Origin of the sequence: Chryseobacterium sp. CBTAP 102 (genome assembly GCF_003201365.1) — a bacterium.
Classification (GTDB): Bacteria; Bacteroidota; Bacteroidia; order Flavobacteriales; family Weeksellaceae; genus Chryseobacterium; species Chryseobacterium candidae.
The window spans coordinates 1-57,671 of the sequence record NZ_QICX01000013.1 but is presented as its reverse complement, the minus strand read 5'-3'; the positions used below and the strand labels follow the sequence as shown (position 1 = coordinate 57,671).

Annotated in this window: 52 protein-coding genes (1 of these 52 running past the window's edge); 28 read left to right on the top strand and 24 right to left on the bottom strand. The window is 35.9% G+C overall.

From position 1 onward, the window contains the following. The 8 genes from clpB to C8D70_RS16590 all read left to right on the top strand — a co-directional run. Positions 1 to 3 carry the 3' end of an ATP-dependent chaperone ClpB gene (gene clpB, locus C8D70_RS16625; protein ID WP_076596882.1) on the top strand. It extends 2,592 nt beyond the left edge of the window, so 3 of the gene's 2,595 nt are visible here — the last part of the coding sequence; its start codon lies beyond the left edge, outside the window; the stop codon is at positions 1 to 3. 138 nt (positions 4 to 141) lie between these two features. After that, positions 142 to 294 (top strand): hypothetical protein, encoded by a 153-nt coding sequence (locus tag C8D70_RS20895; protein ID WP_168802051.1) that lies wholly within the window; start codon positions 142 to 144, stop codon positions 292 to 294. A 200-nt stretch (positions 295 to 494) separates the two neighbouring features. Beyond that, positions 495 to 1,025, top strand: a complete 531-nt coding sequence (locus C8D70_RS16620) for a hypothetical protein (RefSeq protein WP_110368058.1) — start codon at positions 495 to 497, stop codon at positions 1,023 to 1,025. Between the two features lie 706 nt (positions 1,026 to 1,731). Then, positions 1,732 to 2,463 carry a sensor histidine kinase gene (locus C8D70_RS16610; RefSeq protein ID WP_228408054.1) on the top strand — a complete coding sequence of 244 codons (732 nt, stop codon included), beginning with the start codon at positions 1,732 to 1,734 and terminating at the stop codon, positions 2,461 to 2,463. Further along, positions 2,460 to 3,101 carry a response regulator transcription factor gene (locus C8D70_RS16605; protein WP_110368055.1) on the top strand — a complete coding sequence of 214 codons (642 nt, stop codon included), beginning with the start codon at positions 2,460 to 2,462 and terminating at the stop codon, positions 3,099 to 3,101. The genes C8D70_RS16610 and C8D70_RS16605 overlap by 4 nt, the downstream gene beginning before the upstream one ends. Positions 3,102 to 3,349: 248 nt before the next feature. After that, on the top strand, positions 3,350 to 4,354 hold the full coding sequence (locus C8D70_RS16600) for a zinc metalloprotease (protein ID WP_110368054.1): 1,005 nt from the start codon (positions 3,350 to 3,352) through the stop codon (positions 4,352 to 4,354). Between the two features lie 444 nt (positions 4,355 to 4,798). After that, entirely contained in the window at positions 4,799 to 5,812 is a 1,014-nt protein-coding gene (locus C8D70_RS16595) for a zinc metalloprotease (RefSeq protein WP_110368053.1), read from the top strand. Between the two features lie 108 nt (positions 5,813 to 5,920). After that, positions 5,921 to 7,306, top strand: a complete 1,386-nt coding sequence (locus C8D70_RS16590) for a phosphatase PAP2 family protein (RefSeq protein WP_076596888.1) — start codon at positions 5,921 to 5,923, stop codon at positions 7,304 to 7,306. 147 nt (positions 7,307 to 7,453) lie between these two features. On the opposite strand, the gene C8D70_RS16585 is transcribed toward C8D70_RS16590, so the two are convergent. The 3 genes from C8D70_RS16585 to C8D70_RS16575 form a co-directional block, all read right to left on the bottom strand. Further along, positions 7,454 to 9,319, bottom strand: a complete 1,866-nt coding sequence (locus C8D70_RS16585; protein WP_110368052.1) for a M1 family metallopeptidase — start codon at positions 9,317 to 9,319, stop codon at positions 7,454 to 7,456. Positions 9,320 to 9,425: 106 nt separating this feature from the next. Continuing rightward, the gene (locus C8D70_RS16580) at positions 9,426 to 11,795 is read right to left on the bottom strand and encodes an outer membrane beta-barrel family protein (RefSeq protein WP_110368051.1); all 2,370 of its coding nucleotides are present in this window, start codon (positions 11,793 to 11,795) and stop codon (positions 9,426 to 9,428) included. Between the two features lie 170 nt (positions 11,796 to 11,965). Continuing rightward, the gene (locus C8D70_RS16575; protein WP_181416149.1) at positions 11,966 to 12,796 is read right to left on the bottom strand and encodes a GLPGLI family protein; all 831 of its coding nucleotides are present in this window, start codon (positions 12,794 to 12,796) and stop codon (positions 11,966 to 11,968) included. 117 nt (positions 12,797 to 12,913) lie between these two features. Between C8D70_RS16575 and C8D70_RS16570 the strand changes: the two genes are divergently transcribed. Continuing rightward, positions 12,914 to 14,236 (top strand): sensor histidine kinase, encoded by a 1,323-nt coding sequence (locus C8D70_RS16570; RefSeq protein ID WP_110368049.1) that lies wholly within the window; start codon positions 12,914 to 12,916, stop codon positions 14,234 to 14,236. Next, a complete protein-coding gene (locus tag C8D70_RS16565) occupies positions 14,226 to 14,912 on the top strand; it encodes a response regulator transcription factor (RefSeq protein WP_110368048.1) in 687 nt (228 codons plus the stop codon). The genes C8D70_RS16570 and C8D70_RS16565 overlap by 11 nt, the downstream gene beginning before the upstream one ends. Positions 14,913 to 14,917: 5 nt before the next feature. On the opposite strand, the gene C8D70_RS16560 is transcribed toward C8D70_RS16565, so the two are convergent. The 9 genes from C8D70_RS16560 to C8D70_RS16520 form a co-directional block, all read right to left on the bottom strand. Beyond that, a complete protein-coding gene (locus tag C8D70_RS16560) occupies positions 14,918 to 15,745 on the bottom strand; it encodes an endonuclease/exonuclease/phosphatase family protein (RefSeq protein WP_110368047.1) in 828 nt (275 codons plus the stop codon). Positions 15,746 to 15,811: 66 nt separating this feature from the next. Further along, positions 15,812 to 16,015: a hypothetical protein gene (locus C8D70_RS16555; protein ID WP_076596894.1), complete on the bottom strand. Its 204-nt coding sequence runs from the start codon at positions 16,013 to 16,015 to the stop codon at positions 15,812 to 15,814. Continuing rightward, a complete protein-coding gene (locus tag C8D70_RS16550) occupies positions 16,012 to 17,274 on the bottom strand; it encodes a S8 family peptidase (RefSeq protein ID WP_110368046.1) in 1,263 nt (420 codons plus the stop codon). Before C8D70_RS16550 ends, C8D70_RS16555 begins: the two co-directional genes overlap by 4 nt. Before the next feature lie 13 nt (positions 17,275 to 17,287). Beyond that, positions 17,288 to 17,866 carry a hypothetical protein gene (locus tag C8D70_RS16545; RefSeq protein WP_110368045.1) on the bottom strand — a complete coding sequence of 193 codons (579 nt, stop codon included), beginning with the start codon at positions 17,864 to 17,866 and terminating at the stop codon, positions 17,288 to 17,290. Further along, positions 17,866 to 18,561, bottom strand: coding sequence for a hypothetical protein (locus tag C8D70_RS16540; protein WP_076596897.1), 696 nt, complete (start codon positions 18,559 to 18,561; stop codon positions 17,866 to 17,868). The genes C8D70_RS16545 and C8D70_RS16540 overlap by 1 nt, the downstream gene beginning before the upstream one ends. A 16-nt stretch (positions 18,562 to 18,577) precedes the next feature. Beyond that, positions 18,578 to 19,465, bottom strand: a complete 888-nt coding sequence (locus C8D70_RS16535) for a DUF2589 domain-containing protein (protein WP_228408052.1) — start codon at positions 19,463 to 19,465, stop codon at positions 18,578 to 18,580. A gap of 362 nt (positions 19,466 to 19,827) precedes the next feature. Next, on the bottom strand, positions 19,828 to 21,768 hold the full coding sequence (locus C8D70_RS16530; protein ID WP_110368044.1) for a M1 family metallopeptidase: 1,941 nt from the start codon (positions 21,766 to 21,768) through the stop codon (positions 19,828 to 19,830). A gap of 83 nt (positions 21,769 to 21,851) precedes the next feature. Then, a complete protein-coding gene (locus C8D70_RS16525) occupies positions 21,852 to 22,733 on the bottom strand; it encodes an SDR family oxidoreductase (protein WP_076596899.1) in 882 nt (293 codons plus the stop codon). A gap of 175 nt (positions 22,734 to 22,908) precedes the next feature. Continuing rightward, the gene (locus tag C8D70_RS16520; RefSeq protein WP_076596900.1) at positions 22,909 to 23,319 is read right to left on the bottom strand and encodes a DUF1573 domain-containing protein; all 411 of its coding nucleotides are present in this window, start codon (positions 23,317 to 23,319) and stop codon (positions 22,909 to 22,911) included. Between the two features lie 159 nt (positions 23,320 to 23,478). On the opposite strand from C8D70_RS16520, the gene C8D70_RS16515 reads away from it, so the two are divergent. From C8D70_RS16515 to C8D70_RS16505, 3 genes are all read left to right on the top strand, one after another. Continuing rightward, positions 23,479 to 24,732, top strand: coding sequence for a sensor histidine kinase (locus tag C8D70_RS16515; RefSeq protein WP_110368043.1), 1,254 nt, complete (start codon positions 23,479 to 23,481; stop codon positions 24,730 to 24,732). 15 nt (positions 24,733 to 24,747) lie between these two features. After that, positions 24,748 to 25,431: a response regulator transcription factor gene (locus tag C8D70_RS16510; RefSeq protein ID WP_076596902.1), complete on the top strand. Its 684-nt coding sequence runs from the start codon at positions 24,748 to 24,750 to the stop codon at positions 25,429 to 25,431. Positions 25,432 to 25,508: 77 nt separating this feature from the next. Continuing rightward, on the top strand, positions 25,509 to 27,806 hold the full coding sequence (locus C8D70_RS16505) for a GH92 family glycosyl hydrolase (protein WP_110368042.1): 2,298 nt from the start codon (positions 25,509 to 25,511) through the stop codon (positions 27,804 to 27,806). Between the two features lie 88 nt (positions 27,807 to 27,894). Here the strand turns inward: C8D70_RS16505 and C8D70_RS16500 are convergent, their stop codons facing one another. After that, complete coding sequence (locus C8D70_RS16500) at positions 27,895 to 28,728, bottom strand: tetratricopeptide repeat protein (RefSeq protein ID WP_146212897.1); 834 nt, start codon at positions 28,726 to 28,728, stop codon at positions 27,895 to 27,897. A 459-nt stretch (positions 28,729 to 29,187) separates the two neighbouring features. Continuing rightward, positions 29,188 to 30,525: a dihydroorotase gene (locus C8D70_RS16495; protein WP_110368040.1), complete on the bottom strand. Its 1,338-nt coding sequence runs from the start codon at positions 30,523 to 30,525 to the stop codon at positions 29,188 to 29,190. 102 nt (positions 30,526 to 30,627) lie between these two features. On the opposite strand from C8D70_RS16495, the gene C8D70_RS16490 reads away from it, so the two are divergent. From C8D70_RS16490 to ribA, 8 genes are all read left to right on the top strand, one after another. Beyond that, complete coding sequence (locus C8D70_RS16490) at positions 30,628 to 32,082, top strand: lipopolysaccharide biosynthesis protein (RefSeq protein WP_076596907.1); 1,455 nt, start codon at positions 30,628 to 30,630, stop codon at positions 32,080 to 32,082. A gap of 153 nt (positions 32,083 to 32,235) precedes the next feature. Further along, a complete protein-coding gene (locus C8D70_RS16485; RefSeq protein WP_076596908.1) occupies positions 32,236 to 33,252 on the top strand; it encodes a sugar phosphate nucleotidyltransferase in 1,017 nt (338 codons plus the stop codon). A gap of 105 nt (positions 33,253 to 33,357) precedes the next feature. Continuing rightward, entirely contained in the window at positions 33,358 to 34,203 is an 846-nt protein-coding gene (locus C8D70_RS16480; RefSeq protein WP_110368039.1) for a DUF4292 domain-containing protein, read from the top strand. Then, positions 34,200 to 35,762, top strand: a complete 1,563-nt coding sequence (locus tag C8D70_RS16475; protein ID WP_076596909.1) for a murein hydrolase activator EnvC family protein — start codon at positions 34,200 to 34,202, stop codon at positions 35,760 to 35,762. Before C8D70_RS16480 ends, C8D70_RS16475 begins: the two co-directional genes overlap by 4 nt. A 31-nt stretch (positions 35,763 to 35,793) precedes the next feature. Beyond that, complete coding sequence (locus C8D70_RS16470) at positions 35,794 to 36,006, top strand: twin-arginine translocase TatA/TatE family subunit (protein WP_076596910.1); 213 nt, start codon at positions 35,794 to 35,796, stop codon at positions 36,004 to 36,006. A 15-nt stretch (positions 36,007 to 36,021) separates the two neighbouring features. Next, positions 36,022 to 36,636: a DUF4254 domain-containing protein gene (locus C8D70_RS16465; protein WP_076596911.1), complete on the top strand. Its 615-nt coding sequence runs from the start codon at positions 36,022 to 36,024 to the stop codon at positions 36,634 to 36,636. Then, on the top strand, positions 36,633 to 37,091 hold the full coding sequence (locus tag C8D70_RS16460) for a hypothetical protein (RefSeq protein WP_079240316.1): 459 nt from the start codon (positions 36,633 to 36,635) through the stop codon (positions 37,089 to 37,091). Before C8D70_RS16465 ends, C8D70_RS16460 begins: the two co-directional genes overlap by 4 nt. A gap of 17 nt (positions 37,092 to 37,108) precedes the next feature. Beyond that, positions 37,109 to 37,705: a GTP cyclohydrolase II gene (gene ribA, locus C8D70_RS16455; RefSeq protein WP_110368038.1), complete on the top strand. Its 597-nt coding sequence runs from the start codon at positions 37,109 to 37,111 to the stop codon at positions 37,703 to 37,705. Positions 37,706 to 37,942: 237 nt separating this feature from the next. Here the strand turns inward: ribA and C8D70_RS16450 are convergent, their stop codons facing one another. Then, positions 37,943 to 38,491, bottom strand: coding sequence for a hypothetical protein (locus C8D70_RS16450; RefSeq protein ID WP_110368037.1), 549 nt, complete (start codon positions 38,489 to 38,491; stop codon positions 37,943 to 37,945). Positions 38,492 to 38,607: 116 nt separating this feature from the next. On the opposite strand from C8D70_RS16450, the gene C8D70_RS16445 reads away from it, so the two are divergent. From C8D70_RS16445 to C8D70_RS16425, 5 genes are all read left to right on the top strand, one after another. Beyond that, on the top strand, positions 38,608 to 40,311 hold the full coding sequence (locus C8D70_RS16445) for a glycoside hydrolase family 3 protein (protein ID WP_110368036.1): 1,704 nt from the start codon (positions 38,608 to 38,610) through the stop codon (positions 40,309 to 40,311). 26 nt (positions 40,312 to 40,337) lie between these two features. Further along, on the top strand, positions 40,338 to 41,486 hold the full coding sequence (gene bshA / locus C8D70_RS16440) for an N-acetyl-alpha-D-glucosaminyl L-malate synthase BshA (protein ID WP_076596916.1): 1,149 nt from the start codon (positions 40,338 to 40,340) through the stop codon (positions 41,484 to 41,486). A gap of 27 nt (positions 41,487 to 41,513) precedes the next feature. Next, positions 41,514 to 42,770, top strand: coding sequence for a DUF2851 family protein (locus C8D70_RS16435; RefSeq protein ID WP_110368035.1), 1,257 nt, complete (start codon positions 41,514 to 41,516; stop codon positions 42,768 to 42,770). 94 nt (positions 42,771 to 42,864) lie between these two features. Then, positions 42,865 to 43,086 (top strand): PspC family transcriptional regulator, encoded by a 222-nt coding sequence (locus tag C8D70_RS16430; RefSeq protein WP_027373948.1) that lies wholly within the window; start codon positions 42,865 to 42,867, stop codon positions 43,084 to 43,086. A gap of 4 nt (positions 43,087 to 43,090) precedes the next feature. Continuing rightward, positions 43,091 to 43,603: a GNAT family N-acetyltransferase gene (locus C8D70_RS16425; RefSeq protein WP_110368090.1), complete on the top strand. Its 513-nt coding sequence runs from the start codon at positions 43,091 to 43,093 to the stop codon at positions 43,601 to 43,603. Between the two features lie 53 nt (positions 43,604 to 43,656). On the opposite strand, the gene C8D70_RS16420 is transcribed toward C8D70_RS16425, so the two are convergent. The 4 genes from C8D70_RS16420 to C8D70_RS16405 all read right to left on the bottom strand — a co-directional run bounded on the left by C8D70_RS16420 (position 43,657) and on the right by C8D70_RS16405 (position 46,854). Beyond that, on the bottom strand, positions 43,657 to 44,391 hold the full coding sequence (locus C8D70_RS16420) for an SIMPL domain-containing protein (protein ID WP_076596918.1): 735 nt from the start codon (positions 44,389 to 44,391) through the stop codon (positions 43,657 to 43,659). Positions 44,392 to 44,471: 80 nt separating this feature from the next. Beyond that, positions 44,472 to 45,200: a carboxypeptidase-like regulatory domain-containing protein gene (locus C8D70_RS16415; RefSeq protein ID WP_228408051.1), complete on the bottom strand. Its 729-nt coding sequence runs from the start codon at positions 45,198 to 45,200 to the stop codon at positions 44,472 to 44,474. Between the two features lie 99 nt (positions 45,201 to 45,299). Continuing rightward, complete coding sequence (locus C8D70_RS16410; protein ID WP_110368034.1) at positions 45,300 to 46,106, bottom strand: hypothetical protein; 807 nt, start codon at positions 46,104 to 46,106, stop codon at positions 45,300 to 45,302. 1 nt (position 46,107) lies between these two features. Continuing rightward, positions 46,108 to 46,854 carry a hypothetical protein gene (locus C8D70_RS16405; RefSeq protein WP_110368033.1) on the bottom strand — a complete coding sequence of 249 codons (747 nt, stop codon included), beginning with the start codon at positions 46,852 to 46,854 and terminating at the stop codon, positions 46,108 to 46,110. Positions 46,855 to 47,036: 182 nt separating this feature from the next. Here C8D70_RS16405 and C8D70_RS16400 point away from each other — a divergent pair, with 182 nt between their 5' ends. Continuing rightward, positions 47,037 to 50,177 (top strand): UvrD-helicase domain-containing protein, encoded by a 3,141-nt coding sequence (locus C8D70_RS16400; RefSeq protein ID WP_110368032.1) that lies wholly within the window; start codon positions 47,037 to 47,039, stop codon positions 50,175 to 50,177. Between the two features lie 133 nt (positions 50,178 to 50,310). Next, positions 50,311 to 50,535: a hypothetical protein gene (locus tag C8D70_RS16395; protein WP_146212896.1), complete on the top strand. Its 225-nt coding sequence runs from the start codon at positions 50,311 to 50,313 to the stop codon at positions 50,533 to 50,535. A gap of 71 nt (positions 50,536 to 50,606) precedes the next feature. Here C8D70_RS16395 and C8D70_RS16390 read toward each other — a convergent pair whose 3' ends face one another. The 5 genes from C8D70_RS16390 to C8D70_RS16370 all read right to left on the bottom strand — a co-directional run bounded on the left by C8D70_RS16390 (position 50,607) and on the right by C8D70_RS16370 (position 56,907). Further along, positions 50,607 to 51,116, bottom strand: a complete 510-nt coding sequence (locus C8D70_RS16390) for a ferritin (protein WP_110368030.1) — start codon at positions 51,114 to 51,116, stop codon at positions 50,607 to 50,609. A 127-nt stretch (positions 51,117 to 51,243) separates the two neighbouring features. After that, positions 51,244 to 51,693, bottom strand: coding sequence for a hypothetical protein (locus C8D70_RS16385; RefSeq protein ID WP_076596924.1), 450 nt, complete (start codon positions 51,691 to 51,693; stop codon positions 51,244 to 51,246). A 186-nt stretch (positions 51,694 to 51,879) separates the two neighbouring features. Further along, on the bottom strand, positions 51,880 to 52,824 hold the full coding sequence (locus C8D70_RS16380; RefSeq protein WP_110368029.1) for a hypothetical protein: 945 nt from the start codon (positions 52,822 to 52,824) through the stop codon (positions 51,880 to 51,882). Between the two features lie 139 nt (positions 52,825 to 52,963). Beyond that, positions 52,964 to 55,615, bottom strand: coding sequence for a 4-alpha-glucanotransferase (locus C8D70_RS16375; RefSeq protein WP_110368028.1), 2,652 nt, complete (start codon positions 55,613 to 55,615; stop codon positions 52,964 to 52,966). Positions 55,616 to 55,740: 125 nt separating this feature from the next. Then, complete coding sequence (locus C8D70_RS16370) at positions 55,741 to 56,907, bottom strand: T9SS type A sorting domain-containing protein (protein WP_110368027.1); 1,167 nt, start codon at positions 56,905 to 56,907, stop codon at positions 55,741 to 55,743. Between the last annotated feature and the right edge of the window lie 764 nt (positions 56,908 to 57,671).

Here is a 57,671-nt window from a genome sequence, read left to right as displayed (position 1 = left end):
TAAAATAGTTTTTTTCATATACATTATTTTTGTGAATAAGTGCTGCAGATTAAATCTGCAGCACTTATTTTTTTTACTTTTTATCCTAATCATGTGAAATAAACTTATCTTTACAATACTAATAACTAAAACAGAATCAGTATGAAAAAACTTAAAAGAAACGATTTAAGGAAAATTGATGGCGGCCTTATCGCTCCTGTCATTATGTGTGACGAAAATATGAACTGCCCTGCCAATCTGTGCTGTACTTCAGGATACATTTGCAGGGACTGGAGAAAATATCCATGTATTTAAAGAAAAACGGGGAAATATACTTTCTCCGTTTTTTTATAGAATGAATTGAATTTTCTTTATCAGAAATTGTTATCCTTCACATACAATCCGTAAAATCACGGTAAAAATAACAGTGTAATTCCCAATTCGTGAATACATTTTCTCGAATATTTTTTACGAAATTTGCATATTAATTGAGTTTTACCGTAAACCACTAAGCTATGAATACAGAATCAAACAATCCATTACAACCTGGAACCATGTCAAACGGTCTTATCCAGGCTCTGATCGACAATTACCGTCAAAATCACCTTAATGCTATCAATACCAATTTAGGAATAGATGATGCTCATTCCATCTGGTTTGACCTTCCGAAATTAAAAAGCTTTATTGCAAAGATCGAAGAAGAAGCTGCAAAAGTAGATCCTTCTGCTTCTGAGGAAGATCTTGGAATCAGATTTTATTATGCCACTTATCCGAAACAGGAAAACTGGTCTATCATGGACTCTCACCCTGTTCCTGCAGAATATGCCGGAAAACACACCCTGGTACTGATTCCAACATTGAAAAAAGCCGATGAAACAGGGGAACTTATTGATTATGACTTCAATCCTTTCCAAAATACAGACAGCAAACCTTTAGCATTAAACACGCCTTCTGCCAAAGGTATTGAACAAGATGATGACACGGGGCTTGGAGAAAATAGTGGAACACTTATTCCGCCATCACCGCCGATGGGTACATCTTATTAATTACTATTCATTGTTTTAAACACAATATGACTGAGATTCAAAAGATTTTTTCGTCGTTTATGTATTGGGGAGAAGCCGTCGCTGCTATAATCTCCCTAATTTATTATAATCGTGTAAGAAAACAACATTGGAAATACCTGGCAATTTATTTAATTCTTATTTTTCTGTGTGAATCGGCTGTAAAATGGGGAGAAAAACCGCTTAAAATAGACAGGATAAATTTTCACAATTACTTTGTGATTCCATTACAATTTATTTTTTTTTATTGGCTTTACGCAAAAGAATCTCTTAAGAAAACAAAACTATTCTATATCTTAACAGGAATATATCTATTAACATATATTCTCAGAGCAATGTTCTTTCCAGAAAAGAAAGTTATCTTTTCATTCAATTATAATATAGGGTGTTTGCTTTTAATGGCTCTGGTTATTATGGAATATTATAAACAGGTTAATTCATCTGAGATTCTTAATTTCAGTAAAAACAAAATGTTTTATATTAATTTGGGAGTAACGCTCTTTTACATCGCCAACTTACCATTTATGACATTTAACTCCCTTCTTTGGAAATATATAGATATCTGGGATATTTATTTTATATATTTTCAGGTTTCAGGAGCTGTTATGTATATTTTATTTGCAAGTTCATTTATATGGGGAAAACAGAACTCTTAATAACTCTTATTTCATTCAACATCTTTTTTTTGATGTTTGTAATAGCCGTATTTATCTATATCCGGAATTACAGACAACGAAAAAAAGAGTACTTAAACGAAATAGAAAGAAAAAATGAACTTCATCAGAGAGAGCTCCTTTCTACCCAATTGGAAATTCAGCAGGCCACGATGCAGCAGATCGGAAGAGAACTGCACGACAACATTGGGCAGAAACTCACCCTCGTAAGCCTTTATGTACAGCAGATGCTTTATGAAAATAAGGTATCCGAGGCAAGTGAAAGAATTGATCAGGTTTCGCAGATTATCAATCAATCTCTGCAGGATCTCAGAAGCTTGTCAAAAACGTTAACGGATGACAACATCAACCAGAAGGAAATTGTAACTTTGATACAGGAAGAAGTAGATAATACCAATTCCTTTAAAAAATGTCATGTAAGTTTTGAACACAATTTTAAACAACTGGATTTAGGTTTTGTTCATAAGAATGTTCTTCTCAGAATTACTCAGGAATTTATTCAGAACAGTATAAAACATTCCCGTTGTAAAAATATTTTTATCAGCCTTAATACTTCAGAAGATATCCTTTGGGAACTTGATATTCGTGATGATGGAATCGGTTTTGATACTTCACAGATCAAATCCAATGGAATAGGCCTTACCAATATGAAAAACAGAGCAGAAATCATAGGCGCAGGTTTTCGTATGGAAAGCCAGGAAAATAGGGGAACTCAAATCAATATTATCTTAAAAAAACAGTCATGAAAAAATCTATTGTCATTGTTGACGACCATATACTTATTGCTAAAGCTCTGGAAGGAATTATTGGTAATTTCAGTGAATTTGAAGTGATCTATGTAAGTGAAAACGGGAAAGATCTTATCCAGAAATTTGAAGAGGGCAACCCGATTCCTGATATTATTCTTTTAGATATCAGCATGCCTATCATGGACGGTTTTGAAACGGCAGTATGGCTTACAAAAAACCACCCTGATATTAAAATTATGGCACTCAGCATGCAGGGAGATGATAACAGTGTAATTAAGATGATCAGGAGCGGAGCAAAAGGCTATCTGCTGAAAAACACCCATCCAAGAGATCTGGAAACCGCACTTACCAGACTTAATAGCGATGGTTTCTTTTACCCGGATTGGGCTTCCAAAATCATATTTTCCAATTTGAACAAAGAGACAGAAACTGAGATTGCAGTAAGAATTTCCGACAGAGAAAAAGAATTTCTAAAATACACAGTAACCGAACTCAGCTATAAGGAAATTGCAGACAGAATGTGCTGCAGCCCAAGAACAGTGGAAAGCTATCGTGACCAGCTTTGTGAAAAGCTGGATCTCAAAACCCGTGTAGGACTAGCCGTCTTTGCCATTAAAAATGGTTTCGCTAATTAAGTTTTACCGTGAAAAAATTCTTTTAAATATGATTTTAAAAGAAAATAATTTACACAAAAAAATTAAAAACCAAAAATGAATCAGCGAATTAATTTAAATTAAGCAAATATCAATAAATAAGCAAAAACACTAAATAAAACACAAGCAAAACAAGCAAAAATTAACCATAAATCAATAAAACAAAGAAAATTCTTGTATTTTAATTTTAAATAATATAATTTCATATTCTCAACCTAAATGATTTTGATATGAAAAAACTATTATTTGGAGCTTTTATGCTCAGTGTAATGGCTGCATGTAACAATGACAGCATCACCAATCAAAACGAAAACACAACTGACGAAGCAGTAACTACCGCAAGTCTGGTTCAAAGAGGCTGTGCTTCTGAGGAAATCAGACAAGAAGCATTAAAAAAAAGCCCTGAACTCCAACAAAGATTTGCAGCATTAGAAACCAACACAGAAAAATTCGCCAATGACGTGAAGTTTGGAAAAGTTCTTGCCGATGGTACTGTAGAAATCCCGGTTATCGTAAATGTCATCTACAAAACAACAGCTGAAAACGTTTCTAATGCAAGAATTGCAGAACAAATTGCGGTACTGAATGCTGATTATTCCGGCACCAACACTGATGCCAGCAAAATCCCGACTGAATTCCAGACGGTAAGCTCAGGAAATACAAAAGTAAAATTCAGACTGGTAAACACCGTTAGGAAATCCACTTCAAAAACAAGCTGGGCAACTAATGATGATATGAAAAAAGCATCTAAAGGAGGAATTGATGCTACTAATCCTACCAATTACTTAAACTTATGGGTGGTGGGTAAAATGACCAGCCAGGGACGTACCATTCTTGGGTATGCCACTTTCCCTGAATCTGCAGGTTTATGGAATGACGGTGTTGTAATTGCCGCTCCATATTTTGGAAAAACCGGAGCTTCTTCACCTTTCAACCTGGGAAGAACCGCTACACATGAGGTAGGTCACTACCTAAACCTAAGACATATCTGGGGAGATGCCAATTGTGGAAACGACCAGGTAAGTGACACGCCTACACAAACTACAGCAAATTATGGAAAACCTTCTTACCCGCTATACAATACCTGCAGCGGCGTACAAAGATCCGTCATGTTTATGAATTATATGGATTATGTAGATGATGCTGCCATGTTTATGTTCTCTGCAGGACAAAAAACAAGAATGCAGTCTGTAGTAGCTTCTTCTGGTGCAAGATCCGGATTAAGAGTATATTAAAATTATAATCCTTTTACATATTTGAAATCTGTCTCAAGTCTGAGACAGATTTTTTTGTCTCCTACTTTGTTTTCATTTCAGAAATACAAATAATAATGAAAAATATTGAAATCAGATCTGCCATTGGACCTACTGGAATAATCTGCCAAGAAAATAAGTGTCTTCTGACTCTTTAAAAAAAACATTTCAGCCCGATTTATTATAAAAAACATTCTAAAAAACAGCAAAATACTAAAATTATTTACACCCAAAACATACTTAAATGTGAAATATAAAACAAGTAATTGATTTTAACTAAATTCAATACATTCATCATTTACATGATTTAAATTCAATAAAACAGCCTATAAATTAAACATTCGTTAAGTATTTTTAAAAAATAGCTTGCATATTAATTTCAAATACTATAATTTCACATCCTCAACCAAATTATATTATAACGATATGAAAAAATTCTTATTTGGAGCCCTGGTTCTGGGCTTTATGTCGGCGTGCAACAACGACAACTTAACTCATCAAAACGAGACTTCTCCGGATCAGGAAAATACTGTTCCAAGTGCACTTAGAAGAAGCTGTCCGTCAGAAGAAATCAGACAAGCAATGCTTCTGAAAAACCCTTCACTCAAGCAAAAAATAGCTGATATTGAATTCAGTACTGAAAAATTTGCAGAAAATCTTAAAATAGGAAAAGTGTTGGCAGATGGAACTGTTGAAATCCCAGTAGTTTTTAACGTAATTTACAACACTTCTGCTCAGAATGTTTCTGATGCAAGAATTGCAGAACAAATTGCAGTCCTAAATGCCGATTATGGAGCAACCAATTCCGATATCACGAAAATTCCTTCTGCATTTAAACCAGCCGCAGCAGGTGATGTAAAAATCCGTTTCAAATTAGTAGCAACCAACCGCAAACAGAGTACAAAGACAGGATGGAGATCTGATCTGGAACAAATGAAAAAAGCCAGCACAGGAGGAATTGATGCCACTGATGTAACAAAAAACATGAATATCTGGGTTGTCAATTCAATCCTTGATGAAAACAACCAACCCGGAACCTTAGGCTATGCCTATTACCCTGAACATGCAGGGCAATGGTATGACGGTCTTGTCATAGGATATCAGTATATAGGTAAAACTGGTGCTTCTGCTCCGTTCAATTTAGGAAGAACAGTAACACATGAAGTAGGACACTACTTAAACCTTCCGCACCTTTGGGGATCATCTGATGCAGGATGCCAGACGGATTACTCTAATGATACCCCCACATCTCCCGGCCCTAACTATGGAAATCCTACTTATCCTCTGAACAGAGTGTGCGGAGGGGTAAGCCGTTCTCAGATGTTCATGAACTACATGGATTATGTGGATGACAAATCTATGGTTATGTTCTCTGCCAACCAAAAAACAAGAATGCAGGCTGTAGTAGCAGCATCTGGACCAAGAGCAGGGTTAAGGTAATCAAAAAGCTCAGCTAGAATATTATAATAATATTAAAATAGTCTATCTCAATTTTTGGGATAGATTTTTTTAATATTTTTACGCGATTTAAATTTCACTACTACCAAGATGAAAAAAATAGCATTAGCATCCGGAATATTATTGCAATTATGCTTTATTAAAGCACAGGATACTATTCAATCCCGAAATCTCAAGGAAGATCTGGCAGTCATCAATTCAGGGTATACTATTCAGGAGAAAACTCCTTTTTTCCAAAAAGAATGGGTAAAAAAATCAGTAGCTCCTGCCCTTCTTTTTACTGCAGCCGCAGCAACTTGGGGAGAAAAAGAAAATATTCGAGAGGTAAGAAACCGCTATCTTCCCAACTTCAAAGTCAAATATGATGATTATCTGCAATACGCTCCTGCTGTAGCTGTTTACGGATTAAAGCTGGCAGGTGTAAAAGGCCGTAACAATATTGGACGAGCTACTTTATCTTATGGTACAAGTTTAGCCATCATGGCAATTTTAGTTAATTCTATTAAGTATACAGCAAAAGTGGAACGTCCGGATGGATCCAAAAACAATTCTTTTCCATCGGGACATGCTGCTATGGCGTTTACCAATGCAAGCTTTCTCCACAAAGAATATGGTTTGGTAAATCCGGCCTACAGTATTGCCGGATATGGTTCTGCTACTCTTACAGGGCTTGGAAGAAATTTAAATAACAGACACTGGGTTCCGGATATTCTTGCCGGTGCCGGTATCGGGATTATATCAACAGAACTGGGGTATTTTTTTATTGACAAAATTTATAAAAACAAGGGGGATAATTTAAGTATGTTATCCAGAATACAGGGTAACGATTACCCATCTTTTCTTGCGCTGAAAATGGGGACTGCTTTAGGGACAACCAACTTCCTGAAAGAATCTGAACTGGATGATAAAAAACAAATAGGTTTTGAGGGCGGACTGGAGGGCGCTTATTTCTTTTCAAAAAAATGGGGCGTGGGGGCCGATATATCCTTCAGCAGCTTCCCTATTAAATCTCAAAGAATAACATTAGATGACGGGCAGGACTTTGGTGATCATGAAATCAAAACACAATCCATGGGATTTCTTTCTGCCGGCATAGGACCTTATTTTTCTCATGAAATATCAGATAAATGGCAGCTTACGGTAAAGATTACCGGAGGATACGCTGCTACTGCCAACGGAAAAGTATTTGTAAGAGGAGAGGGTATTGATGCTCCCAACCACGAGCTTCAGATAGCCAGCTACAAACCAAAACCAGCTTTCCGATGGAATACTGGTGCTTCTATGACCTACAAGTTCAACCCTGGATTAGGTCTTACTTTCTATACGGATTACAATCAGATCAATTCTACTATCCGCTATTACTTCAGTGATGATATTAAGGAAAGTGCTGAACTGGATCAGGAACTGAACAACCTGATTGCTAAAGAAAAAATCAATTATATTACACTAGGTTTACGATTGACTGCCTATTTTTAAAACAAGAAAGAGGCTGTCTCAAAAGTCAAACAATCTGGCTTTTGTCATTCTGACGAAGGAAGAATATCACTGATAACCAAACACATGAGATTCTTCACTACATTTCATTTCGTTCAGAATGACACTTTTGAGACAGCCTCTTTACTTTTATAAGCTTTTACGGTTGTCATCCGGAGTATAATCCATAAAGATATCTCCGTCCAGCTGTACCGATTTTATTTTCTTCTTAATGGGAATTACAAGGTCAGTCAGTTTTTGATCTTTTTCCCACACAGAAGGTGAAAAATGGAGTTTTTCTGTTGTTCCGTCATCATACGATAATAGAGCATCAAACGGAATTGCAAAGCCCCCTACATTCGCAACATTAATGGTAAGCATGTCATTCATCTGGGATGCACCTGTTACTTTTAAGTCAATATAATTATTGGTATAAAACCAATTCTGGAAAAACCAGTTCAGGTTTTTTCCAGAGCCTGTATTCATAGAATTGAAATAATCCCAGGGCACAGGATGTTTCCCGTTCCAGTTATCCATGTAGTGATGTAATGCTTTTTTGAAGAGTTCATCTCCTAAATAATCTTTCAGCGCCAGATAAGACAATGAAGATTTTACATAAGAGTTGTTTCCATATCCGGCACCGCTTACCTGTGTACTCATCGTAATCACTGGTTGATCCTGTTCTGCAGAAGGATCATTGATCCATCTTTTAACACGGAAGTTTTTGTAAAATTCCTTGGCAGCCGCTTCTCCGTTTTCATCAATACCTATAAGATATTCAAACGTAGTTGCCCAGCCTTCATCCATAAATGCATATCTTGTTTCATTGATTCCCATATAGAAAGGGAAATACGTATGGGCAATTTCATGATCTGCCGTAAGCCTTGCATCATTAAGATCATCAGGAATGCTGGTATCATTAATCATCATAGGATATTCCATATCTGCGTATCCCTGGATAGCCGCCATGACGTTGTAAGGGTATTCCACACCCGGCCAGTTTTTTGAGAACCAATCCAGATTGTAGCGCATCCAGTCTACATAATGTTCAAAATCTTTAGCTCCGTTTTTATATCCGGCCTGAACACTGGCTCTTTTTGTTCTTAACTGAACACTGGCTGCATCCCACACATAATGGTTACTCATCGCAAAACAAAAATCTGTAATATGGCTGGCTTTAAATTTCCAGACGTTCCACTTATTCTGCCTGGTTACTTTTCCGGACTTCATTTCCTGTTCTGTGGCAATATGCATCAGCTTATCACTTTTCAGAGAAGTTTTATATCTTTTTAAATATTCGGGCTGAAGGACAGCTTCCGGATTCAGAAAATCTCCGGTTGCCCAGACTACATAATTTTTCGGTGCGGTGATGGCAAAACTGTAATCATTGAAATCATTATAAAACTCCTGTCTGTCTGAGTGCTGCAGCATATCCCATCCGTTGTAATCATCGTACACGGAAATTCTCGGAAAAGAGTATGCCACATAAAATGTTTCAGGATCAATCTGCCCTTCTCTTCCACTCTGAACTGATAATGGATATTCCCACTCTATTTTAACCTCAGCTTTTGATTTAGCTTTCAGAGCTGATTTTAATTTTACTTTTTCAACCGTACTCCAATCATCACTGTTGATCTCATATTTTACATTGTTTACCGTAAAAGATTTAATTTTCAGTCCAGACGAAAGGAAATCCTTAGACACAAAACCAGATCTTGGCGACTGCGGCTTGTGAAGGTTATTCACAAATCGAATAGCCAGTTCATTCAGATGATCCGGGCTGTTGTTGGTATAAACAATGGTTTCTTTTCCGGAAACTACTTTTGTAGCAGCATCTACTCTCACCTCTACATTATAGACTCCTTTATTCTGCCAGTAGTTTTTTCCTGGCGCTCCGGAGATATCACGCGTTCCTCTTTCATACGCTTTTTTGATATTCCTCGGCATATACAATTCCTGAGCTGACAATTGCAGTAAAGAAACTGCGATCAGCATCCCGGAAAAAATTTTCTTCATAGCAATCTTTTTAAAGATAAGTATCAAAAATAACGAAAATACACCATCATAAGACCATTATTTTACGATAATATTTCACAACAATTGACTTTTTAATTAAAATATTCTACAATCTATCCTGCTCAGCTGTCTTCTTAATTGTTTTTGCATTTTTAACCGATTGATTTCCAAAGTTGAATTTCAATGAAAATGTCACTCCCTGAGTATCGGTATAATCAAGAAAATAATTATCCTGATTCGCATATTTTGTGCTGACCTTCTGCCCCGTGGATCTGAAGATATCACTAAAAACAAGACTGGCTTCCAGTTTTTTACTAAAGAATTTTCTGTTCATTACAAAATAGGCTGACCACAGAGAAGATATCCTGAAAGTTCCCTGTATGCCGGGAGAATAGTAGCGGTGTCCCATTTCCATTTTCCAGTCGCTGCTTTTATCCAGCGTCAAGCTTGTGGAAATATTGGAAACCCAATTCCATACTTTATTTTTATACAATATTCCATCAATTCCTTTGAAATAATTTTCGTTATGTTCCAGATTTTCAGAAAGGATAATATTCCACCAGGATTTCACCTGGAAATTTTTATACAAACTTACTCCGAAAGCTTCTCCTTTCTCAATATTGGTAAAATAATAGATCAGACTATTGGTACTTGGCTCCTGATAGGAAATTTCCATGGAAGGATATATTTCTTTTCTGTAGTACAAATCCATATTCCAGTCTTTCCAGGAATAAGTAAGATTAAGATTGTGGGTAATGGTTGCTTTTAATTTGGGATCTCCCTGATAATAGGAAAACAGATTGTAGTAAGATTTTGCAGGATTCAGCCATGAATAGGAAGGTCTGCTGATTCTTTTTCCATAGGAGAAACCTAATTCCTGTTTGTTTGCTGTGGTATATTGTGCATAAAAAGTGGGAAAAAATTTCCAGTAATTGGTCTTATTCAGTTCATAAGGTTCGGAAACTACGCCTTCAAGATCTGTCATTTCTGCACGAAGCCCTCCTTTGAAACTCCACTTCCCGATATCGTAGGCTAAGGAAGAATACAGGGCAAAATTGTGTTCTTTATAATCAAAAATACTGCTTTTTTCCGGTCTGTATTGTAATGCTCCGTTCTCGTTATCGGAGAAATCAAGTGTACTGCCGGTCTTTACAAAACTATACTTCGTTCCCGATTCAAGTTCCAGTTTTTCCCCTTTCCATTGATAATCGAATTGGGTGGAATACAGCTGAACATCTGCTTTATTCCGGGTAAAGAAGTTATCTTCTTTCGGTGGCTGTCCGGCAAAATTCAGGTAGGTGATTACATTCTGATATTTATCGGCATTATTTCCGGTAAAATAGTTAATCCATGAAAGACTGCTTTTTTTATTCAGTTTTCTGTCTATCTGAAAGCTCACAGAGTTATTGATGGAACGGGAACGGTGATCATTTATAGTGGTATAATCAGATTCTACTCTATCCTGCTGGTTATAGATCAGCGTAGGAACATTGTAGGTTCCGATGGACTTTGGAGAAAAATACCCTGAGTAGTTGAGGCTTAGATTAGTCAGACTGTCCAATTCATATTCCGCATTAAAATTCAGGGTATTCTGGTTATTGTTTTTATCCTTCCTGTTCATCGTACTCACCCATCTGGTTTGGCTTTCCGGATAGTTTACATAATCTGTTCCTTCCCGGTAGTACGTTCCCAGCCCTTTATAATAGCTTCCCATTAAGGAAAGTTTATCTTTTTTAAAATATTGTGAAACACCAAAAACGCCTTTCGCATATTGGGTCTGCACATATTTGGATGAAAGAATACCACGATAGCCTTCGATTTTATTCTTTTTCAGAACGATATTCAGTACGGCACTTCCTGAGGCTTCATATTTTGCAGGCGGGTTGGTAATCACTTCTACTGATTTTACGTCATCTCCCTGTGTATTTTCAAGAAGATTTTTAAGCTCATCCCCTGTCAGCATTACTTTTTTATCATTAATAGTCACCAGAATTCCGGTACTTCCCTTTACACTCAATACACTATTGTTGATGGTGACACTGGGTGTATTTTTTAGGATTTCCCAGGCATTGAGGGAAGAAATATTACTGTTTTCCACATTAAATTCCAGACGATCTACCTTTCTTTTCACCAAAGGCTTGTGTTTTGTCATCACCACTTCTTCTATTTCCTGAGAGTCTTTTTTAAGAATGATATTCAGCATTTCAGGCTCTTTTAAATCTATTTTTTTCTCAAATAAGGAATATCCCTGATTTTTAATAACCAACTTCATCTCCTGTTCTGCGATATCCTCCATCACAAACTTCCCGTTCTCATCTGTTTTCAATTCTTTGATTAATTTATTTTGAGCATTATAAATTTCCACCTTTACTGATGAAAGCTTTTCGTTTTCAGTGTTCACTACTGTTCCTCCCAATTTTTGTTTCTGGGCAAGAATCAAAGCTGGAAAACACAGAAGAAAAAGAATTTTATACATATTTATTTTTTTATCCTAACAAAACCCCTGTTCTGTTCTATGGGTACAAAGTTCTATATTGATTATAAGAAACACGGTTAATAGAAGGTTAATGATGGGTTAATACTTTCTTCTTAAAATAAGAAAACCTGAATTCGGAAATTCAGGTTTTCAAAATCAATACAATATTTTTATGGATAAGGAATTATTTTATCCAGTTCTATTGGATTATAATATTTTTTTATGTTGATCTGTGTTTGCTTGGTCAATCCTGCAAACTCTTCTTTACTTTTGATTTGCTGCCCATTAATGCGTACATTCCAGTCCGGCTGAAATTCGGTTCTCATTCTGGCATAGGGATCATTATAAAACTCCAGATTCAGTTTCACCCATTTCTTAAAGTCAATGACAATAGGAGCCAATGAATAATGCTTTTCGAGAAAGCCTGTTGTATCATATGTTTTGGAAAGATTACTATTTCGCAAAAAAGAATATATAAAATCTTTCTTATCATCTTCCACATACAAAACCAATCCCGGAAGTCCTCTAAATTTATACGGTCCTTCAGGAATATTGATATCCGGAGTAAACCAGGCAGTCCAGTTTCTACCTCCAAACATGGCAGTTGCTTTTTGCAAATTATAACTGTTGATCTTTTTAGTATCAGCCTCTATTTTCCACTGAACATTATCCTCCGTTTCAAAAACATAATAATATGGCATCATTATAATCTGAACAAAGTTTTTGTTTTTATTGGAATTTCTTTTTCGTACAATGGTCTGTCCGGACTGGCTGGTATGCTGATAAGTCATTCCTCCATGAAGGATATTCAAAGAATCGTTTGCTAAAAATTCAAATTCATAAAATTTCACTTCTTCAGGATTGATATCCAGTACCATTTCTTCTTTATCATAACTTGCATCTTTAGGATCAGGCCTGTATTGAAGCTCATATATAAAGCGATGGGTTTGTGCGTTGATGATCATCCCAATCAACAGAATAAAAAAAAACATCTTTTTCATTAAATAGGCTTTTAATTGTCTAAAATTACCAAAAATCATATTAATCATCAGGTTAATAAAAGGTTAATGATAAAAGAATAATTTCTGTAAAATGACTAAAGTTTTATCTTTGTTTTAATGATAGCCAAGAGTAAAATTCTGATTTCGGTTTTTGCCGCATTGTTCCTGCTTTTATTGGGAATCCAGGTTTACTTTATGTATAAAACCTATCAGGTAAAAGAAAGGGACATTTACAGATCCGTGAATGACGGACTTACCAATTACACAGACAGCCTTGAGGATATTCAGGAGGTGAAAGAAAAAAATGATGATTCTCTTCAGGAAATCATTATCAGGTACCATAACAAGGAGATCAACAGAAAAGACTTTCTGAATCATTTCATAGAAAACAGAAAATCTGCCAGAGAAAGACTGATTCATTACATCAACAGCCGCTACCAGAAAGACGGTTACGAAATCTCTGCAAGAATACGGTATCTTTCTATTGTACATCTGCCGGACAGCTCAAAAGTAATTACCGAACCTATTGTTATTTTTGAAACGCAGGATAAGCTTAAAAATCCGCGTATTGCCAGTAACGGAAGCTGGGAAACCTCAACAACCAAAAGAGATGACACGGAAAAAGGCCACGTTGAAAAAAAGAATACTTTCCTTGTTAAAACCCAGACAGATTTTGAGATCAGAAATATAAAAGGTATCGTTTTCAAAGAACTTACCTTATTGATTATTTGCTGTATAATACTTCTTTCGGGAGTTCTTCTGCTTTATATTTTCACGATCAGAAATCTGATCCAGCAGCAGAAGCAGGTGGAAGTTCTCCACAACATTGTGGATAATATTTCACATGAGTTTAAAACGCCTATTGCTACTTTAAAAATAGCTTCCAAAGCATTAAAAAAAGAATGGAATCCTGAAACACTTCCTCTTATTGACAGACAGATTTCCCGGCTTGAAAGCCTGATGCTTCAGCTTCATAAAGATGAAATCCCTGATAAAATGACCGCTGTACAACCTGAGGACTGGAACTTTTTCATTCAGGATCTTTCTGTTACTTATCCAGATACTGATTATAACCTTGAAAATACAGTTTCACAAGAGCTTCCTTTTGATAAAAACCTGATGGAAACAGTCATTAAAAATCTTTGTGAAAACAGTGTAAAATACGGATCATCGGCTATTCAAATACACATCCGCAATAATTCTCAACAATTGGAGGTCGAAGTTTCTGACAACGGCCAAGGTATGGAAACGAAAGAACTCAATACTATTTTTGAAAAATTCTACAGAATACAGAATAACAATATTCACAACAGCAAAGGTCTTGGGCTGGGACTTTATTTCGTGAAAAAGATCATTGCGAATTATGGCGGAAAAATAGAAGTTTCCAGTCAAATCTATAGAGGCAGTACTTTTAAAATATCAATTCCTTATGAAAACTAAAATTCTTCTGGCAGAAGATGATCCGGATTTCGGAATGATTCTTAAACAATATCTTGAATTGGAAGATTTTGAAGTCAGCTGGTTTCAGAATCCGGAAGATATCGTACCATTGGTTCATGCTGATTTTCCTTTTCAGATCGGAATTCTGGATGTGATGATGCCCAATATCGATGGCTTTTCTCTGGCTAAAATGATCATTAAGGAAAAAAGTTATTTCCCATTGTTATTTTTAACAGCTAAAAATCAAAAAATAGACCGATTGACCGGATTGAAAATAGGTGCTGACGATTATATTGCCAAACCATGCGATCCTGAAGAGCTTGTTTTACGGATTAAAAACATTCTGAAAAGGACACTTCCCGCCGTTACAGAAAGTCAGCTAAAAATAGGAGAATTTGTACTGGATACCACTAAGCTTCTATTGTCACATGCTAACGGAAACAATCGATTAACCATACGGGAACAGGAGCTGCTTCTGTATCTTCTGAAGCACAACCGATCCATCATTACAAGGGATAACATTCTGGATAATCTCTGGGAAACGAATGATTATTTTACCGGAAGAAGTCTTGATGTATTTATCAGCAGACTTCGTAAGTATTTCAACAGTGATCCTAAAATAAAAATCCAATCCCTAAGAGGAATTGGATTTGAAGTCGATTTTCCAACCAACTGATTTTTTTATAGAGAAAGATTCACAATCACCGGAAAATGGTCTGACGGATACAACAGATTTTCTCTTCTGTCATTAATATGTCTGTGAGATCTGATCTTAAAACCTTGTGTAAAAATATAATCGATTCTGTCTTTCGGAACTTCATTCACATTGAAGCCTGTGAATGTTCCTACCGGGCCATAATGTTTCGTTTCTGAATGATAAAAAGTATCTTTCATATTCCGGGAAAGAATTTTAATCGGTTCGGAATCATCTGTCAGGTTAAAATCTCCGCTCAGCGTTACCGGAAGATTTTTTGGGTTCAGCTCTTTGATTTTTTTAAGGATCAGTTCGGAAGATTTTACTCTTGCCACATTTCCTACATGATCAAAATGAAGGTTCATCGCCAGAAATTCTTTCCTGGATTTTTTTTCTTTAAATACAGCATAGGTACAGATTCTGTTCAGTGCGGCATCCCAGCCTTTTGAAGGTTTTTCCGGAGTTTCAGATAACCAGAACGTACCGGATTTTATAATTTGCAGCTTGTTTGTATCATAAAAGATGGCAGAAAACTCTCCTTTTTCTTTTCCGTCATCTCTTCCTACGCCTACATAATCATAGTTCTTCAATCCTGTTTTAATATCTTTCATCTGCTCTGGAAGGGCTTCCTGTACTCCGAAATAATCAGGATGATAATAGGTCAGTAAATCCGCAACGTCCTGTTTCCTTTTTGGCCAGGCATTGTCTTTATCCGACTCTACGTTCAGTCTGATATTAAAACTCATCACGGTAAGGTCTTGTGAAAATCCTAATGCAAAAAACATCAGAAACGCCATTGAAAATCTGAAATTCATATGTTATTTTATCAGTAAGAGACAAAAATAAAACTTCTCTGCGACAGAAAAGCTTTATTGATGTGATTATATTGTTAAATTATCTTTTTCTTCTTCTACAGATATAAAATACTCCTGAAATTCGGACTCCGAAACGGGTATACTGCTTTCAAGCTTTACAACACCTATGGTTTTGTAGTGGGAAGCCAGTTTTATGTTTTTGCTTTTAAGAAGTGCTTCCAGCTTTTTAAAGTTTATATCTTTCTTTAAAACTGCGAGGTAAGTGATCATACGTATATCTGTATTAAACCGTTTCCAATATCTCTGTATTTTATGCCTTCAATAGGTCTTGCTTTCTTTTCAATCAGTTCCCAGATCTCTTTTGCTGATTTATCGGGAAACTGTTCCATATACAACGCAGCAAGCCCGGAAACATGCGGTGCTGCCATACTTGTACCACTCATGCTGTAGTACAAATTACTTTTATTTTTTGCATTTTTAGGATAGGAACTGATAATATCTACCCCTGGAGCACAGACATTGATATTTCCCCCTGTAGACGGGTTGAGGCCTGCATTTGAAAATCTTGCGATCTTCATCTGAGCGTCAATAGCTCCTACGGCCATAATAGATTTTGAATTGGCCGGCATGGAAACAGGCTGTGGAATCTGCGGCCTGTTGCTGTCATTGCCTGCAGCTGCTATAATAAGGCAGTTATTTTCCAACGCTCTTTCTCCAATGGTTTCAAAAAGAACGGAAGGCTGATCATCAAGTTTCGCAGGAGATGCCAGCGAAAGGGACAGAATTCTGAATTTCTTTGAAATGGCCCAGTCTATCGCATCAATCACACTGCTGGTAGTTCCTCTTCCATTGTCTGCGAGCACTTTTGCTATTTTCAGATTGCAGTCTCTGGCAATTCCGTAGCGCTTTCCTGTATCACGTCTGGTATTTCCAGTGGCCACTCCTGCGCAATGTGTACCATGTCCGTTGGGGTCTCTGTTCCAGTCTTCACCGTCTATGAAAGATTTTCCTTCAATTTGTTCAGCTGAAAAATCGGGATGGGACGTTTCAAGGCCGGTATCAAGAATACAGACATCAATTCCTTTTCCTGTATAGTTTGCATTTTCCAGTCCGATTGCTTTTAATCCCCATTCCATTTCGACGAATGATTTTTGAGGTAAAGGCTTGCTGGTTATGTATTTTTCAAGTTCTGAAATTTTTTCTGTGAGTCCGGCAGACTGTTTTTTAAGTTCATTAATCAATTGCAATTCATCGGCAGAGAAAAATTCTCTTTCTTTTTCGTAGTACATAATAGAATTTGATTCATCTTTTACTGCGCTTTTCAATTGATCTTCATCCATATTTTCCACCACCAATACCCCAAGATTTTTATAAAGTACACCATTGTCCTTGTCTATGACATCATAAGAACGGTTTTCTTTGGAGAGAAATTCTGAGGAAGTAATACTCACTTCCAGTTCTTTCTCTATTTTTTTGAGCGAATTTTTCTGCTGATCCTCTAGCAGAACAATGTATCTTCCGGTTTCCATAATGATCTTTTTTTTAAATTAATTTCAGAAATACTTTTTCCAGAATAATGAAAATATCTTCCGGAATGATGGAAAGTCTGAGTTTTTTATTAATTCCGGATATGGCTGCATTTTGTACAACGAGTGAGTTCCAGAAGCTTTCAATTTTCGGTACGGAATTCATGTCTTTCAGTTTTTCATCATCCAGAATACCATTCTGATATAATGAAACAATGATTCCTGAAATAAGTTCTTCCGCCTCATCAAGCTTCTTGTTTTCCTTCGTATATATTTCCATAAGAATATCATAAATGCTTTCCATTCCGTTGAATGAGAATCCTCCCAGAAGTTCTCGTCTTCCGGATACTATTTTCTCCATTTTAATAGGATTAAAGCCTCTTTTCACTGTCGCAATCATATTCATAATTTTCAAAACTTCAGATTCATAGCTGGTGTTTCCTTTAGTACGAAAATATTCCAGGACTTCGTTGAGAAATCCATCAAAACGGGTATCAAAGTCAAATGATTTAGACAGGTATAAGGACTGAACTTCATTGAACTGTTCCAGAAGCTCCTTAATTTTCTGTACTGTAAAGTGAATAAGTTCCTGCATTATTCAAAAGTTATCTGTTCTATTTCATTCCCGTCTTTGTCTTTATAAGACACAATTCTGATTCCTTCTTCCTCCATTTCTACATGGAGGTTGATGAATAACTTGTCTTTATCCTCCGCTGCACTGGTGTTTGGATCTATGTAAATATTATTCAGCTTGGCATTCACCAGGGTATATTTATTCAGTAAAACCTTTGAAAAGATTTCTTTCAGCTCATCGGTCTCATCGGTTCCTTCATCCTGAGGTCTGAAGATTCCGGAATTGAGAAGCTGGACTTTTTTTCTGAGATCCAACTTAAGGACTTCGACAGCAGGAAGCTTACCGAATTTCTGATCATTTTTTTCCAGTGTACTGAACAGTGTCTTAAACTCTTCAGTCTGAATCTGTTTTATAGTAATTTGAGGAATATTCATCCTTTTCTCCTTGTTCACAAGACGGATTCTCTCATTCAATTCTGTAACAAACTGATCCTGGTTCAGTTTAAAATTATATTTGGAATCTGAATCGATATCCGTGATTTTAATCGGGATATCCATCTTTACACTGGGCAGGGCATATCTCGGAACCTTAAAATATTTAAGGTATTCATGACGGGCATATTCTTTGGCAATAAGAACTGCATTTTCGTCTGCTTTTTTACGAGCCTGAATTATCTCGTTGTTGAGATAATCCAGGTAATCTGATAGTTTTATCATCTTTCGTAAAATCTAATTATTGTGAAAGAAGTCCAAGCACTTTTTCAAGCCCTGCAGGCATTTCGTCATTGGTTGCACGTACTTTTACGCCAAGAGAATATTCTTTTTCCACTTTGATTCCCGTACTGGAAGTTCTTTTATAAGAGACATCCACTTTAAATTTTACTGGCCCCCAGCCCCCAGATGCTCCTGCATCGATTTTAAATTCATCACTTACGTCTTTGGTGTACGTAGAATTAAGTTTAACATTAAAATCTACTTCACAGGTTTCAATTCTGAAGCTTGGGACATTCAGCAGCGCAATAAAAGGTACTGAAATTTCCACATCATCAGGAATGGTTTTTGGGTTGGTTGCACTTACCGGCTCATCTTCCTTAAAATCCGGGTTCGGAATATTTTTTTTGTATTTGAATTCTGCCATTCTCAGTTTTTTAGGACTGGCAGCATTGGCAGGATCTGTAAGTTCGAACCCAACTTCATTGATGAAATTAACAGTGGCAATAGATGCATTAGACTGTGCTTTTACACAGGCATCCAAAGGTCCGCCAATGATGGTAGCAAAATCAATACTTCCCAATTCTGCAGCAAAATCTGCGCTGGCAGCATCAGAGGTTCTGAAAATCTCTTCATCAGCAGCCATTCTACCGGCAATCAGTTTTATGATCTCAGAAGAGGCACCGGAGAAAGATTTTTCCCACTTTTCATCATAGTTCTTTTTGAACTCATCTACAATGGTTAATAATTCTTTGTTCGTCAATGAACTCAATTCTGAAGTTTCAATTCCTGATACTTTTTCGTACACTGCAGGAGTAAGCACTTTTTCTACTCCTGATAAAAGATCAATTAACTCATTTTTTGTTTTTTTGGCGTGGCTTGCTTCAAGCACTGATTTTAATGTTTCCATGTTGTTTTTGTTTTAAATTAATATTGTAAGACAAAATTATATTGCCGACCACCAAAACATTGCAGGAGAATCCCTTCACTTATCCCGGAAAAACACCCTAAAATAAAAAGCCTGAACTTACGATGGTAAGCTCAGGCTTTTGTGATGTATATTGCGGATGTTTATTTTATATAAACGTAAAGATGATATGAATTCTTCTTATTCTAAAGTAAGCTAAGAACGCAACAAGTTGCTGATGAAGCTATATGAATATGCGTTCGCTTAGAAAGAATCAATTTCATTGATTCCATCCTTTGCTCTCTTAAAAATATTACAGCATACAAATGAAAGCTTTGCGTTAAATTTAAATAGATCCAACATTTTTATGACGGTTTACGGCTATTGTTTTCCAGATTGATATCAGGAACAACAGAATTCGGGTCCAGCTTTACCTCATCAATTTCCTTGCTGGAATCTACCTTGAATGTCCATTCAGTATTTCTTTTCCAGACTTCAACAGGAATTTTCACCACCTGTGCAGTTCCATCTTTGAATTTCAACTGTACAGTAGTAGGCATCGGCATTTGCCCAATATTTTCAACGGTAATCTCAACTCCGTTTTTAAAGTCTCCGTTGATGTATTTTACGTTTTTAACAGCCTGATCAATTTTCCATTTATTAAAGAACCATCCTCTCCAGAACCAGTTCAGTTCCTCTCCGGAAACATTTTCCATGGTATGAAAAAAATCCCAGGGAGTAGGATGTTTAAAAGCCCAGCGATCTATATAGGTTCTGAATGCTTTGTCAAATTTTTCAGGACCCAGAATTGCTTCTCTTAAAACCTTTAATCCTGTTCCCGGTTTAAAATAAGCTAAAGCACCAATGCTTCTTTCTTTCATATTGTCCGGTCCTACCATTACAGGTTCCAGACTATCTGTCAACAGATACATTCCTGATCTTGCCAGATTCGGTTTACGGTAATATTCTCCTTTATTGAAAGCTTCGGTGGAAAGTCCGTTGATGAACGTGTTAAACCCTTCATCCATCCATGCGAAGAGTCTTTCATTAGATCCTACGATCATAGGAAACCAGTTGTGTCCGAACTCATGGTCTGTAACGCCCCAAAGATCTTCTCCTTTGGAGTCCATATGACAGAAAACAATTCCCGGATATTCCATTCCTCCCTCATTTCCTGCTACATTGGTGGCAGCCGGATAGGTGTATTCATACCATTTTTTAGAATAATGCTCTATAGCAGCTTTCGTATATTCTGTAGATCTTCCCCATGCTTTGTCACCGGCACTTTCTGCAGGATAAGCTGAAATAGCCAAAGATTTCGTTCCACTGGGTAAATTTATTTTTGCGGCATCTAAAATAAATCCGGCAGATGATGCCCATGCAAAATCTCTGGTCTGATTAATTTTAAATTTCCAGGTCTTTGTACCGGAAGTTTTATTTTTACCGATTTCAGATTCAGGACGGATCATTACCGTTTTATCACTGTTTCTTGCCTCATTCCATCTTTTAATTTCTTCTTTACTGTACACTTCTTTCTCATTCAGAAGTTCTCCGGATGCCACTACATAATGATTGGCAGGAACTGTAATATTGGCTGTGATATTTCCATATTCCAAATAGAATTCCGAAGCTCCAAGGTAGGGTAATGTATTCCATCCTAAAACATCATCGTATACGCACATTCTCGGATACCATTGTGCTATGGTAAATATTTTACCGTTTTTAGTATCCTGTATTCCCATTCTGTCTGAACCATAATCAGGAGAAATAAAGGAATATTCAATTTCTATTTTGGTAACCCCTCCATTGGCTTTCAGCTCTTTGGGAAGATCAATCTGCATTCTCGTATCGGTAATGGTATATTTTACATCTTTCTTACCATCCAGTTTAACTGATTTAATGGTATATCCGCCGTTCAACTCTTCGCCATGAGCTCCATTTCGGCTTCCGGAAAGCGGAACTACGCCATTTCCTCTGGAGTCTTTCGCAAAAAGGTTCTGATCAAGCTGCAGCCACAGAAAGCCTAATTTATCCGGACTGTTATTGGTATAGGTAATTTCTGCTGTTCCTGTAATTTCTTTTTTAGCTTCATTCAGGCTGACATTCAAATGATAATCTGCTGAATTCTGCCAGTAAGCATGTCCCGGTTGTCCGCTTGCAGAGCGGGTTGCTGTACCTGTCTGCGGATAAAAGAATGGCTTAAATGCTTCTACGTAATCGTATTTCGGAGTCTGCTGTGCATATGCAGATCCTGAGAAGAGGACAACTGCAAGCGTCGAAACAAGGGTCGGAAGTTTAAAATTCATTTGAAAAGTATTATTTAGTGTATAGGTAAAAAAAACTCCCGGATTTGTTACACATCCGGGAGTTTTTTTATTATAAGTTTAATTTAATTTGATTTTTTGGCTTTTATCATGGCTTCCAAAGCATCCCACATTTCTTTAGGAATTGCTTCAAGCATATTGAATTCGCCGGCACCCTGAAGCCATTCTCCTCCATCAATGGTTACCACTTCCCCATTCATATACGCTGAATAATCAGAAACCAGATAAGCAGCAAGGTTGGCAAGCTCCTGATGCTCTCCTACTCTTCTCAACGGAACTTTTTTCTTCATATCAAATTTCTCCTGAAGATCTCCGGGAAGAAGTCTGTCCCAAGCTCCTTTTGTAGGGAAAGGTCCTGGTGCAATGGCATTAAAACGGATTCCGTATTTTGCCCATTCTACCGCTAAAGATCTGGTCATGGCCAGAACTCCGGCTTTTGCACAGGCTGATGGCACTACGTAGGCAGAACCTGTCCATGCATAAGTGGTTACAATGTTCAGTACAGTTCCCGGTGTTTTAGAATCTATCCAGTGTTTTCCTACGGAAAGGGTACAGTTTTTTGTTCCTTTTAAAACAATATCGAGAATGGAGTCAAAAGCAGAATGAGTTAGTTTTTCTGTTGGAGAAATGAAGTTTCCTGCTGCATTATTCAACAAAATATCAATCTTTCCGAATTCTTTCAGCGTTGCCTCTTTCATTGCTTCTACCTCTTCCCAGTTTCTTACATCACACGCTACGCAAAGCACCTTACCTCCGGTTTCATCTTCAAGTTCCTTAGCTGTGGTCTGCAGCTTTTCCAGATTTCTGGAAGTAATCACTACTTTAGCGCCCAGTTCAAGAAAGTATTTGGTCATCGCTTTGCCAAGACCGCTGCCGCCGCCTGTTACAATTGCTACTTTATCTTTTAGTGCCCCTTCGCGCAGCATAGGTTGTGTATATAGACTCATAAAATATTTTTTCTTAAAAATACTAAATATTGAAATGCAATCCTTTAAAATGGATTGATAAATAATGCTACAAATAATTATTCTCTCCCTATTTTTTAAAACCGGTAGACTTTTTTAAATAAAATAGCCTGATAATTACTTACCGGGCTATTTTAATCTTGAAAAAAATAATGTATTAAGCTGTAACCACTCCTTTGAATGAAAGTGTCTTAGGAGTTTTGCTGTCACTTGTAGTAACGTTTACAGTCTTCATAAACGGACCAGCTGCTGCTGCATTATAGCTGGCTTCTACAAATCCTTTCTTCCCAGGCTGGATAGGTGTTTTGGTATAATCTGCAGTGGTACATCCGCAAGAAGGAGCTACATTTTGTATGATAATCGGTTTTGAACTTGTATTGGTGAATTCAAATCTGATCAATTTCGGTTTTCCCTGAGGAATATTTCCTACATCAATAGACTCTGATTTCCATTTAATAGCATCTGCTACCATTTTCACAATGGATGGAGCGTCCGCAGTAAGTACATTCGCATAAAAAGGAGAGAATGCCAACACTGCCAAAAGAGCTGTAATTTTTAGTTTTTTCATGAGTATAAATTTTAATATTTGAAACTGATTATTTTCTTTCGATATAGCAAATGTAAATCAGACTGTGATTACAACTTGTTAACCGCTATCTAACATTTGTTAATGAGTTGTTAATAATAAAAGATAAATAGATATTTTTGGATAATATTGTTTCAGGAAATGAAAATAAAAAGACTCAATATTATTATAACGCTGGGATTTGTTGCTATTATCGGGATTTTAATAGCACAGCTGATGTGGACGCGCCAGGCTTATAATCTTGAAGACAAAAAGTTTAACCAGAAGGTCAATATCGCATTAATGGAAGTTGCAGAAAAGCTATCCGGAGGAAAGACTTCCTACACCGAAAATCCTGTACAGAATATTGCCAATGACTATTATGTGGTTAATATTAACAATGAATTTCATCCCGTAGTGCTGGAATATTATCTTAAAACAGAATTTACCCGTTTCCAGATCAATACAGATTATGTGTATGCACTATACAACTGCCACAGTGATAAAATGGTGTACGGAAAGTATATGACTACCCATCAGGAAAGCCCCGGCAACAAGGTAATCAATTTTCCGAAGCATAAAAATCTGATCTATTACTTTTCCATCCGTTTTCCTGATAAAACCACTTATCTGATCAGTTCATTAAGATTCTGGTATCTCCTTACATTTGCCCTTATCATCATCCTTTTGGTGTATGTATATTCTATTTATACGATCATTCAGCAGAAGAAGTTTTCGGAACTGCAGCGTGATTTTATTAATAATATGACTCATGAGTTTAAGACTCCTTTATCTTCGATACTTTTGGCTTCGGAAGCTCTCAATAAGCAGGAACTGGTACAAGATAATTCTAAACTGCAGACCTATACTTCCATTATCATCAATCAAAGTCACAAGCTTAACAGCCACATTGAGAAAATATTGAATATTGCTAAAAATGATGCGGCAGGACTGTCATTAAAGCCTCAAAAAATCCTGTTATTTCCTTTTATTCAGGAGATTGCTGATAATATTCGGCACAAAAACAAAGACCTCAGCATTGAGATTGATATTGAAAACAGTACTTCAGTAATGGCAGATGAATTTCACTTTACCAATATCATTTACAACCTGCTGGATAATTCTATCAAATATTGTGAAAGAAAGCCTGTGATTGAAATTTCAGCTTATAAAGATTCAAAAGGTTTATATTTAAAGTTTAAAGATAACGGAATGGGGATTCCTGCTAAAAATATTCCTCATATTTTCGATAAGTTTTACAGGGTACATACCAAAAGAAGTGAAGAAGTAAATGGTTTTGGCCTGGGATTATTTTATGTAAAAAAAGTAGTTCAGCAGCATCACTGGAAAATTTATGTGGAGAATAATGAAGACCCGGGAATTACCACAACGCTCTTCTTTCCGTTTTCAAATTAATCATGTGTAAGTATTATGGAGAAATCTAAAATTTTATATGCCGAAGATGACAAAACAATAGCTTTTCTGGTGGAAGACAGTCTGGAAAGCTATTATGACATCAGCTGTTATTCTGACGGTGAATCTGCTCTGGAAGCATTTAACAGTCGGGATTTTGATATCTGCCTGCTGGATATTATGATGCCCGGGATGAACGGATTTGAGCTAGCACAAAATATCCGCAATAAAAATTCTGAAATTCCTATTATTTTCATTTCTGCAAAAGCTTTAAAAGAAGACAGAATCAAAGGGCTTAAAATTGGTGCAGATGATTATCTGGTAAAACCATTCAGTATTGAAGAACTGATGTTGAAAATTGAAGTTTTCCTCAAACGTACCAAGAAAACAGACGCTTCCCCTCTACAATATAAAGTGGGCAAATATGATTTTGATCCTAAAAACTATACCCTTCAAGGGATTGACAACCATATTACCCTTACCCAAAGAGAGTCTGATCTTCTTTTATATTTTATCCGCCACAAAAATCTGGTGGTCAAAAGACAGGACATTCTAAAGGCCATCTGGGGTGATGATGATTATTTTATGGGACGAAGCCTCGATGTATTTATTTCCCGGCTGAGAAAGGTACTGGCTGAAGAGCAAAACGTTTTAATAGAAAACCTTCACGGAATAGGTTTCCGTTTTTCTGAAAAAGAGTAAATAGTATTTAAACTAATTTAAAACACAACACTAAATGATGATTTCACTTTAATTTAAACTTTGAAAAATTATCATTAATGAAAAATCACAAGTCTATTGTTTTTCTTTCTCTGGTACTTTTAAGTGCAAACTTTCATGCTCAAAAATTTGAAAAATTAGTACAATATGTCAACCCTCTGATCGGAACCGAAAAAATGGGACATACTTATCCCGGAGCTACCGTTCCTTTTGGTGCGGTACAGCTAAGTCCTGAAACAGATACTATTTCTTATGCGCTTAACGGAAAATATAATGGTGAGGTTTATAAATACTGCGCCGGCTACCGTTATGAAGACAAAACCATTGTGGGATTCAGTTCTACCCATTTCAGCGGAACAGGACATTCTGATCTCGGAGATTTTCTGGTGATGCCTACCGTAGGAAAACTTCAGCTGAATCCAGGAACAGCTTCCAATCCGGAAAGTGGTTACAGGAGTAGATTTTCGCATCAAAACGAAACAGCAGAAGCCGGATATTATAAAGTAAAACTGGATGATCACAATATCCTTGCAGAGCTGACCGCAACACCAAGAGTGGGAATTCACCGCTATACTTTCCCGAAATCTGATCAGGCTCATATTATTCTGGATCTGATGGCAGGCATTTACAATTATGACGGGAAAAATGTATGGACATACGTTCGGGTAGAAAACGGAAATATGATCACTGGCTACCGTCAGACCAACGGCTGGGCAAGAACCAGAACGGTTTATTTTGCGATGAAATTTTCCAAACCTTTTACATCGTACGGTCAGCAAAACTATGATGAGAAGCAGGTTTACAAAGGATTCTGGAGAAAATTCGACCAGAATAAAAACTTCCCGGAAATTGCAGGCAAGAACCTGAAAATGTATTTTGATTTTAATACCAATGAAAATGAAGTAATTGAAATAAAACTTGCGATTTCTCCGGTAAGCCAGACCAATGCTTTGGAAAACCTGGAAAAAGAAGCCGGAAATATTACCTTCGATCAGGCGAAAGCCCAGGCCCAGGACAACTGGAACAAAGAATTAAATAAAATTGTCATCAAAGGTTCTGATACGGAAAAAACGAATTTTTATACCGCCATGTACCATACCTTCATCAACCCCACCACTTATATGGACGTTAATGGAGAATATAAAGGACTGGATCAGAATGTTCATAAAGCAGATGGCTTTACCAATTATACCACCTTCTCTCTGTGGGATACTTACCGTACGCTTCATCCTTTCTTTAATATCATCCAGCCTCAACGAAATGGTGACATGGTAAAATCCATGATGGCACATTATAATCAATTCTCAATGAAAATGTTACCTGTCTGGTCACATTATGCCAATGACAACTGGTGTATGAGCGGCTATCACAGTGTAAGCGTTGTGGCTGACGCTATTATCAAGGGAAATTATCAAGGTGATCCTGAAGAAGCATTGAAAGCCTGTATAGAAACAGCTAATAAAAGGAATTACGAGGGCATCGGACAATACATTGACCTTGGATATATTCCGGCTGAAAAAAACGGAACATCAGTTTCCAATACATTAGAATATGCCTATGATGACTGGGTGATTGCTCAACTAGCAAAACATTTAAACAAAACAGATATTTACAATCAGTTTATGAAACGGTCTGAAAACTGGAAAAATAATTTTGACAAAACCATCGGATTTATGCGTCCACGTCTGGCAGATGGAAGCTTTAAAAAAGATTTTGATGTGCTAAGTACCCACGGACAAGGCTTTATTGAAGGAAACTCATGGAACTACAGTTTCTTTGTTCCACAAAATCCGGATGAGCTGATCACCATGATGGGTGGAAAGAAAAAATTTGCTTCAAAACTGGACGAACTGTTCACCATGCATTTACCTGATGAATTCTTTGCAGACACTGAAGATATTACACGGGAAGGAATTATTGGTGGATATGTTCACGGGAACGAACCTGCTCACCATGTTGCTTATTTCTATAACTGGGCAGGGCAGCCGTGGAAAGCACAGGCACAGATCCGCCGTATTCTGGAAATGCAATATAAAGCTACACCTGATGGGCTGGGCGGAAATGATGATGCCGGACAAATGAGTGCATGGTATATTTTAAGTTCATTAGGATTTTATCCTGTAGCTACGGGATCAGAGAACTATTCTATCGGAAGCCCGGCGATTGATCACGCTGTACTGAATCTGGAAAACGGAAAAACTTTTGAAATTGAAGCAATCAATCAGAGTCCCCAAAATATATATGTTCAGAAAGTTCTTCTGAATGGAAAAGAGATTAAGAATTTCACGTTGAAGCATTCTGATATTATGAATGGAGGGAAACTTACTTTCTATATGGGAAATAAAGCGAAAAAGTAAGCAGGCAAAGGATTGAAATAATAATTTTTGGATGAAGTCAATGGAAGATCTAAAATAAAGGGAGCGGGCTAAAGCCCGCTCCTATTGATTATTTTCCTGAACATTTTTCGTTGTATAATTTGGTCCCTTCCGTTTGCTCCAGATCTTTCAATCTTTTTAATGCCGTGCAGGCAACGTCTGTTTTGTTTTGTGCCATTGCAATTGAAGCAACGTTGTACAATGCTTCTGTATTGGTGTTATCATCTTCATGAGCTTTATTGAAAAAGTAAACTGCATTATCAAATTTTTGATTGTTGATAGCTTTTAAACCTTTATTAAAATTTTCTGCAGAAACAAACCTATCTTTTATTCTCACTACAGTTTTTTTATCTTTTTCAAAAGAAACTTTACCAAAAAAAGCAATACTACCGGCGTCACCATCTTCTAATTTAACCTTGAGATAGTATGGAATAATAATTTTTTCAAATCTCTCAAAGCCTGTCAGATCCCATAATTTATAATCTTTTTCCAGCGTAGTTTTGAAAAATTCAATAGCTGTCTGATTATCTTTATTCTGCTTTTTAGTGTCCACTGTTACTTCAACCTTTTGTTTTTTAGGGAAAATTTTGATTTCTCCTACTGTCTCAAAATCCAGAGTATATTTCTTTTTTGAATAGCTTTCAAGAAGCTCAAAATTTATTTCCCTTTTCAATGATGGCATTGCATTTCGGGAAGTAATTATAATCGAGTCACCAGTTACCTTATCCGTAAAATTCTTTAAAATCTCTGAGGTTTTTACAAACCATCTCTTTCTTATTTTATCAGGAAAAGTAACACCTTCTGGTTTTTCTATCACAATTAATGAATCGGATGTCAACTTTTCAATTTCATAAATTGGTTTATCAGCTACTCGTATTGCATTTTTTCCGATCTTAACATTCACACAACTTTTCCTCTCCAAATACCAAGGATCAATATATTCACAAAGGTTATTATCATTAATTTTCCATATTAAAAAACTGGATGGTTTTTGGAACAAATCCCTGCTTCCATCTAACATAACAGATTTCAAATATGTCCATGATGAATTTGAAAGCAATTGTGTATTGATTTGTGAACTAAGGTTTAATGAAATTGATAGAAACAGCAATAAAAAGAGCTTGTACATAGGTATTAATTATTTTTTGCGCGAAGCTACATAAATTTAAAGTATCTTGAAACTTAAAAGAGTATCTAACTTAATCATTCGTCAATCTTAATAATCTTACAGCTTAGTTTTGGCTGAAGCCAGTGGCAGATTTTAAAATAAGAAAGCGGGCTAAAGCCCGCTCCTATTGATTATTATAGTTTCTAAGAGAGTTTTTGCAATTTTATGATTTCGCTTTTTTACCTTTTTGCGCTATTAATCCCTCGCTTCAAAAAGTAATCTCTCCCCAAATTTTCCCTCAGCAATTGTACCATTATCATACACCAGATGTCCGTTGACAAATGTATGGGTAACTTTAGAATGGAAATTCATTCCTTCCAGTGGACTCCAGCCACATTTGTACAGTAAATTGTCTTTGGAAACCGTCCAGTTTTCATTCAAATCTACTAAAACTAAATCTGCTTTGTAGCCTTCTCTTATAAAACCTCTTTTTTCCACTTTAAAAAGAATAGCAGGATTATGAGCCATCTTTTCAACGATTTTCTCAAGGGAGATTTTACCATTTTTATAGTTTTCAAGCATTACCACCAGTGAATGCTGTACCAAAGGTGCCCCTGAAGGACATTTTGTATATACATTGTTCTTCTCTTCTGCGGTGTGTGGAGCGTGATCTGTAGCAATCACATCTATTCTGTCATCCAGCAAAGCTTCCCAAAGGGCATCTTTATCTTTTTGAGTTTTTACTGCCGGATTCCATTTGATAAGACCTCCTCTTGTTTCATAATCCTCATTGGTAAAAGTAAGGTGATGAACACATACCTCAGCGGTGATCTTTTTATCTTGTAAAGGAATATCATTTCGGAAAAGCTCCATTTCCTTTGCTGTTGAAAGGTGGAAAACGTGAAGCCTCGCTCCTGTTTTTTTCGCAAGTTCAATTGCTTTGGATGAAGATTTATAGCAAGCTTCTTCACTTCTGATCAGATGGTGGAATTTTACAGGAATATCATCCCCATATTCATCCATATATTTCTGAGTATTGGCTCTGATGGTAGCTTCATCTTCACAGTGCACAGCAATCAGCATTTTGGTATTACTGAAAATGTTTTCCAGAGTTTCAGGATTATCAACCAGCATATTTCCTGTAGATGATCCTAAGAATAATTTAATCCCCGGAACATTTCTTGGATTTGTTTTTAAAACTTCTTCCAGATTATCATTAGTTCCCCCCATCATAAAACCGTAATTGGCATATGCTTTTTGGGAAGCAATTTCATATTTGTCTGCTAATAACTCCTGGGTAACAGCGTTTGGAACAGTATTCGGCTGATCAATAAAACTGGTGATCCCTCCGGCAATGGCCGCTCTTGATTCGCTTTCAATATCGCCTTTATGAGTAAGTCCCGGCTCACGGAAATGCACCTGATCATCTATTACTCCGGGAAGAAGATATTTACCTGAACCATCAATGATCTGATCTGCATCTTCAGAAATTCCGGCAGTTATTTTAGAGATTAAATCATTTTCTATCAGTATATCGCTTTCAAAGACTTTTCCTTCGTTGACGATATTTACATTTTTTATAAGAACTTTCATTTCAATTTATTTCGCTGTAAAATTAAGATTTTAAGTTTTAATTCACCCCAAAATCGCAAAACGAATGCTTAAAGTTTTACATTTGCAAAAAAAAAATCGACTTTGTATAAGAAACTATTAGGACAGACAGCGGTATATGGGCTTAGCTCCGTATTGGTCCGTATTTTTCCATTTATCATTGCACCCATCGTTACAAAGGCTTTCGGACCAGCTGCTTCGTCACCGTTTGTAGACTGGTATTCCATTGCAGGTGTAATTACGGTATTGCTTACACATGGCATGGAAACTTCTTTTTTCCGATTTGCACAAGAGGATAACATTGACAAAAAAACATTGATTTCAACCTGCTCAATGAGTATCATCAGCATGGGATTAATTTATCTTATTCTAGGCTATGTCTTCAGATTTCAGCTTGCTGAAGCTTTTGAAACTCCGGATCAGGTTAACTTTCTGGTCATTTTTCTGTTTATCCTTTCATTAGACGCTTTTGCCACTATTCCATCTGCTATATTGAGATTACAAGGCAAGCCATTCAAATACATGCTTTCAAAAGTAGCAGGATCCCTGGTTTACTTTTTACTGGTTTTGTTTTTCATCAGATGGCTTCCTAAGCATCCTGAGGGAGTACTTGGGTTAAAATATAATCCTGACTTCGGGGTTGGATATGTCTTCATTGCCAATCTCATCCAAAGTATAATTACCCTTTTGATTGTAGGAAAGGAATTCTTCAGCTTCAGCATTTCCAAATTTGATTTCGGATTATGGAAAAGAATTATGAACTATTCCTGGCCGGTAATGATTGCGGGATTAGCCGGTATAGTGAATCAGACATTGGACAGGCAGTTCTTGAAATACCTTCTTCCCGGAGAAGAAGCACGTCACCAGATTGGGGTATATGGAGCGGTCTACAAGATTGCCACCTTCATTACTGTTTTCAGACAAGCCTATCAACTGGGGATTGAACCTTATTTTTTTTCAAGTTTCAAGAACAAAGACTCTCACAAGACCTACGCTGTATTGATGGATGTTTTTGTCATCTGTAGCTGTATCATTTATATGGCACTCATGGTAAATCTTCAATGGATTTCAGAAAAATACCTGAGAAACCCTCTCTACTATGAAGGGATTGAAATCATTCCTTTTATAATGCTAGGAGCTTTATTCCTGGGAATCTACCTTAACCTTTCCATATGGTATAAGTTATCAGACCAGACAAGAGTTGGCTTATATATTTCTGTTATTGGAGCATGTATCACCATTCTTATCAACTTCTTATTCATTCCTCAATATGGATATTGGGCAAGTGCCATGGCAGCGCTGATTACCTTTCTGTCTATGATGATCATTTCCTATATATGGGGACAAAAGCAATATCCTATTCATTATAATACAGGAAAAATACTGATGTATCTGAGCTTCACCATTATCGGCTCATTGATTTCATTCTATTATTTCAGAACCAATTATTTGATAGGCAACCTATTTCTCATATTATTCTTAGCTTTGGTACTTTTTAAGGAAAAGACGATAGTATCCAAAATCATCAAAAGACCTTAAACTTTGGTCTTTATTTTGCTTGTAAACAGTCCTATTGTTAATCTAAACAATTATTTAAAAAGATATAAATCATACTTCATCAAAGGTTTTAATTATTATCTTTAACCTAAATATTCAGAACAACTAACAAAACATCTTTTATACATATAATTTATGAAAATTATTGTCCCTATGGCTGGACGTGGTTCCAGATTACGTCCACATACACTGACAGTTCCAAAACCTCTTATTCCTATTGCAGGAAAACCTATCGTACAGAGATTGGTGGAAGACATTGCTAAAGTTGCAGGAGAAAACATTGAAGAGGTAGCTTTTATCATCGGAGATTTTGGACCTGAGATCGAAAGATCCCTTATTCAGATTGCTGAAAAGCTGGGAGCAAAAGGAAGTATTTATTATCAGAACGATCCTCTTGGGACCGCTCACGCTATCAAATGTGCAGAACAATCTATGCAGGGAGATATCGTTATTGCTTTTGCAGATACTCTTTTCCGCGCAGACTTCCAGTTGGACAAAAATTCTGACGGTGTAATCTGGGTGAAAAGTGTTGAAGATCCATCCGCTTTCGGAGTAGTAAAATTAGATAATTATGGTTTCATTACCGACTTTGTTGAAAAGCCAACTACTTACGTTTCAGATCTTGCCATTATCGGTATTTATTATTTCAACAGCGCTGAAAAGCTAATGGAAGAAATTAATTATATCATGGATAATGATATTAAAAACGGGGGCGAATACCAGTTAACAACAGCTCTTGAAAACCTCAGAGCTAAAGGCGCTAAGTTTACCCTTGGAAAAGTAAATGACTGGATGGATTGCGGTAATAAAAATGCTACCGTAGAAACCAACAGCAAAATTCTTGAATATGAAAGAGAGGAAATGACTCATTTTCCTGCTTCTGCTGTGATTGAAAACTCGCTGATCATTCAGCCTTGCTTTATTGGAGAAAATGTAAAAATATCCAATTCAAAAGTAGGACCTGGTGTTTCATTAGGAAACAATACCATCATTGTCAATTCAAACATTGAAAATTCCCTGATCCAGGAAAATACAAGAATCAATCATGGAAATCTATCCAATTCTATGATCGGTAATTCTGCACAATATTTCGGAGTTTCCAGAGAAATTTCTTTAGGTGACTATTCTGTTTTAGATTTCCTTTCTAAATAAGGATATAAAATATTTAACTTAAACAACACATCATCAAACCACACAAAACATTTTGTGTGGTTTGGCGTTAATATTGCAACGTATTTTTTAATTAAAGATAAATACATGAAAAACTGGCTCCCATTTCTTTTATTGCTTCTTGCCTTATCATCGTGTAAGACCCGTAATGCTGCCCAAAACAATACTGATCATACACAGGACAGCATTAATACTGCAAAAGACAATGGAAATCCAAAAGATGTAAATGAACCGGTAAGTGATAAACTTACTTTCTATGAACATGTATTAATTCCGCCAAAATTTGAACAAATCAAAATAGACAGCAAAGTAAGAGTAGAAACAGGAAGTTATGTTCCTACACTGGACGCAACCATCTATATTGAAAATGATAAAAAGGTGTGGATGAATCTTAGAGCATTATTCATCAATGCTGCCAGAGGTATTGCCACTCCGGAAGGTATAAAAGGACAGGATAAAATTAATAAAACCTATATAGATTCCGATTTTGACTATCTTAATAATCTGCTGAATGTTAATTTCATTGATTATAAATCATTGGAAAAAATCTTACTGGGAAGAACTTTTGTAAAAATCAACGACAGACAGTTTGATCTCACTCAAAATGCACAGGGTTTTAAAATGGTTTCCAATAAAAATCAGAAAATCGTAACGGATGAAAAAAACAGAGAATACAAAGTGGCCCTCCAATACGACACCAATTACGATTTGTTAGCCGTCAATTTAAAAGATATTCTGTCATCAGATGAACTGGAAGTTTCTTACAGTGACTGGAATGAATACGAAGGAATACGCCTTCCGAAAAATGTTAAAATAATTATAAAAGGCTCAAAATCTAGTCAGATTTTACTGGAAAACACGAAATTTGACTTTTCGAGGATGGAAACACCTTATTCTGTACCATCCAGTTATAAGAAAATTGAGATTAAATGATTAGAAAATTTAGCTTTTTAATAGGTGTTTTGATGTTCGGACTGCACCAGGGACAGCAGACCAAAGAACAGCTGCAGAAGCAGAATGCCGAACTTAAAAAACAAATTGCACAAATAAATACCGATTTAGCTAAAACCAGAAGTGAATCAAAACTTTCCGTAGCCTATCTTTCTAATGTCAACCAAAAATTGGTTTTAAGAGAAAAGGTTTATAATAATACGCAGAAAGAAAAAAGATTCATTGAGGATGATATCTACTTACGTCAGCTGGAAATCAACCGTCAGAATAAAGAACTTGCCGTTTTGAGGAAAAACTATGCTGAAGTTTTGGTGAATGCTTATAAAAACAAAGGAGTACAGAACAAAGTAACTTTTATACTTTCTGCTAAAAATTTAGGAGAAGCTATACGAAGAGTTCAGTATCTGAAACAATACTCAGACTATCAGGATAAAAAAGCAGCTGAAATCACAGATGCTGCCAATCTTATCAAAAAGACCATCGCACAAAAACAAAATTCTGTAAAAGCGAAGGAATCTCTGTTGGTTAACCAACAGAAAGATCTGGCAACCATCAATGCCGAAAGAGCTCAAAAAGAACAATTAGTAGCCGAATTCAAGAAAAATGAATCCAAATTAACAGCCGAACTTAAGCAAAAACAAGTTCAGTCTAAAGCATTGGAAGGACAGATCAGAGCTATTATTGCAGAAGAGATCAGAATTGCCAAAGCAGAAGAAGAAGCCAGAAAAAAGGCAGAAGCAGAAAAAATACGTTTAGCAAAACTGGCTGCTGAAAGAGAAAAAGCAAGAATCGAGGCGGAAGCTAAAGCAAGAGCTGAAGCCCTTGAAAGAGAAAGAAGAATAGCAGAAGCTGAAGCTAAGAAAGCCGCAGACCTTGCAGCAAAAAGAGCGGAAGAAGAAAGAAAACGTAATGAAGAAGCAGCAAAGGCAGAAGCTAACGCAAGAGATGAAGCCAGAAGAGTAGCCGCTAAAAAAGCTTCTGATGAGGCGAATGCAAGAGCTAAAGAAGCTGCCGATAAACTCGTTGCCGCGAGAGCAGCAGAAGCAGCCCTTACAAAAAGAAAAGAAGAAGATAAAAAAGCAGCAGAGACCAAAGCCATGACAAGCTACGGAGTTTCCACCGCTACAGGAAACAGCTTTGCAGACAACAGAGGACGACTCAGTTATCCTGCAGACAGAGCCGGACAAATCACTCACCGTTTCGGAAGACAGCCACACCCGGTTTTCAAAAATATTACAGAAGAAAATAACGGGATCAAAATTTCCGTTCCTTCAGGTACACGCGCAAAATCAGTGTTCCCGGGATCAGTATCTTCAGTTCTCGCCAACAATGACGGAACTAAGACTGTAATCATTAAACACGGAAGTTATTTTACCATTTATTCCAACTTAGGAAACGTAAGTGTTTCCAAAGGACAGCAGGTTTCATCAGGAACTCCGGTAGGTACAATTGCTCAGGATTTTGATGGTGCTTATACACTTGATTTCCAAGTATGGAACGGAAGTACACCAGTTGATCCATTAGGTTGGATTTCATATTAAAAAAAGTGTAACTTTACAAAAATTTTAAGAGATGAATACACTAACAATACTTGCCTTATCTTGGCAGCACATCCTTATCGTAGCAATACTTTTGGTATTACTTTTTGGAGGAAAGAAAATTCCGGAATTAATGAGAGGAGTAGGTTCTGGAATCAAAGAATTTAAAGATGCAGTAAAAGAAGAAGATAAACCAGGTTCTGAAAACAAATCGGCTTCCAACAATAACAATTCTTCCAGCAACTAAAATTCCGTAGAATTAATGAAATTTACTGAGACTGCATGGAAAGTCTTCAATCAAGCTATTGAAGACTATCACGTGTCTGATGACGTTAACACTCTAATTAATAACCCGTTCGAAAAAGATAGTTTGGAACGGATTTTGTATGCAAAGAACTGGATTGATACCGTTCAATGGCATTTGGAAGATATAATTAGAGATGAAAATATTGATCCGGCTGAAGCTCTTCAACTGAAGAGAACGATAGATGCTTCCAATCAGAAAAGAACTGATCTGGTAGAATATATTGACAGCTGGTTTCTTAATAGGTTTGAAAATATAACTCCTAAACCTGAAGCAAAAATAAATACAGAAACTCCCGCTTGGGCAGTAGACAGGCTATCAATTCTTGCATTAAAGGTTTATCATATGTCGTTAGAAGCCAATAGAGAATCCGCTTCTGAAGAACACAGAAACAACTGCCAGGCCAAACTGGATGTTCTGCTTACTCAGAAAGAAGACCTATCAACTTCTATAGATCAGTTGCTTACTGATATTGAAAACGGTAATGTTAAGATGAAAGTGTACAAACAAATGAAAATGTACAATGATGAAAGTCTTAACCCAATCCTTTATCAAAAAGGGCAACAAAAATGAAACGACTATTTTTCTTTGGAGTACTTATCATATTAACATCTTCCTGCGCAACGGAAAAGCTTAATCTTTCTCCGTTGTCAAATAATTTTTATAGTGATGCTAAAGGTTCTGATTCAGACAGAAGCTCAAAGAAGAATTTTAATATCAATATCAAACAGAATGTCAATGCCTCTGAAATTTCAAACATGATCTCTACTTTTCCCAAGTTTAAAAACAACGGATTAAATGATGAGATTACCAGCTTGAAATACAGTCTTCAGAATTATTTATATGCTATTGATGCCAGCAATTCTGCAGGAAAAAGCAGAGCCCTTAAAAGCTTTGAAAAATCATATAAAAAAATTCAAAAGCTAAGGCAAAATCTTGACAGAGACGACGATGAAGTTCTTAACAGATATCTGGTTCGTTTAAAAACCAATATTTCTGTTATTGAAGACACTTTGCCAGGAAGTTAAAACTAATTGAACTATCAATGATTAAAATTCAGGCGGAAGCCAATGTTCCCACAGAGCACGGCACTTTCCGAATGATTGCTTTCTCCGAAAACGAAAACGACTGGATGCCCCACATGGCCATTGTTGCTGAAAATACAGATTTTTCAAAACCGGTCAATGTTCGTTTCCATTCAGAATGTATTACCGGAGAAGTTTTCCATTCAAAAAAATGTGAATGCGGCCAACAATTGGATGCTGCAATGAAATATATCCATGAAAACGGTGGAATTATCATCTACCTTCGCCAGGAAGGAAGAAACATCGGGATCATCAACAAACTGAAGGCATACTCACTACAGGAAAAAGGTCTGGACACTGTACAGGCTAATCTTGAACTGGGACTTCCTGCAGATGACAGAAACTTTGGTATAGCCATTGAAATCCTTAATCTACTGGAGGCAAAAGATATTAACCTTCTCACCAATAATCCTGAAAAGGTAAAATATGTGGTAGACAGCAATATTCACCTTAATTCAAGGGTACCGTTACAGATTCCTGCCAATGAAATAAGCAAGGGATACCTGCAAACAAAAAAAGACTTCTTTGGACATCTTCTTGATGACAATGATAACTAAGTAAAAGAAAGCCTCAGAGTTACTCTGAGGTTTTTTTATTGATCCTTTTTCCGGCTCATACAGACTCAAAATTACCCTCTGAACATTTTGATACAGATAAGAAAATATACTTACATTAAAAGTTTTTTATTTATATGTGATAAATATCTTCCCTATTTTTAGCAATAAATCAAAAGCCCCGGAAGATATTCTCCCGGGACTTTTTTAATTATAAAAAACTGAAAAGATATTTCTAAATTATTTAGTCTTGATTTTAGACTCGTCGATATTGTAATATTTAATTACACTTTTATAATCGTTGTAATCTACGGCAGTACCTTTCGCCATTTTTGCTCCACCAGTTCCTGTTCCATTTGCAGGAAGAATAAGAACTCTGAATTTTTTATTCTGATAGTATGACGGATTCGCTGTCAAGCTGAATGTATTTGTAGAATTGATATTAATAGTAGCAGCATATTTACTGAAATCAAAAATATAATCTACAGCATCATTATTTCCATTACCCACATAAGATGTATAGGGAAGAAGTTTCCATACAGGAGAATCTCCATCAGTTCCAATCTGCATATAAATAAGCACCATATCGGATTGTACTAATGGCTTGTTAAAATCATCACTCCATCTGTAAAGATTGTCGGTAATTTTAGTAAAATTAGGGCTTATATCAAATGATTGGTTTATTGTATCATAATCTGTTCCTTGTACCACAACATCATCATTGTTATCACAGCTGTATGCAGTAAAACCTACAGCACCAAGGAATAAGAAGAGAAGTATTTTTTTCATTTCTATTAAAGTTTAGTTATTATACATATTGCGTATTCAAATCATATACCAAAAAACTCAAAAACTTTGTTTTCCTCACTTTTTTAATTGTATTTTTGTTCTTATTCAAAAAAGTCATGAAGAAATTATTATATACTTCACTCTTTATTGTCACATTGATAAACCCTAATGTGAAGGCACAATATCAGCCAAAAAATGTTTCCAAGGAAGATGTAAAAAAAGCTCAGCAATGGGTTGATACCACATATAAAAATCTTTCTCAGGATGAAAAACTAGGACAGCTTTTTATTGTGGCATTATATACCAACAGAGGAGAAGACTATATCAGCCAGGTAAGGAACATTGTTACGAATGATAAAATAGGCGGTCTGATTTTAATGCAGGATGATGCAGCAAGGGAAATTAATCTGGTGAATGAATTTCAACGAACCTCTAAAGTTCCTTTAATGATCGGAATGGATGCAGAATGGGGACTCTATCAGAGAATTGCCACGGCTCACAAATTTCCATGGGCAATGACATTAGGTGCTATTCAGGATAAAAAACTGGTGTATCAGATGGCTGCAAAAATTGCACAAGATTGTCACAGAATGGGTATCAACTGGGATTTTGCCCCTGTAGTAGATGTAAATACCAATCCTAATAATCCGATTATAGGGAACAGAAGTTTTGGCTCTGAAGTGAATAATGTAATCAGCTCTGCCCTATCCTATTCTAACGGTCTTCAGGATAACAATATCTTAGCTGCTATCAAACACTTCCCGGGACATGGAGATACCAGCACAGATTCTCACCTTGATCTTCCTGTAGTTTCTCACAATATTGAAAGACTTAACACCGTGGAACTGGCTCCATTCAAGGCATTAATGAATAAAGGAATTGGCGGGGTAATGGTTGCTCACTTATATGTTCCAGGCTTAGAATCTGGAAAGGGAATCCCAGCTTCAGTTTCTAAAAATATCATTACAGGATTACTGAAAAATAAATTAGGATATAAAGGTTTAATCATTACAGATGCTCTGAACATGGGCGCTGTAGCGAATAAATACCAACCGGGCGAACTGGATGCTATGGCCTTTAAAGCAGGAAATGATATTATGCTTTTCTCTCAAGGTGTTTCTGAAGGTAAAAAACTGATCCAAAAAGCTATTGATAAAGGAGAAATTCCACAATCCAGAGTGGAAGAAAGTGTGAAAAAGATCTTACTGACAAAATATTTTCTTGGCCTTACCCAATACACTCCTAAGAACCCTGAAAACATCAATAAAGATTTAAATAACGATTCTCACACCCAATTGGTACAGAATCTTTATTCCAATGCCCTGACTTTATTAAAGGATGAAAAGAAATTACTTCCTCTTACAGGAAAACAGATTTATTATGTTCCTCTGGAAGAAGCGCCTTATCAAACTTTTGCCAACCGATTAGGAAACAATGCCATCATTAAAAAAGCTGGCGAAATTAATACGATTCCAGCGGGATCTACAGTTATTGTAGGTTTCCACAAAGACAATTCTACGGCTTATAAACCTTATAAAATATCCGCAGAATCTAAAAAAGTACTTTCCGATCTTACCAAAAATCAAAATGTTATTTTGAATGTATTCGGAAGTGCTTATGCATTAAAGGATATTGATATTTCAAAAGTTTCAACAGTTCTTGTTTCTTATGAAAATAATGACGATTCTATGAATGCAACTGCAGATGCTTTAAACGGAAAAACAAAAATATGGGGAAGACTTCCTGTATTGGTTAATGATCAGCTGAAGCCTGGAATGGGTCTAGATCTAAATGTGACAACCTCAACAAACACCAAATAATACAAAATTAAAACAATAATAATCTAATGAAAATAGGCATACTTTGCTATCCCACCTATGGAGGAAGCGGAATTGTAGCAACAGAATTAGGAATGTCCCTTGCCAATAAAGGGTATGAGGTACATTTCATCAGTTCTGCACTTCCTGCAAGATTAGACATTACCAACCCGAATATTTTCTTTCACAGGGTCAATGTTCAGACCTATCCTCTTTTTCAGTATCAGCCTTATGATATTGCATTAAGTTCGATGATCTACAGGGTTGTCAATCTTTACAAGCTGGATCTTCTACACGCACATTATGCCATTCCGTATGCATATGCCGCTTTTACGGCAAAACAAATGCTTAAGGAGGACAATAATGATATTCCGTTGGTGACTACTTTGCATGGTACAGATATTACCCTTGTAGGTCAGCACCCCAGTTATAAACACGCAGTAGAATTTTCGATCAATCAGTCTGATGCTATTACTTCAGTTTCTGAAAGTCTGAAAAAAGATACCCTTCAGTTTTTCAACATCAAAAAAGAGATTCAGGTGATTACCAACTTTATTGATAATTCTGAATTTGATGACTGTTCTGAGTGCCAGAGAACACAGTTTGCCAATCCTGATGAAAAGATTCTGATCCACGTATCCAACCTTCGCCCTGTAAAACGTGTAGACGAAGTGCTGCAGATCTTTAAAAATGTGGAAAAAAAGGTAAAATCCAAACTGATTATCATTGGTGAAGGCCCTGACATGGAAAAAGTAAATCAGTTTCTGGAGGAAAACCCTGAGCTTATTTCCAAAATACGTCTCTTAGGAAAGGTGAATGATCTTTATAAAATCTTACAGCTTTCGGATGTATTTCTTCTGCCTTCTGAACAGGAAAGTTTTGGTCTTGCGGCTTTGGAAGCCATGGCAGCTTATACGCCGGTCATCAGTTCCAATGCGGGAGGAATTCCTGAGGTAAATATTCAGGGAGAAACCGGATTTCTTGCTGAAATCGGAAATGTGGAAGCCATGAGCAACTACACCATCAAATTGTTAAGTAATGATGAACTTTTAGCCAAAATGAAGCAAAATGCGAAAGATCAGGCGATAAAATTCGATTTGAAAAACATTCTTCCTATCTATGAGAAAATGTATAGAACAACCATAGAAAATTTTAATAAGGAGCTGACGAAAGTATAATATTTCTATTATATTTACGTCATACTTATGACGGAAAAATTACTTCAATATCTTTGGAACTATAAGATTTTCAAATATTTTGACTTCAAGGATATTGAAGGAAATTCCGTTGAGATTATCCATTTCGGAAAATGGAACAAAAATGCAGGCCCTGATTTTCTTGATGCTAAAATCAAAATCAATGGCTTACTTCTCGCAGGAAATATAGAACTGCATGTACGCTCTTCAGACTGGATTTTCCACAATCATTCCCAGGATCCCAATTACCAGAATATCATTCTCCATGTTGTACTCCAGCATGACACAGACATTAATGAACTTACCGGAAAGCAGGTTCCAACTCTAGAACTGCAAAATTATATCGATAAAAATATTCTTTGGAAATATGAAAAGCTTATAAATGGTGATGAATTTATTGCCTGTGAAAAAATTTTTGATCCGAAAAAAATCCCGTTGAATTTTTATGAAGAAAGTATCCTGAAAAAGCTGGATGAGAAATCTTCAGAACTTGAACAGAGTTTACATCTATATAAAAATAATTTTGAGGCTGTTTTATTTCACAGTTTTGCGTACTCATTTGGTTTAAAAGTAAATGCTTCTATTTTCAGGCAGATTGCAGAAAGTGTAGATTACAGTATTATCAATAAAATCCGTCAGAATCCTCTTCAGCTTGAAGCCCTGCTATTCGGAATTTCAGGATGGCTGGACGCTCCTAAAGACGGTCAGATGAAAATATGGAAAAGAGAATTCGATTTCGTTAAAGCCAAATTTTCCATTTCTGATGTAAAAATTCATCCTAAATTTTTAAGATTAAGACCTCCCAATTTCCCAACCATCCGATTGTCTCAATTAGCAGATCTTTACCAACATCAGAATTTGTTTTCAAAAATTATGGAAGCGAAAAGCGCAGAACAGCTGTACACAATTTTCAAATCTATAAAAGCCTCTGAATATTGGGATTTTCATTTTAATTTCGGAAGTATTTCCAAAGTACAGCCCAAAACATTGAGTAAAGATTTTGCAGATCTTCTCATTTTAAACACGGTAATCCCTTTACAATATGCTTATTACAGATATCATCAGGAAGAAATTGCAGACGACATTATTGAGCTTTACAAAACTGTTGCCGGAGAGAAAAACACCATTATTACAAGCTGGAAAAAACTTGGATTAAAGGTCAGCAATGCAATGGAAAGTCAAAGTCTAATTTATCATTATAAAACCTATTGCGAGCCGAAGAACTGCTTAGCGTGCGCTATCGGATTCAAACTTTTAAAAGGATAACCTTATCCGGGCACTTTTGTCAATCAAAAATCTTTGTCAAAAAAAATCCTTAACTTTGAGTATTAGATTCAAACTTTTAAATAACAATCTGAAAATGCTGAGTAATATCCGTCATAAAATGGAAAGAGAATGGTTTGGTGTTCTGACCAGAATGGGGGCTAAGCTGGGAATTCCTGTTTCTAAATTGAGAATTTTCTTCATCTATTCCACTTTTGCAACAGCTGGTTTTTTCTTTCTGATCTACCTGGGATTGGCATTCACCCTTTGGATTAAAGATATTTTCATCACCAGAAGACCTAGCGTCTTTGATTTATAAAATTATGGAATTTTTACCGATTATTTCCGCGGAAGATCCTGGAGTTCAGGAAATCTATAGTTCTTATAGTTCTACTTTTCCTGTAGACGAACAAAGAGATAAAGATCAGTTTGAAAGCTTATTTTCAAATCCTTATGTGGAATTCATGTCTGTTATCCATGAGTCGGAAGCTATCGGCTACCTCATCCTATGGAAGCTGAGTTCCTTTGTTTTTGTAGAACATTTTGAAGTGTTTGAAGCATTCAGAAGTAAAAAGCTGGGTTCTCATATTATGAATCATTTATCTGAAAGTTATCCAAGTATTATCCTGGAAATTGAACCTGCAGAATTGAGCGAAGATGCATCAAGACGGTATTCCTTTTATCAGAGAAATAATTTTAGCCTGATTGACACCACCCATGTACAACCTAGTTATGGTGAGGGAAAAAAATCTTTAAACTTATGGCTGCTTGCCAACTATACTCCTGAAAATATAGAGGAAGCTAAAAAAGAAATTCATGAAATTATTTATGCTTAAAATATAAAACGCCGGAAAGCTATTCCGGCGTTTTTCTTTTACTGATATTTATATTAATTTACTTCATACTCCAGTTTGATGGTAATACTGGCTTCTTTTTCTTTGGATGAAGTATTAAAAGTTCCGCCATAGGAATAATCTTCATTGGAGTTGGGTGCTGTAATCTGAATCACACCCATGGTTGCCTTTTTCAGATTTCCCAGACTGCTTCCTGAGTTTTCCGCAATTTTCTCAGCACGTTCCTTTGCATCCTTCGTGGCACTGGCGATCATTTCCTGTTTCACTGTAGCCAGTTTCGTGTAGAAATAGGCTGGTGAAGAAGAAGTGAATTCAATTCCGCGGTTGATAATTTCGGTAATATTTCTGGATAAGTTTTCAATTTTCCCTACCTCTTTACTTTCAATAGAAACTTTTTGGGTAAGATTGTAACCGGAAAATTCTCCCTGAACATAGTTTCCGTTTGAATCATTATAGCTTCTGAACTGTTTCTGAATATCTACCGAAGAAAACACGATCTCCTTCTGTTGTATTCCTTTTGAAAGCAGATAGTCATTGATTACTTTTCTATCCATTGCCAGTTCATCATAGGCCGATTTCAGGTCTACATTATTTTTGGAAAAACTTCCGGACCAGGTGATCAGATCGGATGTAAACTGTTTGGTTCCTAACCCTGTTACAGAAATGGTATTTTCGGATTTATTCCTGTTTTTAATAGCATTTCCTAAAAACCCGAGGCCAATGACAAAACCTAGTGCCGCAATCGCTACTGCAAAAATGTTTTTATTCATAAAATTTGTGAATTTGGATTGTTACCATAAGAGTGTATCAATTTTTATTCCAATATTTTAAGAATTTATTAACATTTAAATTACTTTTGATTTTGTTGTAATCGCTCTATAAAAAGAGGTGCTGTTTCTTCCAGCCTCAGCATGACTCCGGAAAGATTTCTTGCTTTTACGTAGGTTCTTACCTGAGGTTTTGCAAGAAATGAAAACTGAATAAATTCTGAAATTCTGTCACCGGGAATTCCGGCTTTGATAAAATATTCATCGTCTATTCTGTCCCGAACCCAGGCGATATGTTCCTGAAGATCATCATATCTGTATTGTCTTTTCTGCCGTCTGGCTTTCCCGCTAATCAGATCATATACGCCCTGAACATTGAGGTTTCCTAAAAGTATGGGTAAAAGAACACTTTTCACTTCTGCCGGCTTCTCTCTCATTTTTCCTACCGGCTGCGGAAGACCAACGGCATCTCTTACCTGCTCTCCTTTATCTACTTTGGCCACAATCCGGGAATCTGTTTCCAGATCTCCGGTGAGTTTTTTTACAATTTTTACTTCACCCACATCTCTGGGAATCTGGCGAAGTGTAATAAACAGAGGTAAGTTATTACCATTGATAAGAACTCTTCTGGAGACTCTGTTGAAATCTTCTTTTACAAATCTTAATTCATCGTTAGGATTGGCATCAATAGAAAATATGCCTTCAGAATCAGAATATACTTTCTTATCAGTAGACATATTAATCACGATCACTTTACTCAAATTTTCGCCATTGTCATCCACTATTCGCCCCGTTACTTTCTGTTGACCCATAACAAAAGTACTGCAGAGAAGCAGCAGGAAAAGAAAAATTTTTCTTTGCTTTAATGTTTCAATATTTTCAGTGATATAAGCCAACTTTTAATGTATATATTATTCTTGAGTTCCTTCCAGTTTATGTGTTTTACTGTATTCCCCGAAGGCAACTTTAAGTTCATATTCAACGACAGTGATACTAAAATCTTTTCGGTATCTTTTCGCCAATGAACGCGTTTTGTCGGCATACAGAAGAAATGCATCAATCTGTTCTTCATCCATTCCGTATTTTTTCAGGAAATTCAGATTCACTTCATTTCTGACTCTTTTGAGAAAATCCTGAGTTTCATTGTAATTCGCTTTGGTAACCTTGGGCTGTGCCAGTTTCTTTACGGCATTAAATACGCCAAACAAATTGACCTGCCCAGCATTGAAATCATGACCGGTAAATGTTTTAGATACGGTATTATCAGGTAAAGGCTGATTTAACGGGCTTCTCATATAGTCTTCCATATCTGATTTTAGAGCCTGAAGTTTTCCGGATTCATTATAGTGTTGATTATCTTTTGCCAGATCTCCGGTAGGCCTGTATTTAATTGTAACCTCTGGAATTTGAATTTCCATTTTCTTCAGCATAATATTGAACGGAGCATTGATCTCTTCTCTGGTCAATTTTTTATCAACACGGTAATATCCTTCTTTTACAAATCTGATCTCATCATTTTCTTTGGCTTCGATTTCAAATTTTCCGGACATATCACTTAGTACACTTCTATTTTCCGAAATATTAACAACAAGCACAGGTGCTAAATCCAGATCATCGCCTGTGATTACATTTCCTGATATTTTTTGTTGTCCCCAGAATTCTGAAGCAATACAAAAAAGCACCAAAAATAAAACTCTTTTGATACATCTTATTTCCATATTATCTTTGAGTTTGTGGAGCACGATAAGATGAAATTCTTGTCAGGACAAAACGCTGAAACCTGTTCAGATCCGCCTCACTGCAAAATCCGTATTTCAGGATTTTTTTCCTTTCGAAGCCACCTGCAAAAACATAATATATAAAATGGTCTATCAGAGGTTTCTCTATTTTAAGATTTGTAAAATAATCATCACCAAGGCTAGCTCTGATATATTTCATTAAATCTACATCATCCCATTTATTTCTAACTTTTCCTATAAAAAAACCCTCCCCTTTCGGCTGTACAAATTCTCCGGGTTTTGCTGCCAATATTCTGGGATCTGATTTTTGAGCAATATACTGATCCATTTCTTTGATCAGTTTTTCAACCTTTTTCGGTTTATTGTAAAGTTTAGAATCTATTTTAAGGTTTCCGGTAAGCCCTTGTTTTACTTCTACTTCAGGAATCTGAATAGTCTGGCGTACAAGACTTATATTCATGGGAGATTGTGTATTTTCCTGAGAAACTATTTTTGTAAGACGCTCATAACCCGCTTTTATAAAACGTAATTCATCTCCCTGCCTTCCGGAAATCATAAAATGGCCATCCCGGTTTGATACTACTATCTCATCGGTTCTTATATTTACTACATTCACATCCTGCATTTCAGTACCGCTTTCGGAAATGATCTTACCAAATATATAATTTTGGGCATGGATGTGGATAAAAAGAATAAAGGATAAGAAAAAGAATAGTTTAAGTTTCACAGGCTATTTTTTATAAAGCAAAGCTAAAATTATTTTTAATGTATTCCATAAGTTTAACCACAGTTAACGTGTTTTAATATTTCTTTTTAATTTTTACCATTTAAACTGTTAAATCGACTGATTAAATTGTTAAAATTTCTTTTAAATTTTAGCTAACTTGCAGTCTCAATTCTCTTTCAACAATGCAAAATTCTTACACAGTCATCAATGCTTCTGCCGGATCCGGGAAAACCTATGCCCTGGTACAAAGGCTTCTGATGATTTGTCTCCGCTATCCTAATCAACAGCAGTCGATCAGGAATATTCTGGCGCTTACTTTCACCAATAAGGCAGCGAATGAGATGAAGGAAAGAATTTTATCATGGCTGGGAAATTTTTCAGCTAAAGATTATGCTGAGAATACAGATCTGAAAAATATCCAGAAAGCATTTGAAGAACAGGGGGTGAAAATTACAATCGACGATCTTCACCAACGTTCTAAAAAACTACTGGACTATGTTCTCCACAATTATTCCACACTGAATATCGGAACGATTGACCGTTTTAACTCAAGACTGGTAAGAAGCTTTTCCTATGAATTGGGACTGGCGAAAAATTTTAATCTTGAAATTGAAGCTGAGCCGTTTCTGATAGAAGCCGTTGATAAAATGCTGGATCAGATTGGTGAAAATGAAACGATCTCGAATTCTTTCATGGATTATGTAGACTACAGTCTTGAAAACAATGAAAGAATCAATCTTAATAAAAATCTTTATGATTCTGCGAAGGAATTTGTAAAGGATATTCATTATGAACATCTGAAAAGCAATAAAAGTTTTGACGATGCCAATTATGAGAATATAAAGAATACACTTCGTAAAGAGATTGTTCTTAATAAAAAGCAATCTGCAGAGCTGGCCGCAAGTTCTATTGAATTATTCAAATCAAGAAATATTGATATTGAAGATTTTGCTCAGGGTAAAAACGGAATCGGGGGCTTCTTTATTAAGGTTATAGATTTTTATCAACAGAAAAGAGCAGGTTTTCCTTTTCCGACGACTCAGGAAGAATCTGTTATCAATAATTACAGGAAGGGAGCTTCTTCAAAGTCGAAACATAAAGAATCTGAGATTTTTGAAATTCTGGATCAGCTTCTGGACAACCGTATGAAACTTATCATTCTGTATATTGAAACCCAAAAGAAAGAGAAAGTTTTGTCTGCTCTTCTTCCTTTAAAGGTAAACAAAGATATTCAGGATGAGCTTCAAAAAATTGAAGAAGAGAACGATCTTGTTCTTCTTTCCAAGTTTAATATTCTGATCAATGAAAATCTTAAAAATGAACCTTCGGCTTTTATTTATGAAAAGGTGGGTGCACAGTTTCAGCATTATTTCTTTGATGAGTTTCAGGACACTTCAGAACTGCAGTGGCAGAATTTTGTACCGCTGAGAGATCACAGTGTTTCTACAGAGAATACTTCATTTACATTGGTAGGCGATCCCAAGCAGAGTATTTACAGATTCCGTGGCGGCGAAAGTAAACTGATGCTGGATATTATCAACAAAAAAGAATTTTCACCCAAGGAAGCTGATCTTCTGGTGTTAAAAGATAACTGGAGAAGTGCCAGAAACATTGTACAGTTCAACAATGAGCTGTACCGTTTTCATTCTGAAGGGCTACTTGAAGAGCATCAGAATATTTTCGGGGCAGATGCTGAGCAAAATCCAAAATCCAAAATGGATGGACGTGTAAAGGTAAATCTGATCGAAAATCTCACGAATGAAGAATTTTATACCGATACTTCTGAAAGAATGCAGAAAGATATTCAGGAATGCCTGAATAATGGTTTCAAGTTTTCTGACATAACGATTCTTTGCCGTGGCAATTTTGATATTTTCAGTTATTCTCAAAAACTGGGAAGCTTAAAAGTTAAGTATAAAGGAGAAGAAACCAATATTAAAACGATCTCTGATAAAGGGCTTACGCTGGAACTTTCCAATACGTTAAAGGCTGTTATTGAATTTCTTCGCTGGGAACTCAATCCAAAGAATAAACATTGTCTGATCATGATGATGTATCATCTGAATACATTGGGAAAAATTCATATGCCGGATTTTACTTTAGGAATGAAAGAAATTCTGGATATTGAAGGCCACGAAGAAATAGTAGAGTTTATTCAGCAAAAATATTCACTGCAGCTTAAACAGAACAACTTCCCGAGATTCAATCTTTATAATTTTATAGAATATTACATCAACGAATTCTCTGTTGAAAATAAAGAAACAGACTTTTTACTGAACTTCCTGGAAATGCTTTTCAACTTTACACAGAATGCGGGTGCCAGTACTAAAGAGTTTCTGAAATATTGGGACGAAGAGGCTTCTTCTTATACCATTCAGGCTTCGGAAAATATTGATGCAGTCCAGATCATGACCATCCACAAGTCTAAAGGATTGGAATTCCCGATTGTTTTTATTCCTATGATGAACAAAAACCGGGACAGTGAATTTACCAGCTGGTTTGATACCAACGAAAATGAAGCATTAAAATCGGTCAACATCAATCAATTCAGTAAAAACCTGGAAGCTTATGATGATGAAATTCTGTTTTTCAATACTAAAAATTCTTATAAAAACCTGATTGACAGATTATGTCTTCAGTATGTTGCGACGACAAGACCTGTTGAACAATTGTTTTTTTATCTTCAAAAAGCCAATAAGACTTCTAATAATCTGGAGCTTTTGGAATTCCTTCAAACAAAAAATCCCGAACAGGCTGATGAGTTTGATGTGTATGAAGTACATCCTGAGATGCTGAAGAAATATTCAAAAGAGAAAAGTTCCTCTTTTAAAACCCAGAATATTGAGAATCTTAAGAATATTAATGAAAAAAGTACATCTATCAAGATTGCAACACCTTCAAAAAACTATCAGGTACGAAATGAAAAGGTAAGAATCGGACTTTTTGTTCATGAACTTTTATCGAAGATCAATACCGAAAGAGATATCGTGAAAGTATTGGATGGTTATGCTTTGGAAGGGCAGATTACACTGGAGGAGAAAAATGAGATACAGGTTACGCTGCAGGAAATTGTCAGAACTTATGCAGAATTCTTTGATGAAAAATGGGAAGTAATCAATGAAAAAGACATTATGATCTCTGAAAAAGGAGAAAGCCATATATTCAGACCTGACCGTATTTTAAAGGGTGAAGAAGGGTATATCATTGTTGATTTCAAAACTGGTGAACAAAAAGCCAAGGATGAGGCACAGGTAGAAGGTTATAAAAATATTCTTGAACATCTGGGCAAAAAAGTACTCAAAACCCAGATTATCTATCTATAATTTAAACATTTCCAAAAGGTTACCATCATAATTCTTGTAAAAAAGCTTTCAAAATAAAAAAGGTTTTATTATTTTTATTCAGTACGAATAAAATTATAGTTTTTGATTATATTTTGATTTCAACTAACCAACCATGAGAATATATTTAACCTCCCTTTTACTAAGTCTGATCATAATGTTGTCTTCTACAGTGGTCAATTACAATATTATTGATTGTCTGGATCCGCCTGTTCCATCAGATGGTCATCATTATATGCCTAATGAAAACATTGCAAACTCATTGTTTTTAAGTTTTGTATTGGGAGCAGTAGTTTTTATTTCTGCTGTGAGAATCCAAAGGCAGCCGTATAGGAAATAGCTATGTTATCATGACAAAAAAACCGCTATTCCTGAGGATAACGGTTTTATATTGTGTAGATTTTTTCAATCTTAAGCGGTTGTACCAGGAGTAAATACTCTCTGAGACAATTCCTGATCAAAAAGGTACAATGCCGACGGGTTATCACATACCATTTTGATTTTTGTTACGTATTGAGAAGCACTTGCTTCTTCTTCTACCTGTTCGTTGATAAACCATTGCAGGAATGATGTAGTTGCAAAATCTCCTTCTTCGTTTGCATTTTTTACAATATTGAAGATACTTTTAGTTACAATTTTCTCATGTGCCAATGCTTTCTCAAAAATATCTGTTGCATTTTCGAACTCGTGTGGAGGCTTTGGAATTTCTCCAATGATAATTTCTCCTCCCACATCATTCAAATAATCAAACATTTTATCTGCATGCATCAATTCCTCTTTGCTCTGTACTCTGAAATAGTTGGCAATTCCATCCAGGTCTTTTCCAGAAAACCATGCAGACATTGAAAGATAATATTGAGCGGCGTATTGTTCGTGGGCGATTTGTTCGTTAATTAATTTTGCAATTTTTTCGCTAACCATAAGTATTAAATTTATAGTCAAAAATAGGGAATAAAAGCCCGAAATCAAAAGTTTTAAAGAAAATTAATAGAAAAAGGATGGAAAACCATCCATCCTTAACACATTAAAAAACTAAAATTACAAACTGTTATTTTACTTCAGCAGTTCCCGTATTCATAGGCTTTTTCATCATTTTTCTTTCTTTCATAGCCATTTTCATTTTCTCTGCTTTAGCTTTTCTATCAGCCTGCCATTTATCATATTGATCAGGAGTAAGGACTTTTTTCATATCAGCATCCATTTGTGCTCTTTTGGCGTGCATTTCCTGCATTTTAGCCTGTCTGTCTGCCTTATGCTTGTCAAACTCTGCCATCATTTCAGCTTTTCTTTTGTCCTGAAGAGCCTTTATCTGAGCTACCTGAGAAGGGTTAAGATTAAGGTCTTTTTGCATCTGATCCAAACGTTCCTGTTGTTTCTGTTCCATTTTTTGCTTCATTTCAACAGCTCTTGCCTGTCTGTCTTGTGGAGTTGTAGTCTGTTGTGCCATTGCAAAACCTCCCATTCCGATAAATGCTATTGCTAAAACTAATTTTTTCATCTTTTTAAAATTTAATTAATTGTTATTTTGTTATTATACCTTTTTGATTATGAATAAAATCATAAGTTAAATTGCTATATTCATAAATAATGTTAAATTTTAACAAAAACAAAACAATAAAACAACAAAAAAAGGACAGATTATAAAAACCTGCCCTTCACACCACTTAAATATAATATATGAAAATTAATTCCTTACTAAACTGCCTCTAAAACCTCCACCGCTATTACCACGGTTTTCTTGTCTTGGTGCAGCATTTTCAGACTTCTGTCTGAAACCTCCATTATTTCCTCTGAATCCGCCATTATCTTCTCGTTTGGGAGCTTCTCTTCTTACATCACTATTTCCTCTAAAGCCACCTCCATTATTATTTCTGAAGCCTCCGTTATCTGTATTTCCTCTAAAGCCACCGTTATTATCATTTCTGAAACCGGAGTTATTGTTATTTCCGTTATTTCCGCGGAACCCTCCCGAATTCCCGTTGCTTCCCGTGTTTTTGAAACCATTATCCGGTCTGCTGTCTCTTCTGATAATATCAAATGTAGGATTATTCATTCTGCGGAATCTTGATCTGTCTACCCTGTAAATATTGATATTGATATTTCTATATCTAGGCATTACCGTATATCTAGGCACATAATAGGTTCTTCTGTAATTCTGGAAATAGACTATTGGGCTGGAGCCTCTGTAATAATTATTCTGGAAAACCACAAATACTCGTGGTCCTAAGATTCTTTCCAGTGCATAAAATCTGTCATAATACCATCTGTCCGGATTATATCTGTAGAAATTATTCCATGCTGTAAAGCTTGCATACAGGTTATTCAATCTCATAATCTGATCTACCTGCCATCTGCTTAATCTGTTTTGTATGAAAAACCCGTTCCAGTCGATATTAATAATACTTCCTCTGTAGTCATTATAATAGCTTTGGTAATAATTACTTGGATAATAGTCCTGCGGATAATTGTAATAATAATCGTCAGGGAAATAATTTCTATCATCTTCGTCACTATAATAGCCTCCTTCATTCTGATAATAACCGTCATCATCCCAACCATTATTCGGATACTGCTGAGCCGAGGTCAAAACGCCTAACCCAAAAGCTAATCCCAAAAATATTTTTTTCATCTCTATAGTCGTTAATTGGTTAATATATAGCCGAATATCTTAATTCTATCCTTTTGATACAAATAAAAAAAAGAAGTTAAATCATAAGATTAAACTTCTTTTAAAATATCCTTAACCAACTGATAGTCAATTGTTAATTTTATACTCTTCCACTATCTTTTATCCAATGGGCAATTTTTTGGTTGAAAGATTTTCTTTCTTTCAGATCTTCAAGCTTTATATGCATTCTGTAACGCCAATAATGTGGAAAAACTGCGGGGTTGTTGATTCTTTCATTATCGATTTTCTTATTGGTAAGCTCTTCATCTGTCGCCAGAAACTCCTGAATCGGGAAAATAGCAAGCATCGCCTCATTATACAGATGCTGTTTCATGATAATCTCTGCAAGATGAGGATTAAGATCTTCCGGAGCTTTTCCGTATTGTATCAACTGTTGATTGTAATATTTCTGTGTCAATACAGGATCTTCTTTCCACCATTGTCTTAATGTTGAACTGTCGTGGGAAGAAGCTGTCACGACATTCATATAGCTTGCATTCTTAGGATTATAGAACGGAATATTTTCAGAAGGCATTCTCTGTACTTTAAGTGCAATAATAGCCAATTCATTCATCACAACGGGCACACACGCAGGAACCATTCCCAGATCTTCACCACAAATCAGCATTTTGGTAGCATTCAGGATAACCGGAAGTTTCTCCATGGCTTTTTCCAACCATAAATGATCCTGTCTTCTGAAGAAGTAGTCATGATAGAGGTCATAAATACTCTTCTGTTCCGATTCCGGAAGGTATTGATAAGATTCTGTATTGTATACATTAAATCTTGGATGGTAAACCGTTTTCCCATTTCTTTCTTCTGTTAAAAACAAAACGTTGGCACAAAGGGAAACCAATTTATGTTCAAGAGAGCCATATGATTTTTTCTTAAAGAAGTTAACGAGTTTTCTCTGGGTATCAAATTCTTCTTTGAAAGTATACGTACCATCTTCATTACGGTTCATCAACTCAAGAGCTTTTCCGCTTTCTTCTCCGAAATAATCCCATAAGATCTTATTATTGATAAAAGGCTTACAATACCTGTCAACATTGAACGGAATCTGCCACGCTTTAAATTCCTCCTCAACAATAGGAACAGCCGGATAAAAGTATCCTAAAATTCCCTGTACGGCAGAAACCGGCATTCTCCATATTCTGAAGAAACCTAAAATATGATCAATTCTCATGGCATCAAAATACTGTTCCAATGCTTTGAACCTGTTTTTCCACCATTTGTAATCGTCTGCTTTCATAGCTTCCCAATTATAAGTTGGGAACTCCCAGTTTTGCCCAAGTTCTGTAAACTGGTCAGGCGGTGCACCAGCCTGGAAATCCATACCGAATAATTCAGGTTCTGTCCAGGCTTCTACAGAATATCTGTAAATTCCAATAGGAAGATCTCCCTTCAACGAAACTCCCAGGTTATGGGTATAATCAACAGCATCTTTAAGCTGTACATGCAATTGGTATTGTACCCAGGCATGGAGCATTGAGGTATCATAATCTTTATTTTTCGTTGTAAAAAACTGTGAGATCTTTCCGGCAATATATTTCTTATGGGTCTTCCAGTCGTTGAAGTTAGGTGTTTTGTATTTATCTCTCAAAACACAGAAGGCGGAATAAGGAACAAGCCAGTATTCATTATCCTTGATGAATTTTCTAAAATTTCGGTCTTTATAAATTTTATCTTTCTCCTTGTTGAAAACAGCTGTCAAATATTTCCACTTGCCTTCAATCATACTTTCATAATCGATGAGATCCAAAGAATTTAATTTCTCTTTTTCAGACAGATACTCATCAACTAATTCCTTCGGTAAAGAGTAGTCAAGGTTTTCTAAAGAAATATATTGTGGATGTAAAGCATAAACAGACACTGCGGCATATGGGTAAGAATCCGTCCATGAGTAATTAGCGGTTGTATCATTGATCGGGAGAATCTGAATAATTCCCAAATTGGTTTCTTTTGTCCAATCTGCCAGTTTTTTAATATCTGTAAATTCTCCCACTCCAAATCCGTTTTCGCTTCTCAAAGAGAATACAGGAATTGCCACACCGGCATCATGATACATCTGATAACCTTTAAATCTGAAATAATGATTGGAAACCACCTGCAAAACGTCAGATAATTGATTAGCTACCGTAAATCTGTTTTCCCCGGTTTCTACATCTATTACTCTATTTTCTTTCGTATCGTAAATACAATATTTAAATTGGATAAATTCATTCTCCGGGATTTCAACAGAAGCTTCCCACATTCCAAAATCCGTCTGATTCAGATGAACAACTTTGTCATAGTTCCAGTTTCCTAAGGATGCTGTATTTCCAAAGAGAACAATCCTCCAATCCGGATTATAAATTGGAGCTTCAATTCTGAAAAGGTGGGTATGTTTTTTTAAAACCGTAACTTTTTCAGGAATAAAATCGTGTAGCTTATTGTAAAGGATTTTGTTATTTAAATAATTTTCAGGAAAGTTTTTGTTATTCCATTCATCAAAAATGATAAACTCCTTGTAATTATGTGGAAAACTCAAATGATGACCTACAAATTCTTCTCTTACTACATTTCCTTTTTCATTCACTACGCGATAATGATAGGAAATAAATTTTGAAAAATAATCTACCTCGCATTTCCATAACCCATTATCCGCATAAAACATAGTATGGACATGTAAGGTATTCTCCTCTTCACCAAATACCAGTTGTAAATTTTCTCCAGCATTTACAATATATCCTACATTAAAGTATAGTTTCATCTATATTTTTTTTATAAAAGTACATTATAATATCGAAAAATAAAACTTATTGAATATCAAATAATCATTAAAAGACCTTTTCAAAATGTTTGAAAAGGTCTTTATATCTTGAATTATAATTTTAATTATTTTGTTATAAGAATCTTCTTATTGAATATTGCTTTTCCTGATTCATCAGCAATATTTACAATATACGCTCCGGTTACCAATCCTTTAAGGTATACTTTTTCATCCGATGAGCCATCTTTCACAGATAAATTCTGAGTCATTACATTTTGACCTGCCATATCAAATATATTCAATTTAATGATGCCTTTTATATTCTTATTAACATGAACGTTGATATAGTGTTCATCAACTCTTGTTGGATAGATATCAAGATTAGAAGCAAGAGTATTTAGTGCTGAGGATTTATCATTAGCAAAATATTTACTTGCCAAATCGTAAATATGAAGTCCCTGTTCTCCCGGAAGCAGTTTAGCCTGCAAAGTTGTCAGATCTACCTCATATAAAGCACCTCCTTTAGCACTTGCTATTATCACTTTTCCCTGGGCATTTACTGCTGAACCATTTACTGAATAGTTATCAGGAATACCTGTAATTTTACCTATAAATTTAGCATTCAAATCCTTTGTCGCAATTTTAAAAACATTCCCTGAAGCAGCAAATACATAGAAATTATTATCTGTATCAGCAATCATATCACCACCAAAACCAGTCTCCATAGCTGTAAAAGAATTTCTTCCGTTAGAAGGATCATCTTTAATAATTCCAAGATCATTTACGGTGTATTGCCCGGCTTTTTTGCTGATTTCCAAAAACTGTGTTCCTGCATTATTTACAGCATAAATATTACCGTTATATCCGGTTGTCATTCTGGTAATATGAGAATTAATATCACAGCTTGAAATTTTTGCCACATTATTCTCAACCAATCTAATCTCCTTAGTCTGAGGATTTAAAATATAAACATTTGATGAAAACATAGGCATGTACACCAGATTATTATTCGAAGAGTCGTAAGCAAGTGCCGCCATAGTGATTGATTGAGAGTTATCATAAGAACTTCTATCTTCAGCTACAATACCTTTTCTAGCCTGTGAAAACACCTTAACTGATGAATCAGCTGTGAAAATTTTCTCCCCGGAAATTCCGTTAGCAGCATCAATTGTTCGGAAATCATTAAAAGTAATACTTTGAGTATCTTTTCCTGTAATCGCAAAGAAATCCTGTTGTGCATGTGCATCCACACCTAATAACAGCAAAAATAAAGGGAATAAATGTTTTTTCATACTATTTAATTTATATTCATAATGTATTTGATCTTACTAAATTACACAATTTTGAATTACCAAAAAATAAAAAATCTCTGGTAATTGAATAAAACAGATCATAAATTAAAAGATATGGTCATAAAGACCTTTAGCTACTCATCTATTTGTGTTGATTTGCATCTACAGACATCTAAAAATTTCAAGAGCTGTTTCCCGCTATCCATTCCTACTCCTCAGGCTGTCACCCTGAGCGAAGTCGAAGGGTCTCCCACGCTCCAACCCACCAACTTCTCCAACACAAGCTGTGGGGTAACCATTTCTATCGGGGCTAGGATGATGAGTGAACCATCAATGATAAGTTATTAATGATGTGACAAGGTCAGGGTACGGGTTCCGTGGTTATCTTTTCCAATGGCGTTATTGGTTGCAATGGCGTCTTTCTTTTTATTTGGACTGCTTCTTTCCTACTGTGTCATTCCGCAGGAATCCAGCCAACTTTATTAGAGTCTTAAGAGTTAAAAGGTTAAAAAAGCAAAAGTAATACTTGAGTTATGTGCTAATACTTTGTTGAGACTCCTATGGAGTGACAACTGGAGTGTATACTGTCCATCATAAGGACGAGTGATTAATGATAGTTGATTAATGATAGTTGATCAATGATAGTTGATTGATGTATCGTTTATCAATTATTACTCATTATGTATGAGTTTAGGGTTCCCTGCTTGGGTATAAAGCAAAAAAAATCCTTTATCAATAAGATAAAGGATTTTAAAAATAAAATA

Bases quoted from the DNA above. Each gene is read 5' to 3' on its own strand.
- C8D70_RS20895 (WP_168802051.1), top strand. From the start codon at position 142: ATGAAAAAACTTAAAAGAAACGATTTAAGGAAAATTGATGGCGGCCTT.
- C8D70_RS16620 (WP_110368058.1), top strand. From the start codon at position 495: ATGAATACAGAATCAAACAATCCATTACAACCTGGAACCATGTCAAAC.
- C8D70_RS16610 (WP_228408054.1), top strand. From the start codon at position 1,732: ATGTTTGTAATAGCCGTATTTATCTATATCCGGAATTACAGACAACGA.
- C8D70_RS16605 (WP_110368055.1), top strand. From the start codon at position 2,460: ATGAAAAAATCTATTGTCATTGTTGACGACCATATACTTATTGCTAAA.
- C8D70_RS16600 (WP_110368054.1), top strand. From the start codon at position 3,350: ATGAAAAAACTATTATTTGGAGCTTTTATGCTCAGTGTAATGGCTGCA.
- C8D70_RS16595 (WP_110368053.1), top strand. From the start codon at position 4,799: ATGAAAAAATTCTTATTTGGAGCCCTGGTTCTGGGCTTTATGTCGGCG.
- C8D70_RS16590 (WP_076596888.1), top strand. From the start codon at position 5,921: ATGAAAAAAATAGCATTAGCATCCGGAATATTATTGCAATTATGCTTT.
- C8D70_RS16585 (WP_110368052.1), bottom strand. From the start codon at position 9,319: ATGAAGAAAATTTTTTCCGGGATGCTGATCGCAGTTTCTTTACTGCAA.
- C8D70_RS16580 (WP_110368051.1), bottom strand. From the start codon at position 11,795: ATGTATAAAATTCTTTTTCTTCTGTGTTTTCCAGCTTTGATTCTTGCC.
- C8D70_RS16575 (WP_181416149.1), bottom strand. From the start codon at position 12,796: ATGAAAAAGATGTTTTTTTTTATTCTGTTGATTGGGATGATCATCAAC.
- C8D70_RS16570 (WP_110368049.1), top strand. From the start codon at position 12,914: ATGATAGCCAAGAGTAAAATTCTGATTTCGGTTTTTGCCGCATTGTTC.
- C8D70_RS16565 (WP_110368048.1), top strand. From the start codon at position 14,226: ATGAAAACTAAAATTCTTCTGGCAGAAGATGATCCGGATTTCGGAATG.
- C8D70_RS16560 (WP_110368047.1), bottom strand. From the start codon at position 15,745: ATGAATTTCAGATTTTCAATGGCGTTTCTGATGTTTTTTGCATTAGGA.
- C8D70_RS16555 (WP_076596894.1), bottom strand. From the start codon at position 16,015: ATGATCACTTACCTCGCAGTTTTAAAGAAAGATATAAACTTTAAAAAG.
- C8D70_RS16550 (WP_110368046.1), bottom strand. From the start codon at position 17,274: ATGGAAACCGGAAGATACATTGTTCTGCTAGAGGATCAGCAGAAAAAT.
- C8D70_RS16545 (WP_110368045.1), bottom strand. From the start codon at position 17,866: ATGCAGGAACTTATTCACTTTACAGTACAGAAAATTAAGGAGCTTCTG.
- C8D70_RS16540 (WP_076596897.1), bottom strand. From the start codon at position 18,561: ATGATAAAACTATCAGATTACCTGGATTATCTCAACAACGAGATAATT.
- C8D70_RS16535 (WP_228408052.1), bottom strand. From the start codon at position 19,465: ATGGAAACATTAAAATCAGTGCTTGAAGCAAGCCACGCCAAAAAAACA.
- C8D70_RS16530 (WP_110368044.1), bottom strand. From the start codon at position 21,768: ATGAATTTTAAACTTCCGACCCTTGTTTCGACGCTTGCAGTTGTCCTC.
- C8D70_RS16525 (WP_076596899.1), bottom strand. From the start codon at position 22,733: ATGAGTCTATATACACAACCTATGCTGCGCGAAGGGGCACTAAAAGAT.
- C8D70_RS16520 (WP_076596900.1), bottom strand. From the start codon at position 23,319: ATGAAAAAACTAAAAATTACAGCTCTTTTGGCAGTGTTGGCATTCTCT.
- C8D70_RS16515 (WP_110368043.1), top strand. From the start codon at position 23,479: ATGAAAATAAAAAGACTCAATATTATTATAACGCTGGGATTTGTTGCT.
- C8D70_RS16510 (WP_076596902.1), top strand. From the start codon at position 24,748: ATGGAGAAATCTAAAATTTTATATGCCGAAGATGACAAAACAATAGCT.
- C8D70_RS16505 (WP_110368042.1), top strand. From the start codon at position 25,509: ATGAAAAATCACAAGTCTATTGTTTTTCTTTCTCTGGTACTTTTAAGT.
- C8D70_RS16495 (WP_110368040.1), bottom strand. From the start codon at position 30,525: ATGAAAGTTCTTATAAAAAATGTAAATATCGTCAACGAAGGAAAAGTC.
- C8D70_RS16485 (WP_076596908.1), top strand. From the start codon at position 32,236: ATGAAAATTATTGTCCCTATGGCTGGACGTGGTTCCAGATTACGTCCA.
- C8D70_RS16480 (WP_110368039.1), top strand. From the start codon at position 33,358: ATGAAAAACTGGCTCCCATTTCTTTTATTGCTTCTTGCCTTATCATCG.
- C8D70_RS16475 (WP_076596909.1), top strand. From the start codon at position 34,200: ATGATTAGAAAATTTAGCTTTTTAATAGGTGTTTTGATGTTCGGACTG.
- C8D70_RS16470 (WP_076596910.1), top strand. From the start codon at position 35,794: ATGAATACACTAACAATACTTGCCTTATCTTGGCAGCACATCCTTATC.
- C8D70_RS16465 (WP_076596911.1), top strand. From the start codon at position 36,022: ATGAAATTTACTGAGACTGCATGGAAAGTCTTCAATCAAGCTATTGAA.
- C8D70_RS16460 (WP_079240316.1), top strand. From the start codon at position 36,633: ATGAAACGACTATTTTTCTTTGGAGTACTTATCATATTAACATCTTCC.
- ribA (WP_110368038.1), top strand. From the start codon at position 37,109: ATGATTAAAATTCAGGCGGAAGCCAATGTTCCCACAGAGCACGGCACT.
- C8D70_RS16450 (WP_110368037.1), bottom strand. From the start codon at position 38,491: ATGAAAAAAATACTTCTCTTCTTATTCCTTGGTGCTGTAGGTTTTACT.
- C8D70_RS16445 (WP_110368036.1), top strand. From the start codon at position 38,608: ATGAAGAAATTATTATATACTTCACTCTTTATTGTCACATTGATAAAC.
- bshA (WP_076596916.1), top strand. From the start codon at position 40,338: ATGAAAATAGGCATACTTTGCTATCCCACCTATGGAGGAAGCGGAATT.
- C8D70_RS16435 (WP_110368035.1), top strand. From the start codon at position 41,514: ATGACGGAAAAATTACTTCAATATCTTTGGAACTATAAGATTTTCAAA.
- C8D70_RS16430 (WP_027373948.1), top strand. From the start codon at position 42,865: ATGCTGAGTAATATCCGTCATAAAATGGAAAGAGAATGGTTTGGTGTT.
- C8D70_RS16425 (WP_110368090.1), top strand. From the start codon at position 43,091: ATGGAATTTTTACCGATTATTTCCGCGGAAGATCCTGGAGTTCAGGAA.
- C8D70_RS16420 (WP_076596918.1), bottom strand. From the start codon at position 44,391: ATGAATAAAAACATTTTTGCAGTAGCGATTGCGGCACTAGGTTTTGTC.
- C8D70_RS16415 (WP_228408051.1), bottom strand. From the start codon at position 45,200: ATGGGTCAACAGAAAGTAACGGGGCGAATAGTGGATGACAATGGCGAA.
- C8D70_RS16410 (WP_110368034.1), bottom strand. From the start codon at position 46,106: ATGGAAATAAGATGTATCAAAAGAGTTTTATTTTTGGTGCTTTTTTGT.
- C8D70_RS16400 (WP_110368032.1), top strand. From the start codon at position 47,037: ATGCAAAATTCTTACACAGTCATCAATGCTTCTGCCGGATCCGGGAAA.
- C8D70_RS16395 (WP_146212896.1), top strand. From the start codon at position 50,311: ATGAGAATATATTTAACCTCCCTTTTACTAAGTCTGATCATAATGTTG.
- C8D70_RS16390 (WP_110368030.1), bottom strand. From the start codon at position 51,116: ATGGTTAGCGAAAAAATTGCAAAATTAATTAACGAACAAATCGCCCAC.
- C8D70_RS16385 (WP_076596924.1), bottom strand. From the start codon at position 51,693: ATGAAAAAATTAGTTTTAGCAATAGCATTTATCGGAATGGGAGGTTTT.
- C8D70_RS16380 (WP_110368029.1), bottom strand. From the start codon at position 52,824: ATGAAAAAAATATTTTTGGGATTAGCTTTTGGGTTAGGCGTTTTGACC.
- C8D70_RS16375 (WP_110368028.1), bottom strand. From the start codon at position 55,615: ATGAAACTATACTTTAATGTAGGATATATTGTAAATGCTGGAGAAAAT.
- C8D70_RS16370 (WP_110368027.1), bottom strand. From the start codon at position 56,907: ATGAAAAAACATTTATTCCCTTTATTTTTGCTGTTATTAGGTGTGGAT.